We start from the raw sequence: 56103 nt of genomic DNA, 5'->3' as shown, positions 1-56103 counted from the left end.
ACGACGGACGCCCGCGTTCCGGTCAGGTCTGAACCTTTGCACCGGTTCATCCCCCGCTCCGAAGCTCAGGAAAACCTCAGATCAATCATGGGGATCCCCTGCACTGCGGGCCATGGTGCGTGACATACTGCGTACGCGCTCCGCATCCCCCGTCGGAGCGACGGACCGACGCCGGGCGGCTCCCCCCGTGGCTGCCCGGCGTCGCCATGTTTGGATGGGGTTCGTGAACGACGAATCGCCGATCTGCTCCGCCAAGGGTTGCCGCGCCCCCGCCGTGTGGGTGCTCGCCTGGAACAACCCGAAGATCCACACGCCCGAGCGCCGCAAGACCTGGCTGGCGTGCGAGGAGCACCGCGAACACCTGTCGTCGTTCCTGGGCGTCCGCGGCTTCCTGAAGGACGTCGTGCGCTTCGAGGAGTGGGAGAAGAGCTCAGCCGCCGATGGCTGACATGGGCCGCTCGGGCTGCAGGAACGTGGGGTCGTCGAGGCCGGAGCCGGCCTTCTTGCCCCACATCGCCTTCCGCCAGAGCTCGGCGACCTCCTCGTCGGAGCCGCCGGAGCGCAGCGCGGCCCGCAGATCGGTCTCCTCGCGTGCGAACAGGCAGTTGCGCACCTGACCGTCGGCGGTGAGGCGGGTGCGGTCGCAGGCCCGGCAGAAGGGCCGCGTGACGGAGGCGATCACACCGACCCGGGCGGGGCCGCCGTCCACCAGCCAGCGTTCGGCGGGGGCGTGTCCCCGGGCCCCGTCGGGCTCGGGGGTCAGTGTGAAGCGGGTCCGCAGGCTCTCCAGGATCTCCTCGGCGGTGACCATGTCGCTGCGCTGCCAGCCGTGCTGGGCGTCCAGCGGCATCTGCTCGATGAAGCGCAGCTCGTAGCCGCGCTCCAGGGCCCAGGCCAGCAGCTCGGGGGCCTCGCCGTCGTTGACGCCGCGCATCAGCACGGTGTTGACCTTGACCGGGGTCAGACCCGCGGCGTGGGCGGCCTCGAGGCCGCGGACGACGTCCTCGTGCCGCTTGCGGCGGGTCAGGGTCTGGAAGACGTCGGGACGCAGGGTGTCCAGGGAGACGTTGACCCGGTCCAGCCCGGCCCCGCGCAGCGCCGCCGCGGTCCGGGCGAGGCCTATGCCGTTGGTGGTGAGGGAGAGCTTGGGGCGGGGCGCCAGCTCGGCGCAGCGCTGCACGATGCCGACGAGGCCGGGACGCAGCAGCGGCTCACCGCCGGTGAAGCGGACGTCCTCGACGCCGAGCAGGGTGACGGCGATCCCCACCAGCCGGACGATCTCGTCGTCGGTGAGCAGCTCGGGCTTGCCGAGCCACTGCAGGCCCTCCTCGGGCATGCAGTAGGTGCACCGCAGATTGCACCGGTCGGTCAGCGAGACCCGCAGGTCGGTCGCGATCCGGCCGTAGGTGTCGATCAGCACGGCGCGCCTCCCTGTACGGGTCGGTGGTGGGACGACAGTGCCGTCCCGTTACTTCGCAGCCTACGGGACGGCACTGACGTTCAACAGTCTGTTTAATGTGCCCCGGCTCCGGTGAGGGACCGGACCTCCAGCTCCGCGTACTTGCGGTCGGCGTCCTCCTCCGGCTTGGACAGGAGCGTGCCCACCACACCGAGCAGGAAACCGACGGGGATGGAGATGATCCCCGGGTTCTCCAGCGGGAACCAGTGGAAGTCGACGCCGGGGAACATCGCGGTCGCCTTGCCCGAGACCACGGGCGAGAAGACCACCAGGAACACGGAGGTGATCAGACCGCCGTAGATGCTCCACAGCGCGCCGGTGGTGTTGAAGCGCTTCCAGAACAGGCTGTAGAGGAGCGTCGGCAGGTTCGCGGAGGCCGCGACGGCGAAGGCCAGGGCGACCAGGAAGGCGATGTTGAGCTTGCCCGCGAAGATGCCGAGCAGGATCGCCACGGCCCCGATGGCGATCGCGGCGATCTTCGCCGCCGCGACCTCCTCCTTCTCGCTCGCCGTGCCCTTGCGGATGACGTTGGCGTACAGGTCGTGCGCGAAGGACGACGAGGAGGCGAGGGTGAGTCCCGCGACCACCGCCAGGATGGTCGCGAAGGCGACCGCGGAGATCACCGCGAGCAGGATCGCGCCGCCCGTGGAGTCCGCGCCGCCGCCGATCTCCTGGGCGAGCAGCGGGGCCGCGGTGTTGCCGGCCGCGTTGGAGGTGGTGATCGTCTCCGGGGTGAGCAGCGCGGCGGCCCCGAAGCCCAGCGCGATCGTCATCAGGTAGAAGCAGCCGATGATGCCGATCGCCCAGTTCACCGAGGTACGGGCGGCCCGGGCGGTGGGCACGGTGTAGAAGCGGATCAGGATGTGCGGCAGGCCGGCCGTGCCGAGGACGAGGGCCAGGCCCAGCGAGATGAAGTCGATCTTCGAGGTCGCCGTGACGCCGTACTTCAGCCCCGGCTCCAGGAAGGCCGCCCCCTTGCCGCTCTTCTCCGCGGCCGCGCCCAGCAGCGAGGACAGGTTCCAGTTGAACTTGGCGAAGACCAGGAAGGTGATCAGCAGGGTCCCGCCGATCAGCAGCACCGCCTTGACCATCTGCACCCAGGTGGTGCCCTTCATGCCGCCGATGGTCACGTACAGCACCATGACGACGCCGACGAGTATGACGATCAGACGGCGCGGTCCCTCGCCCGTGATGCCGAGCAGCAGGGCCACCAGTGCGCCCGCGCCCACCATCTGGGCCAGCAGGTAGAAGATGCTGACAACGATGGTCGAGATGCCCGCGGCCGTGCGCACCGGGCGCTGCCGCAGCCGGAAGGCGAGGGCGTCCGCCATGGTGAACCGGCCGGAGTTGCGCAGCGGTTCGGCGACCAGCAGCAGCGCCACCAGCCAGGCGACGAGGAAGCCGATCGAGTAGAGGAAGCCGTCGTAGCCGACGAGGGCGATGGAACCGGCGATGCCGAGGAAGGACGCGGCCGACATGTAGTCGCCGGAGATCGCCAGGCCGTTCTGGAAGCCGCTGAAGGAGCGTCCGCCGGCGTAGAAGTCGGTGGCGTCCTTGGTCTGGCGGCCCGCCCAGACGGTGATGCCGAGCGTCGCGACGACGAAGACCGAGAACAAGGTGATGATCAGCGGCCGGTGCTCGCTCGCGCCGACCGCGACCACCTGGACTCCCGTGGTGTGCAGCGCGGTCATGCGGTGGCCTCCGTGCTCTCGGTGTCGTCGGTGTCGTCGGCGCCCCTGGAACCAGTGCCTTCCAGGCGCGCCTTGATGGCGTCCGCGCGGGAGTCGAGCTTGGCGTTCGCGTGCCGGGAGTACCAGACGGCGATGCCGAAGGTGGTGGCGAACTGCGCGAGCCCGAAGACGAGGGCGACGTTGATGTGGCCCACGACCTTGGTGTCCATGAAGCCGCCGGCGTAGTTCGACAGCAGGACGTACAGCAGGTACCAGGTGATGAACGCGAACGTGAGCGGGAACGCGAACGAGCGGTATGAGCGGCGCAGTTGGGCGAACTCCGCGCTCGCCTGCACCTCGGCGTACGAGTCGGCAGACGGCGGACCGGAGCTTGCCGAAGGTCGTGCGGGGTCCACGATGCCTCCTGTGGGGCGGAGCTTGAGCGGGCATGAGCGGGCGACGCGACCCGCGTCGGCGCACACGGCGCCGACGTGAGCTACGTCACGTAAAGATCGGACCCGCGCATGGTAGAGGCGCGACCACGGCCTTCGACAGAGGGCGGTAGTTGAAAACTGGTTCTTCTTCGGCAACCGGAACTTGAGCTTTCTTTACCAATCCATTGATAGCGCGTGGACGGCGGCGATAGCTTCCAGCGTCATGTACCCGTCCAAGGGCAACCCTGCCCGGCTGGACGGGTGTTTGGACGATTGGAGATCCCATGGCTCCACTGCCCGGACGGCGCCGCGCCTTCGCGCTACCCATCGGATTCGCCGTGGCGAGTGCCCTCGCCTTCCTGCCGAACGCCGCCTCGGCCGCCACCGCCGGATCCGCCTCGGGCGGCGGCGGTGCCGTGTACGACGGCCCCTCGCTGTCGTACGTGGTCAACACCAGGACCGACCGGGGCACCGTCAAGTCCGTCGAGCGGGCCGTGTCCCGCAACGGCGGTGACGTCGTCACCACCTACGACCGGATCGGCGTGATCGTCGCCCACTCGGCCAACCCCGCGTTCGCCGGCGAGATGCGCAAGGTCCGCGGTGTGCAGACGGCCGGGGCGACCCGTACGGCCGCGCTGTCCACGGCGTCGACGACGGAGCTGGGCGCGGTGCAGGAGATCACGGCCGCCGACGCCGCGCGGGCGAAGGCCGCGGCCACCGCCGGGCAGGAGCCGATGGAGCCGGACCAGTGGGACCTGCCGGCCATCCGGGCCGACAAGGCCGCCCGGATCAACCCCGGCAGCCGCAAGGTCACCGTCGCCGTCATCGACACCGGCGTGGACGACACCCACCCGGACCTGACCGCGAACTTCTCGGCCTCACAGTCCGCCAACTGCGTGGGCGGCAAGGCCGACACCAGCCCGGGCGCCTGGCGTCCGTACACGCCGGACGCCTACCACGGCACACACGTCGCGGGTGAGATCGCCGCGGCGCGCAACGGGATGGGCGTGGCCGGCGTCGCCCCGGGTGTGAAGGTCGCCTCCATCAAGGTGGCCGACCCCGTCACCCAGTTGTTCTTCCCGGAGAGCGTGGTCTGCGCCTTCGTCTTCGCCGCCGACCACGGCGTCGAGATCACCAACAACAGCTACTACATCGACCCGTGGCTCTACAACTGCTTCGGCGACCCCGACCAGCGGGCCATCGTCGACGCCGTCAACCGGGCCGCGCAGTACTCCCACAAGAAGGGCGTGCTGAACGTCGCCTCCGCGGGCAACTCCAACCACGACCTCGACTCCGACGCGATCGTGGACGCGACGAGCCCCGACGACACCACCCCGGTCACCCGGACGATCGACCCGCACGTCTGCTGGGACATCCCGACCCAGCTGCCGGGCGTGGTCACCGTCTCCGCGACCGGCGTGCAGAAGCTGAAGTCGTACTACTCCAGCTACGGCCTGGGCGTCGTCGACGTCGCGGCCCCCGGCGGCGACCGCTACCAGATCCCCGCCACGCCCTCGGCCAACGGACGCATCCTGTCCACCCTGCCCGGCAACACCTACGGCTACCTGCAGGGAACGTCGATGGCCAGCCCGCACGTGGCCGGCGTCGCCGCGCTGATCAAGAGCCGCCACCCGCACGCCTCGCCGGAGCAGCTGCAGTGGATGCTCAAGGCCCAGGCGGACGACCCGGGTTGCCCGACGGGGCTGTACGACCCGGACGGCAACGGAGTGCAGGACGCCACCTGCACCACCGGGCGGCACGTGAACAGCTTCTACGGCCACGGCGTCGTCGACGCCCTGGACGCCGTCACCAGGTGACGCCTCGCGGGTGACGCGTCGTACCCGGCACAAGGGGAGCGCCCGGCGGGATACCCGCCGGGCGCTCCACCGTCCCGGACCGGGTCAGGCCCTGACGAGGACCTTCAGCGCGATCCGCTCGTCCATCGCCTTGTAGCCGCCCGGGACTCCGTCCAGGCCGACGGTGAGGTCGAAGACCGGGGACGGGTCGATCGTCCCGTCGAGGATGTCGGGGAGCAGTTCGGGGATGTAGGTGCGGACCGGGGCGACGCCACCGCGCAGGGAGACGTTGCGGTCGAACATGTCGCTCAGGTCGAGGCCGGTGCCGCTGCCGTGCGGGACGCCGACGTAGCCGACGGCGCCGCCGTCGCGGGCGACGGCGACCGCGGTGCGCATCGACTGCTCGGTGCCGACGGCCTCGATGACGGCGTGGGCGCCGTGTCCGCCGGTCAGTTCACGGACCGCCGCGACGGCCGCCTCGCCGCGCTCGGCGACGACGTCGGTGGCCCCGAAGGCGCGGGCGACGGTGGTGCGGTCCTCGTGCCGGCCGAGTGCGATGATCCGCTCCGCGCCGAGCCGCCGGGCGGCGAGCACCCCGCACAGGCCCACCGCGCCGTCGCCCACCACCGCGACGGTGGCGCCGGGCCGCACACCAGCGCCGACCGCGGCGTGGTGGCCGGTGCCCAGCACGTCGGAAAGGGTGAGCAGACCGGCCAGCAGGCGCTCGTCGGACAGCGCCTCCGCGGGCAGCCGCACCAAGGTGGCGTCCGCGAACGGCACGCGTACGGCCTCGCCCTGGCCGCCGTCGGAGCCGACCTGGCCCCAGAAGCCGCCGGCCGGGCAGGAGGTCGTCAGGCCCTCCGCGCAGTAGGCGCACGTGCCGTCGGACCACACGAAGGGCGAGACGACCAGGTCGCCGGGCTTAAGCCCGGACACCTCGGAGCCGGTCTCCTCCACGACGCCCAGGAACTCGTGCCCGATGCGCTGTCCCGGCTGCCGGGCCGACTCACCGCGGTACGCCCACAGGTCGCTGCCGCAGATGCAGGCCAGCACCACGCGCACCACCGCGTCGGTGGGCTGCCGGACCGCCGGGTCCGGCACCTCCTCCACCCGGATGTCGTGGGGGGCGTGGATCACGGTGGCGCGCATACGGAGGTCGTCCTCGCTGCTGGTGCGAATGGGGTCGTACCACCGTACCGGCCGGTAGCAAGCAGGAACTGCGCGCCGAGGTAGGTGAACATGATCCAGAAGCCGGCCGCCGGCAGCTGCGGCAAGTCGGCGAGCCGGGTCGCGAGCAGGGTGTCCGAGAGCAGGAAGAGCGCCCCGCCCACCGCGACCGCCCGCCGGCCGGACGCGGCCGCTGCGGTCGCCGTGGCCGTCAACAGCAGGCTGTACACGGCGACCGGGATCCGCAGCCCGGAGGGCAGACCGGACCACACCACGAGGAGCACGGCGAGCCAGACGACCGCGTAGCAGGCCGCCGTCACGGCCGCTCGGCGCCGGTCGGCGAAGGCCCCGCGCGCGGTGAGGAGTGTGAGGTAACAGACGTGCCCGGCCGCGAAGGCGCCCATCCCGGCGAGGAAGGACGTGTCCCCGCCGAGCTGCAGCAGCACGTCCCCGGCCCAGCCGCACAGCAACGCCGCGACCAGCAGCCGGGGGCCGCCGCGCAGCGCCGCGCAGGCCGCGAGCAGCGGCACCAGGACGGGCTTGGTGAGGTGGTCGGCCGTCGCGGAGCCCGCGAGCTGCGCGGCCAGGTGCACGGCGGCGGCCACCGCGAAGACGGCCAGTGCCGCACGGGCGGCCCGCTCCCGCGTCACGCCGCCGGCTCCTCTCCCCGCGGACTCCAGCCGGGGCCGCGCAGGACGTGGCCCGCGCGGTCCCGCCAGCCGCGGGCGCCGGCGACGTCGCGGGCGATGGCGGCGTACTCGTGGGTGGCCACCCGCAGCGGGTTGAACGTGGCGATGTTCTTGGTGAGGCCGAAGACCGGACGCTCCCCCTCCGCCGCGAAGGACCCGAACAGCCGGTCCCAGACGATCAGGATGCCGCCGAAGTTGCGGTCCAGGTAGCCGCCCTGCGAGGCGTGGTGGACGCGGTGGTGCGAGGGGGTGTTGAGGACGTACTCGACCGGGCGCGGCAGCCTGTCGACGCGCTCGGTGTGGATCCAGAACTGGTAGACGAGGTTGAGCGAGGAGCAGAACGCCAGTGCCGCCGGGTGCACCCCGCAGGCGATCACCGGCAGGTAGAACACCCACGACGTCATGCCGGTCCACGGCTGGCGCAGCGCGGTGGAGAGGTTGAAGTTCCGGCTGGAGTGGTGCACCACGTGGCTCGCCCACAGGATGCGGACCACGTGGTGGCCGCGGTGCTGCCAGTAGTAGAAGAAGTCCTGCGCCACCAGCATCAGCGGGATCGTCCACCAGTGCACGGGCACCCGGAACGGGGTGAGCTCGTACACGGCGGTGTAGACCGCGACGATCGGGATCTTCCAGAGGAAGTCGAAGAACAGGCTGCCGAGTCCCATCGACAGGCTCGTCGCGGTGTCCTTGGCGGTGTACCCGACGGCGTCCTCGTCCGGATGGATCCGGTAGCTGATCAGCTCCAGGACGGTGAGCAGCACGAACGCGGGTATGGACCACATCACGGCATCGGGGAGTTGCGGCATGCGCGCACCTTAAGGGCGCGTGGCGGCCCCGGCTAGGGGTCGTTACCGATCGGTTCTACCCGGGGGTACCGGCGGTAATCCGCACGGCCGGCCGGCCCCGCCGGGGCGGTTGCCCAACCAAGCCCGTGGGGCGGGTGGTTGACGAGGCGGACGGCCGCGTCACGCCTCGGGCACGCCGTCCCGGGCGGCCCGTCCGCGGAGTCATCCGACGGTGCGCCAGGGCCGGGTGGCGGCGAGTACTGTCGGTGGCCGCCCGTATTGTGTTCCTCCATGCACGCGCCCCAGCTTCCGCAACCGTCGTGGCCAGAGGCCTACCCCGACGGATACGCCGTCGTGGACGTCGAGACCACCGGCCTCGGCCGCGACGACCGGATAGTGTCCGCGGCCGTCTACCGGCTGGACGCGCACGGCGAGGTGCAGGACCACTGGTACACCCCCGTCAACCCGCAGCGGGACCCGGGCCCGGTGTGGATCCACGGCCTCACCTCGGAGATGCTCGCCGACGCCCCGCTCTTCGGCGAGGTCGCCGCCGAGCTGGCGGAACGGCTGTCGGACCGGGTGTTCGTCGCCCACAACGCGGTCTTCGACTGGTCCATGCTCGCCCGGGAGTTCGCGCGGGCCGGCACCGTGGCGCCCGTGCAGCACCGGCTGTGCACCATCGTGCTCTCCAAGGCCCTCGCGCTGCCGCTGGCCAACCACAAGCTGGAGTCCCTGGCCGCGCACTTCGGCGTCGTCCAGCAGCGCGCCCACCACGCGCTGGACGACGCACGCGTGCTGGCGGAGGTGTTCCGGCCCAGCCTGCGCCAGGCCGCGGCAGGCGGACTCCAGCTGCCGCTGCACGCCTGCCGCCCGCTGACGGAGTGGATCGACACGGCCGCCCCCGCGCAGTCGGCCGCCGCGGGCTACCGCAGCACGTACCGGCCGATGAGCTGGCGCCCCTCGCGGCGGCGGCCGGCCTGCCCCTACCCCAACCCGGGGCGGCTGGAGTCCGGGGGACCCCTCGTCCAGGGGATGCGGGTCGCCTTTTCGGGCGACACGAGCATCGACCGCGAGCTGCTGGAGGACCGCGCCACCGAGGCGGGGCTGCACGTGTCGTCCTCGGTGAGCCGGCTGACCAGCCTCCTGGTGACCAACGACCCCGACTCGCTCACCACGAAGGCCGTGCGGGCCCGGCAGCTCGGCACCCCGGTCGTCGACGAGCGCCGCTTCGCCCGGTTGCTGGGCGACGTCGCCCCCGCGCCGGACGTGCACGGCTGACGCCGCCGTTCGAGTGGTGCGCCCGCGACGCACCCGGTCACCGATTGCCGCACCAGGGCCCGGCCCGCACCCTGGGCCTCATGGCCCGATGCGAAGTATGCGGAAACGACTACGTGATGAGCTTCGAAGTGCACGCCCAGGGGGCCGTGCACGTCTTCGACAGCTTCGAGTGCGCCATCCACCGGATGGCGCCCATCTGCGAGCACTGCCGGGTGCGGATCGTCGGCCACGGGGTCGAGGTCGACGGCCACTGGTACTGCGGCGGTCACTGTTCGAAGGCGGAGGGCCGCAGCGGCATCGTCGACCGGGTCGGCTCGCTGCCCGGTGGCGGCTGACCGCGGCGCCGCCGGCGACCGACGGTCCCGGTGACGGCCGGTGACCCCGGCACGGCAACCGCCCGACCCCTCCGGAGAGCGCCCCGCGACCGAGTTGTACGGTCATGGGGTGTACCGCTTCCTGTTGTCCCGGCAGTGGGTGATCCTCACCCTCATCGGACTGCTCCTGATGCCCGTCATGGTCAAGCTGGGCTACTGGCAGTTGCACCGGCACGAGCGCCGGGTGGCCAGCAACCACCTGATCGCGGACAACCTGGAGGCGAAGCCCGTCCCCGTGGAGTCGCTGACCGCCCCCGGCACGGCCGTGCCGAAGCGGGAGGTCTACCGCACGGTCACCGCGACCGGGCACTACGACACCGCGCACGAGGTCGTCGCCCGCCAGCGCACCGCCGCCGACGGGGACAGCATCGGCTACCACGTGATCACCCCGCTGGTCCTGGCCGACGGCCGGTCGGTGCTGGTCAACCGGGGCTGGATCCCGGCCGGCACCGACCTGACGAAGGTCCCGAAGGTCCCGGCGGCCCCGTCGGGCGAGGTCACCGTCACCGGCCGGCTGCGCCCGGACGAGACCACGGCGGCGACCGGCATCCGGAACAAGGGCGGACTGCCCGACCGCATGATCATGCTGATCAACAGCACGCTGGTGGCCGAGGAGCTGCCCTCTTCGGAGCGACCGGTCGGCGGCTACGTCGAGCTGACGACGACCTCCCCCAAGCCCTCGGGGCGGCAGCCCGAACTGATCCCGGACCCCGACCACGGCAGCATCGGCATGCACATGGGGTATGCGATCCAGTGGTGGCTGTTCACCGCCATGGTGCCGGTCGGCTGGGTCATCCTCGTCCGCCGGGAGCGGCGGGAGCGGCTCGCCGCCCTCGACGCGGCTCCGGAGGAGACGGGCGGTACGGCGGAGCCTGCCGTCGCTGCGGTCGCGTCGCCTTAGCGCCGGGGGCACCCTCGTAGAGCGGGGACCCTCGTACGAGGGAGAGACGGAGGCCGACCGTGGCGGCACTGATCGAGGACTACGCGATCATCGGCGACCTGCAGACCGTCGCCCTGGTCTCCCGGAGCGGCTCCCTCGACTGGCTCTGCCTGCCGCGCTTCGACTCCCCCGCCTGCTTCGCCGCACTGCTGGGCGACGAGGACAACGGCAACTGGCGGATCGCCCCGGACTCGGCCTGGCGCGAGGAGCCCTGCACGAGCCGCGCCTACCGCGACGGCACCCTGGTGCTGGAGAGCGTGTGGGAGACGCGGGACGGCGCCGTCAAGGTGATCGACTTCATGCCGCAGCGCGACCGGGCCCCTGACGTGATGCGCATCGTCGAGGGCGTGCGCGGGAGCGTCGCGATGACCAGCGAGCTGCGGCTGCGCTTCGACTACGGGCGGGTCGTCCCCTGGGTGCGCCGCACCGACGGCCACCGCGTCGCCATCGCCGGGCCGGACTCGGTGTGGCTGCGGACCGAACCCCAGGTGCCCATGTACGGCAAGGGCTTCGCGACGTACGCCGACTTCACCGTCGCCGAGGGCGAGCGGGTGGCCTTCGTCCTGACCTGGCACCCCTCCCACGAGAGCCGGCCCCGCCTGATCGACCCCTTCCGGGCGCTGGAGCAGAGCTGCGCCGACTGGGAGTCCTGGTCGGCCAAGTGCCGCTACGAAGGTCCCTGGCGGGACGCGGTGCTGCGCTCGCTGATCACCCTCAAGGCGCTCACGTACGCGCCCAGCGGCGGCATCGCCGCGGCGGCGACCTCCTCGCTGCCCGAGGAGATCCGCGGGGTGCGGAACTGGGACTACCGCTTCTGCTGGCTGCGCGACGCGACGCTCACCCTGAACGTGCTGGTGGAGACCGGCTACCTCAAGGAGGCCTACCACTGGCGTGACTGGCTGCTGCGTGCCGTCGCCGGCGACCCTTCCGACCTGCAGATCATGTACGGGCTGGCGGGCGAGCGCCGGCTGCCGGAGGAGGAACTGGACTGGCTGACGGGGTACGAGGCGTCCCTGCCGGTGCGGACCGGCAACGCCGCGGCCAAGCAGCTCCAGCTCGACGTCTACGGCGAGGTCCTCGACTCGCTCTTCCTCGCCCGCAGCTTCGGGCTGCGCGACGAACCGCACGCCTGGGCGGTGCAGCGCACGCTGATGGACTTCCTGGAGACCAAGTGGCACGAGCCCGACGAGGGCCTGTGGGAGGTGCGGGGCGAACGGCGGAACTTCGTGCACTCCAAGGTGATGGCGTGGGTGGCGGCCGACCGGGCGGTACGCACCCTGGAGAACCAGCCGCACCTGTCGGGCGACGCGGACTCCTGGCGGGCGATGCGCAGCGAGGTGCACCGCGAGGTGTGCCGCAAGGGCTTCGACCGGGAGCGCAACACCTTCACCCAGTACTACGGCTCCAAGGAGCTGGACGCGGCGACCCTGCTCATCCCGCAGGTGGGCTTCCTGCCCGTCACCGACAGCCGGGTGGTGGGCACGGTGGAGGCGGTACGGCGGGAACTGGACCACGGCGGCTTCGTCCGGCGCTACACCCTGGAGGACAGCAGCGTGGACGGGCTGCCCGGCGGCGAAGGCGCCTTCCTGGCCTGCTCGTTCTGGCTCGCGGACGCGCTGCACCGGATCGGCCGCGTCGACGAGGCCCGCGAGCTGTTCGAACGGCTGCTGGGCCTGCGCAACGACGTCGGCCTGCTGGCGGAGGAGTGGGACCCGGTCGAGCGGCGCCAGTTGGGCAACTTCCCGCAGGCGTTCAGCCACATCGGCCTGGTCAACACCGCGCTCACGCTGTCCGGTCGCGACGGAGGACGATGACGCATGGACCTCGGGCTGAAGGACAGGGTGTACGTCGTGACGGGCGCGACCCGCGGGCTGGGCCTCGCCGCCGCGCGGGAACTGGCGGCCGACGGTGCTCGGGTGGTCGTCGGCGGCCGTGGCGAGGCGTCGGTGGCCGGCGCCGTCGCGGCTCTGGGCGGCGCGGATCGGGCGACCGGCGTCGTCGCCGACAACGCCGAACCGCAGGCGCCGGAACGGCTGGTCGCCGCCGCCCGGCGGGCGTTCGGCAGGCTCGACGGCTTCCTCATCAGCGTGGGCGGTCCGCCCGCGGGCGACACCGACGTCATCGGGGACGACCAGTGGCGTGCCGCGTTCGAGTCCGTCTTCCTCGGTGCCGTACGGCTGTCCCGGGCGGCCGCCGACGAGCTCGGCGAGGGCGGCGTCATCGGCTTCGTGCTCTCCGGCTCGGTCTACGAGCCGATCCCCGGGCTCGCGGTCTCCAACGGGCTGCGGCCGGGCCTGGCGGGCTACGCCAAGAACCTCGCCAACGAGCTGGGGCCGCGCGGCATCCGCGTGGTGGGGCTGCTGCCCGCCCGGATCGACACCGACCGCGTGCGCGAGCTCGACGCCCGCACCGGCGACGCGGAGGCCGCCCGCGCCCGTCTCAGCGAGCGCATCCCGCTGCGCCGCTACGGCACCCCGGAGGAGTTCGGCCGTGCCGCGGCGTTCCTGCTGTCGCCCGCGGCGTCCTACCTGACGGGGATCATGCTCCCCGTGGACGGCGGGGCCCGGAGCGGCTTCTGAGCCCCGTCCCGGCGTGGACGTCCGCCCCCGCGGCGGTCAACTGACGCGGGCCGCGCGGTGACTGACGGCGCGCAGGCGGGCCTCGGCGGGGAGCAGGGGGAGGCCGGCGCTGACGCGTGCGCTGTCGAGGACGGCGGAGTCGAGCGCGGCGAGGACGTCGCCGGGGACGGCGTGCGGGGACAGGGCGAGCTGGAGCCGGGCGCGGGGTGCGGTGGGCGTGCCCATGAGCGCGGTGGTGGCGTGGTCGACGCCGTGGAGCTGCTCGGCGTCGGCGGCGATGATCTCCTCCAGGGCGCGGCCGCGCAGCAGGACCAGGCCGTCCTCGTCGGCGTCCACCGCCAGCCGGCGCAGCCTGCGGTCGCGCACCTGGGCGAGCAGCCACCACAGGGCGCACAGCAGGGCCAGGGCCAGCACGCCGATCACCACCGGCCACCACCACGAGGTGCCCTCGTAGCGGGTCCGGTCGCCCTCGCTGAGCAGCACGTCGTCCCGCCCCGTGTACGGCCGGTGCAGCAGTCCCGTCGCGGAGCACAGCACAACGGTGCCGCCCAGCACCAGGAGCAGCCCGGTGAGGGCGAGGACGACCCGGTTGACAGTGGCGCGCACGGCGCCTCACCCCTCTCCGACACGGCGGACGTGCAGCGCGAGGCCGAGCGGCCGGGCCAGGCCCAGCTGCTCCACGGCCTGGTTCAGGGCCGCCACGAGTTCGGCGTGGACCACCTCCGTCTCCCGGAAGGCGATCACGGCACGCACCGTCGCGGTGCGGCGGGTGACCGTGACACGCGCCGAGCGCACCCCGGAGACCTCCACCGCGCGGTCCCGCAGGGTGAGTTCGGCGGCGTGGCGGTCGAGTCCGGCCCGTACGGGCGCCGTTCCGGCGCGCATGGGGAGGACGTCGCGGAGCCCGGGGGTGACGGCGAGGACGAGCAGCCACAGCCCCAGCACGACCGCCACGCAGGCCCCGGCGAGGATCCACGGGTCGTCCAGCGGGCGGGTGGCCAGTTGCTCCGTGAGGGCCCGGCGCCAGGCCGTCCCGGGCCGTCCGGCGCGTACCGCGGCGATGTCGTAGAGCAGCAGCCCGGCCAGGAGGGCCAGGAGCCCGGCCGTGACCGCGGCCGGGAGCCGGCGCGGGGACCAGAAGCGCCGCGCGCGGGAGCGGCGCCGCGCCGGTGCGGGCGGCTGGGGCTCGGCCGGCGGGAGGGGCGCCGGGGCGGGTTCGTTCACCGGACCCTCGCCTCCTGCGCGAGGTGGACGGCCCGCGAGTGCAGGCGTTCGACCTCCACGGTCACCCCGAGGACCGCGACGCCCGTCAACTCCTGGACACGGAACATGACATGGCGGCGCACCGACCGGCACACCGCCGCGATGTCCACCGGGTAGCCGAGTTCGACGGAGAGCCGTACGTACACCTGCTCGCGGTGGACGGAGACGCCGGCCTGGGGGCGCGCGCCGCGCGGCACGTACTCCCGTCCGGGGGCGTCGGCGAGGGCCTCGCGGGCCGCCTGGGAGGCGATCTTCGCCAGCACGCGGTCGGCGAGGCGCAGCGAGCCGCGCTCCGCGGGGGCGTGCGGCGGTGAGGGGGGCGTCGGCGCCGGCGCCGCGGCCGTCATCTTCGTGGCTCACCGCCTCCGGTCACGGCTGCGGAAGAACTCCCCGGGCTCCAGGTCGCCGTCGAGGAACCGGCCGACGACGAACCCGACGGCGCCGAGCGCCGCCACCAGCAGGAAGGCCGCGAACCCGCCGAAGAACCCGGCGAATCCGAGCGCCATCCCGACGATCAAGCCGAGCACGGCCATGCTCATCGTTCCGCTCCCTGTGTCCCACCCGGGGCCCGTCACTGGACCCGCTGCTCCTGGTCGTCGTCGTCCGTGTCCTCGGGGAGCTTGACGTCGCCCACCGCGATGTTGACCTCGATGACCTCCAGGCCGGTCATCCGTTCCACCGCCGCGATGACGTTCTCGCGCACCCCGTGCGCGACCGCCACGATGGAGACCCCGTAGTCGACGACGATGTCCAGGTCGAGGGCCGCCTGCACCTCGCCGACCTCCGCCCGCACCCCGCGGGTCACGGACCTGCCGCCCGGCACCCGGTCGCGGACCGCGCCGAAGCCGCGGGAGACGCCGGAGCCGAGGGCGTGCACGCCCTCCACGTCGCGCGCCGCGAGCCCGGCGATCTTCTCGACCACGCCGTCCGCGATGGTGGTGCGCCCGCGTGTCGCGGGATCGCCCAGGGGCGCGCGCCGCCCTGACGTGCCGTTTCCGGCCGGGCTGCTCCCCTTCTCCAGGGTCCGGCCCCCCTCCGCCTGCGGAGCGGTCTCGGTCATCGCACCTCTTCCCTTCGGGTTTCCGACGGCGGGAGCGGTACGGGCTGCTCCGTGCACCACACTATGTGGGCATGCCCCGTCGCGCCGTGAGGATGCAGCGATCAGGGACAGGATGGCGGCACGCGCGCACGCGCGCGGCGGAGGGAGACGAGGGCCGATGACCGCGGACCGGCTGGCTCGTGCGGTGCGCCGGCAACTCGGGCACGGCCGGGTCCTCCCCCTGGGCGGGCCCGCGGACACGGCGTGGGTCACCGAGCAGGCGGCGGCCGGGATGCTGCGCGCGGCCGCCGAGGCGGTGCCCGGGATCCGCCTGGGCGCACTGCGCGTCGGCACGGTGGACGCGCCGAACGGCCCCGACGGCGAACCGTGCGACGTGGCCGGAACGCTGCCGGAGTCGGCGCCCGCTGGGGCCCTGCCGAGGCGGCCGCTGCGCGTGGAGGCCCGCTTCGAGGCCACCCCGGAGCGCCCGTTGCCGGAGTCGGCCGGGCGGCTGCGCGACGCACTGTGGCGGGCGGCCACCGAGGGCCTCGGGCTGGAACCGGAGGCGATCGACCTGGCGGTCACCGGGCTGCTGGACGGCGACGCCGCCCCGGCGGAGCACCCCGCGCAGGCCGTCGAACCGCCGGAGGACCCCGGCCCCCCGGAGGGCGCGGTGCCGGCCACCACCGCGGGCCGCGCCGCGACGCGGGTCCCCGGGGTCGCCGGGCTGACCTCGCGGCTCGGCGGGCAGCGCCATCCGTCGCAGGTGCAGATCGCGGTGGCCGCGGGTCACCGCGCCCTGGACGTCGCGCGGGCGGTGGCCCTGGCGGTGACGGCCGTGACGCAGGACGTCACGACCGTCGTGGTCACCGACATCGGCGCAGGCTGAGCACGCCGCGGCCGGGCGCGGCACCCGGGCTGTCCAGGGCCGTGCGGTGCCCGGCCGACGGCGTGATCCTGCCGGCGACGGCCGGTCGGCCCACCGCCACCGCGGCGACGCCGTCGCAGCTGCTGCACTGGTCGCGGAGACGCACGAGCGGCCCGGGCCCGCACGTCAGCGGACCGGCGTCCCCGTCGCGAGGCCGGGCCCGCGCTCGGGCGCCCCGGCGACGTACGACGCGTGAAACAGGCCGGGCGGCTACTCCCCCACGCCCGCCAGGTCCCGCAGGCGGCGGCCCTGGGCGGCGCGCTCGGCCACGCGCTGCTCCTCGTACGTACGGCCGGAGGCCTCGCGCAACAGGGCCTTCGTCTCGATCACGGCGTCGCGGGGCGCGGCCAGCAGCGCGCCCGCCAGGTCCTTGACGGTGGCGTCCAGCTCGGCCGCGGGGACGGCGACATTGGCGAGACCGGTGGCGCAGGCCTCCTCGGCGCCGACGTAGCGGCCCGTGGCGCAGATCTCCAGCGCCCGGGCGTAGCCGACCAGTTCGGTCAGCGGCTTGGTGCCGGCGAGGTCGGGGACCAGGCCCAGGCTGGTCTCGCGCATGGCGAACTGCACGTCGTCGGCGACGACGCGCAGGTCGCAGGCGAGGGCCAGCTGGAAGCCCGCCCCGATGGCATGCCCCTGCACCGCGGCGATGGTGACGAGGTCGTTCCGCCGCCACCAGGTGAAGGCCGACTGGTACTCGGCGATGGTCGCGTCGAGTTCGCCCTCGGGAGCGCGCGCGAGGTCGATGAACGACGGCTCGCCGTCGAAGCCCTCGGGCGTGAAGGCCTGCCGGTCCAGCCCCGCGGAGAAGGACACGCCCTCCGCGCGGAGCACGACGACCCTGACGCTGCCCGGGAGCAGCCGACCGGCCTCGACCAGCGCCCGCCACAGGGCGGGCGACTGGGCGTTGCGCTTGGCCGCGTTGCACAGCGTGACGGTTGCGACGGAATCCTCCGTCACGAGTCGTACGCCGTCACGTTCCAGCAGCACAGTGGGGTCGGACATCGGGCACCTCCTGGCGATCCGCAGTCTGGATTACCGAAGAGTAACCACCCGGTCGGCCGTTCCCGCGACCGGGTGGTTCTGCCACGACTCCGAGCCGCTGCGCAAGGAGCCCGGCCGCGTCAGGCCGTGGAAACCTTCTTGCCCCGTGTCGCTCCGCCGCGACCGCGCAGGGTCACGCCGGACTCACTGAGCATCCGGTGGACGAAGCCGTACGAGCGGCCGGTCTCCTCGGCCAGCGCCCGGATGCTTGCTCCGCCGTCGTACTTCTTCTTGAGGTCTGCCGCGAGCTTTTCGCGCGCGGGGCCGGTCACCCGGCTGCCCTTCTTCAGAGTCTCGGCCACCCGTGCCTCCTCTAGGGAAGTGCGCTCTGTGACTCTCATGATCACCCCTAGGAGACTTCCTGGCCACCCATTCGGCAAGGTCCGTGCGACAACATTTGGCGCCCCGTTGACGCGAACACGCGGTGCCGGAGGGGTGGAATCCGGCATTCCGCACAGCCTTCCCGGGCCGCCTCCCGAGTGCCGCGGAGAAAGAGCAGGTCATCCGGGCCGGTAAGGAGTTCTCTCATGTGACGCGGCTGATCCGCTCGTACGTCCGGTATTTCGCACGTTCCCGCGCCGGAGTACGAGCCCGTCTCACACAGATGAAGGATCACCCGTCGGCCGAATGATCCAGTGGAGTGATCCACACGGATGATCGGCCGCGGGCCCCGGAAGGATCAGGCGAGCGCGACGAGGTCGGCGTAGTCCTGGCCCCACAGGTCCTCGACGCCGTCGGGCAGGAGGATGATCCGCTCGGGCTGGAGGGCCTCCACCGCGCCCTCGTCGTGGGTGACGAGGACGACCGCGCCCGTGAAGGTGCGCAGCGCGCCGAGGATCTCCTCGCGGCTGGCCGGGTCGAGGTTGTTGGTGGGCTCGTCGAGCAGCAGCACGTTGGCGCTGGAGACGACGAGCGTGGCCAGCGCGAGCCGGGTCTTCTCGCCGCCGGACAGCACGCCTGCGGGCTTGTCGACGTCGTCCCCGGAGAAGAGGAACGAGCCGAGGATCTTGCGGACGGCGACCAGGTCCATGTCCGGGGCCGCGGAGCGCATGTTCTCCAGCACGGTGCGGTCGGCGTCGAGGGTCTCGTGCTCCTGGGCGTAGTAGCCGAGCTTGAGGCCGTGGCCCGGGACGACCGCACCGGTGTCCGGCTGCTCCACGCCCGCCAGCAGCCGCAGCAGCGTCGTCTTGCCGGCGCCGTTGAGGCCGAGGATGACCACCCGGGAGCCCTTGTCGATGGCCAGGTCGACGTCGGTGAAGATCTCCAGCGAGCCGTACGACTTGGACAGCCCCTCGGCCGTGAGCGGGGTCTTGCCGCACGGCGCGGGGTCGGGGAAGCGCAGCTTGGCGACCTTGTCGGACTGCCGCACCGCCTCCAGGCCCGACAGCAGCTTGTCCGCGCGGCGCGCCATGTTCTGGGCGGCGACCGTCTTGGTGGCCTTGGCGCGCATCTTGTCGGCCTGGGCGTTGAGGGTCGCGGCCTTCTTCTCGGCGTTGGCGCGCTCGCGCTTGCGGCGCTTCTCGTCGGCCTCGCGCTGGGTGAGGTACTGCTTCCAGCCCATGTTGTAGACGTCGATCTGGGAGCGGTTGGCGTCCAGGTAGAAGACCTTGTTGACGACCGTCTCGACCAGGTTGATGTCGTGGGAGATGACGATGAAGCCGCCGCGGTAGGTCTTGAGGAAGTCCCGCAGCCACAGGATGGAGTCGGCGTCGAGGTGGTTGGTCGGCTCGTCGAGCAGCAGGGTGTCGGCGTCCGAGAAGAGGATGCGGGCCAGCTCGACGCGGCGGCGCTGACCGCCGGAGAGGGTGTGCAGCGGCTGGGCCAGGACGCGGTCGGGCAGGCCCAGGGCGGCGGCGATGGTGGCGGCCTCGGCCTCGGCGGCGTAGCCGCCCTTGGTGAGGAACTCGGTCTCCAGGCGCGCGTACTTCTTCATCGCGTTGTCGCGGGTGGCGCCCTTGCCGTTGGCCATCCGCTCCTCGTTCTCGCGCATCTTGCGCAGGACGGTGTCCAGGCCGCGGGCGGAGAGGATGCGGTCGCGGGCCAGGACGTCGAGGTCGCCGGTGCGCGGGTCCTGGGGCAGATAACCGACCTCACCGGAACGCGTCACGGTGCCGGCGGCGGGCAGGCCCTCGCCCGCGAGCACCTTGGTGAGGGTGGTCTTGCCGGCGCCGTTGCGGCCGACCAGGCCGACGCGGTCGCCGCGGGCGATGCGGAAGGAGGCGGACTCGATGAGGACGCGGGCTCCGGCGCGCAGCTCGATGCCGGTGGCAGTAATCACGGGAAGAAACTCCTGGGCGTGGCGGACGGCAGTCGGACGGGGGTTCGCGGTGGTCGCGGTCGGACGCCGTCTAATGCGTGCGGATCACTGCCATGCCTCCAGTCTACCGGGGGCGGCACGGGTGCCCGGCAAGCGGTTTTCGGCCGGTGGGCCGGGACGGGCCCGGGGCGGGGGCCGCCCCACCGGCCGCGACGGGCCGGGAGGGACACGACGGCCGATAATCGGAGGTATGCAGTTCGACGACGACGCATCGCTCGACACGTCCCAGGTGGAGGACCAGCGGAGCGGCGGACGGTTCGGCGGCAGGCCGCGGGGCAAGGCGGTCGGTGGTGGTCTGATCGGGCTGATCGTCGTGGTGATCGGGCTGATCTTCGGCATCAGCCCCGACCAGCTGGGGCTCTCCTCGGATCCCCCGCGTCAGGCCCCGGGCACCACCTCGGGCTCGGACCTCGCCGAAGGCTGCCGCACCGGCGCGGACGCCAACGCGCGCCAGGAGTGCCGCATGGTCGCGGTGATCAACAACGTGCAGGCGTACTGGTCCTCGGAGTTCCGCAAGCGCGGCATGACCTACGAACCCGCGCCGACCGTCTTCTTCGACCAGCCGATCCGCACCGGGTGCGGGGTCGCGGACCCCGCATCGGGGCCGTTCTACTGCCCCGTGGACCGCAAGGTCTACCTGGACCTCGACTTCTTCTCCACGCTGACCAGCCGCTTCGGCGCGGAGGGCGGGCCGTTCGCCGAGAGCTACGTCGTCGCGCACGAGTACGGGCACCACGTGCAGGACCTGGTGGGGACGCTGGGCAAGGCGCAGGACCGGCTCACCGGCCCGAGCAGCAACTCCGTGCGCGTGGAGCTGCAGGCCGACTGCTACGCGGGCGTGTGGGCGCACAACGCCACCCGGACCCTGGACGAGGACACGGGCAGCCCGATGATCAGCGCGCTCGACGAGGACGACATCCGGCGGGGGCTGGACGCGGCCGCGGCGGTCGGCGACGACGCGATCCAGTCCCGGGTGCAGGGCCGGGTGACCCCGGAGTCCTGGACCCACGGCTCGTCGGCGCAGCGGCAGCAGTGGTTCACCACCGGGCTGGACAGCGGCGACCCCGGCGACTGCGACACGTTCGCGCGGTGACGGGTTACGGGTGGCCTGACCGGGCGCTTTGTCCGTGCGCGGGGCCATTGTCGGACCCCCCTGCCAGACTGTGATCCACGTCGCACAGGACGTCAGGTCCCGGAAGGGGAGAGTGATCGTCATGGCCCGCGAGGCAACCGCACCCACCGTCTGCCCGACGCTGCGCTACAAGGACGCGAAGGCCGCCGTGGTCTTCCTCGAGGAGGCCTTCGGCTTCACCGAGGTCGCGGTGCACGAGGGCGAGGACGGCGTGGTGGAGCACGCGGAACTCGCGTACGGCAACGGCGTGGTGATGCTCGGCAGCGAGCGGTCGGGCACCGCCTTCAGCCGGATCGCCGCGGGCCTGGGCGCCGCGTCGGTGTACGTCGTCGTGGAGGACGCCGACGCCCACCACGAGCGTGCCGTCGCCGCCGGGGCCGAGGTCGTGCTGCCGCTCACCGACCAGGAGTACGGGTCGCGGGACTACACGGCCCGCGACCCGGAGGGCAACCTCTGGTCCTTCGGCACGTACGTGCCGCGGATACCGGGGTAGCCCCGGTCACTCTCCCCCGGTGTGCACCTGGAAGGCGGCCCGGCGGATCATCTTGGACAGCGCCGGGTCGGGGTGCGCGGCGGCGAGGGCGACCAGCACCTGGACGGTGCGGGGGTGGCCGGCGTGGCGCAGCTCCTCCAGCAGGCGGGTGACGGAGCCCTGGACGGCCGTCTCGAGGTGGCTCACCAGCAGGTGGCTCTCGCCGTGGTCGGCGACGGCCGCGGCGGTGTCGACCCAGAGCCAGGTGGACTCCTCACGGGTGAGCAGCGCGGCGACGTCCTCGGGGTCCGCCCCCTCGTGCTCGGCGAGCCACAGCAGCGCGTAGGGCCGCAGGCCGGCCTCGTCGACGACGGCGCGGACGGACGGCTCCGCGGGGCCGCCGACGACGCGCAGCGCCTCGAAGGCCAGGGCGCGCAGCAGTGCGTCGTCACCGCGGGCCACGTCCAGGAACTCGCCCACCGCCTGGGCCACCGGGCGGGCGGCCAGCCAGGCCTTGTACTCGTCGCGGGCGGCGCCGGGCGGCATCCCGATGCAGGCCTTGAGCATCTCCTCCGCGGAGTGCTCGAAGTGCCCGGCGGGGCCCTGCGCGGCCACGCAGATCTGCTCCAGCTTCACCCACACCGCCCAGCTGCCGAGCGCGGTGATGGTGACCTCGCCGGGGCGGGCCGGGTCGCGGGGCCGCAGGGCGCCGACGCGGGCGAGCGCGTCCAGCGTCCAGTCCAGCAGCGCGGGCAGCTCATCGCGGCCCCCGCCGGCCGGGGGCTCGTGGCGCTCCGCGCGTAGCTCGGCCACACGCTGCCGCAACAGGTCCAGCAGTACGGCCACGGCGACCGGACCGGAGGAGAGGTGGAGCAGGGAGAGCAGTTGCGGAGCGGCCTCGACGACCTCGGCGACGAGCGAGGGGTCGGCGTCGGCGCACTCCGGCTCGAGCGCCGCGGGGTGCGCCAGCGACCAGGCGTCGAAGAGCGCGACCCAGCCGCGCAGCACGGCGGTGTCGTCGCGGTCCCAGGCACGCAGTCGCCAGCCGGGCCGGGCGGCGCCTCCTTTGTGCAGCTCGATCAGGCCGGTCAGCCGGGCCCGGTCCCAGGCGGCGCGCACCTTCCGCTCCGTCAGGCCCAGGGCGGCGACGGCCCGCAGCACGTCGGGGTCCCGTAGTATCCCGGCGGTCCCGGGGGCGGCGGCGCCGGTCTCCGCCTCGGCCCAGCGGGCCAGCCGTACGGCGTCCGAGAGTTCGGTGCGCGCCCTGCGGGCGAGCTCGGGCAGTGCCGGGATTCCCTCCGGCGGCCGCGGCGGGCGGCTTCGCCGCGTGGTGGCGGCACGGCGCGCGGTGGCGAGTGGCCTGCGCGGGACAAGACGCAGCGGAGTGTCTCGCGGGATACGGGACGTCACGGGAGCAGTCTTGCGGGTGAGCACCCGGAAACCCAAACGAGCGTCCCCGTAGCGTGATGGACGGCGTCCGAATTGGGCTGAGACATGCGCTTTTGTCGAGACATAAGGACCAAGTAGGGAAGGCCTCAGAGGAGGGGGGTGAGGAAGCGCCGGAGGGCCTCCTCGTATGTTGAGGGGTTCGCGTTCCACATGGCCGCGTGCGAGGCGCCGCCGACGGCGTGCAGCGTGACCAGGTCCGGGCGCTCCCGGGCCAGTTGACGGGACGGACCCCACGGGGCGAGCGAGTCGTCGGGCCCGTGGAAGACGAGCGCGGGCACGTCCAGCCGTTCCGGGTGGGCGGCCTCGGCGATCCGCTCCGCGTGCAGGCCCGTGCGGCCCTCGGTGGCGCGCACGCCCAGCGGCAGCAGCACCCGGGGCGCGCCCCGCGCGGTGGCGGCGGCGCGGACCGTGTCCTGCCAGTCGAGCACCGGGGAGTCCAGGACCATCCCGGACACCAGGGCGCGCAGCGGGGAGTGGCAGGCGGCCCGGAGCGCCATCGTCGCCCCGGTCGACCAGCCGTGCAGCACCAGCCGGCGCGCGCCGTGCCGGACCGCGTAGCGCATCGCCGCGTCGAGGTCGCGCCATTCGGAGTCGCCGAGGTGGCCGATGCCGTCCCAGGAGGGGGGCGCCCCGGCGTCGTTGCGGTAGGAGAACGCCAGGACGGGCAGCCGCAGTTTGGCCAGGAACGCCATGAGGTTCATGCCGAGCTCGCGGGAGGTGCCGAGGCCGTGCGCGAGCACCACCCAGGTGTCACGGGCGCCGGGCACGAACCAGGCGGGCAGCAGGCCGAGTTCGGCGGGGATCTCGGCGTCCCGGTACTCCAGGCCGAGGGCTGAGCCCGGGGTGCCGATGTGCACCTGCGGGGTGAGCCGCACCTGGTCGCCCGGCGCGACGCCGCCGCGGTTGATGCGCACCAGACGACGGGTCACCGAGTCGGGGGCCGTGGAGAGCACCTCGCCGACGGTGACGTGCACCCCGGCGGCGATCAGGCCGTGCACACCGCGCCGGACCGTGCCGAGGGTCCGGGTGAGGGTGATGTCCCGCCCGGTCACGGCGTGGACGGTGAGCGGGTCAGGGTCGATGCCGTAGGCGGTCGGCCGCAGGGCAAGCTCGGAGACGTGCCGCCCGGCCGCCACGGCGGCCGCCCCGGCACCGAACGCTGTCGTGGCGGCGAGGGCCGCCGCGGTGGTGAGGCGCATCCCCTCCAGTGTCCGCGCGCGCACCCGGGGCGGCCAGTGGGCGGGACCGTCCGGGCTCAGTCGCGCTCGTCCTCGTGGGCCTCGCGGGGCCGCGGGACGTCGGCGCGGGCGGCCCGGTGCCCGGCGCGCTCCCCCCGGGCCTCGTGGGCGTCGTGCTCGTCCTGGACCTCGTACGCGTCGCCGGCCCCGCGGACCCCGTGCCCCTCGGGCTCCTCCGCCGCCTCGTCCCCGGGCTGGCCGTACTGGCGCAGCCGCTCGGCGACGCGGGCGAGTTCGCGCTTGGAGAGCAGCGACGGCGAGAACCCGGCCACCGAGCGGGCGGCGAGCCAGACCTGGCACATCCACTCCAGCTGGGCGGTGCGGTCGTAGGCCTGCTCGAGGTCGTCGCCGTAGACGATGGTGCCGTGGTTGCGCAGCAGGCAGCCCGTACGGTCGCGGAGCGCGCGCAGGACGTTGGCGGCCAGTTCCTCGCTGCCGTAGGTCGCGTAGTCGGCGACGCGTATCCGGCCGCCCAGTGCCGCGGCCATGTAGTGGATGGCGGGCAGTTCGTAGAGGAGCGTGGAGACGGCGGTGGCGTGCACGGCGTGGGTGTGCACGACGGCGCCCGCGTCGGTGTGGCGGTAGATCGCCAGGTGCATCGCCAGCTCGCTGGTCGGGCGCAGCGCGCCAAGCACCTGCTTGCCGTCCAGGCCGACCCCGACCGTGTCCTCCGGTCCGAGGCGGTGGTAGGGCACCCCGCTGGGGGTGACGAGCACGAGGTCGTCGCCCACCCGCACCGAGACGTTGCCGGACGTGCCGACCACGAGGCCGTCGTCGACGGAGCGGCGGGCCGTGTCCACCAGCTCCGTCCAGGCCCGCGCCACCGTGTTCCGCACCGACATCCGTGCCACCTCCGAGCGCTGATCCTGACAGGTTGGCCGTTGCCGCCCGCTCTCGGGGCACAGTAACGTCCCGGCACACCCTTACGGACCGATCACGCATACGAATTGCAGGGGCACCATGACCACCGTCAACGGCGGCATCTCCTTCTGGTACGCGAAGTCAGGGCTCCCGGTGCCGCGTGAGCCGCTGCCCGGGGACACCACGGCCGACGTGTGCATCGTCGGGGGCGGCTACACGGGGCTGTGGACCGCCTACTACCTGAAGAAGGCCGTGCCCTTCCTGCGGATCGTCGTCCTGGAGCAGCGCTTCTGCGGCTACGGCGCCTCGGGACGCAACGGCGGCTGGCTGTACAACGGCATCGCCGGCCGCGACCGCTACGCCGCGCTCCACGGCCGTGAGGCCGCCGTGGCGTTGCAGCGCGCGATGAACGGGACCGTGGACGAGGTGATCCGGGTCGCGGCCGAGGAGGGCATCGACGCGGACGTCCACAAGGGCGGGGTGCTGGAGGTCGCCCACTCCCCCGCGCAGTTGGCCCGGCTCAGGGCGTTCCACGAGACCGAGGTCGCCTTCGGCGAGAAGGACCGGGTGCTGCTGGGTGCGGCCGAGTCCGCCGCGCGGATCCGGGTCGCCGGGACGGCCGGCGGCACCTGGACGCCGCACGGGGCGCGCGTCCACCCCGTGAAGCTGGTGCAGGGGCTGGCCCGGACGGTGGAGGCGCTCGGCGTCGTCGTCCACGAGTCGACCCCGGTGACCGAGATCCGGCCGAAGCACGCGGTCACGCCGTTCGGGACCGTGCGCGCCCCCTACGTGCTGCGCTGCACGGAGGGCTTCACCGCCTCGATCAAGGGCCAGAAGCGGGCGTGGCTGCCGATGAACTCGTCGATGATCGTGACGGAGCCGCTGCCCGCGGAGGTCTGGGACACCATCGGCTGGGAGGGCCGGGAGGCGCTCGGCGACATGGCGCACGCGTACATGTACGCGCAGCGCACCGCCGACGACCGGATCGCCATCGGCGGCCGGGGGGTGCCGTACCGCTTCGGTTCGCGCACGGACAACGACGGCCGCACACAGGCGGCGACGGTGGAGGCACTGCGCGAGATCCTGGTGCGCTTCTTCCCGGCGACGGGACGGGTGGCGGTCGACCACGCCTGGTCCGGGGTGCTCGGCGTACCGCGCGACTGGTGCGCGACCGTCGAACTGGACCGCTCGACGGGCCTCGGCTGGGCGGGCGGCTACGTCGGCAGCGGCGTCGCGACGGCGAACCTCGCGGCGCGGACGCTGCGGGACCTCGTCCAGCTGGACTCCGGCCAGGCGCACGGCACGGAGCTGACGGCCCTGCCCTGGGTGCACCACCGCGTGCGCCGCTGGGAGCCCGAGCCCTTCCGGTGGATCGGGGTGCACGGGCTGTACGCGGCCTACCGCGCCGCCGACCGCCGCGAGCAGGCCGGACGCAGCGCGGAGACCGACCGGGTGGCGCGTATCGCGGACCGCATCTCGGGCCGCCACTAAGGGGATTCGGCCGGTGGGTGCGGCGCCGGTGGGTGGTGCGCCGGTTCTTCGGCTGTCGCGCCGTCTCGCGCCCTGCGGGCGCAAAGATGCCGGCTGCGGGTGGGAGGGTAGGGGCTCGGGGCTTGTTGGCAGTCTGCGGGGCGGTGCGTGGCTGGGGTTCAGGCGCCGGAGCGGGGCTGGTTGTTCGTCTGGTGCCGGTCTCGTTGCCGTCCGCGGGTGCAGATGGCCGGTGACCACGCCCACCGTTCGTGCGTGGCGCGCCCGCCGTAACCGGCGTCTGCGGGTGCTTCCCCGATCCCGACATCGGGCTCTGTTTCGACGGCTATACCGCTGAAAGCGGGCCCGATCTCCCGCCGACCGCCCGACAGCACCCCGAAATACCCGCAGACGCAGGTAACGGCGGGCGCGCCCACCACCCACGGATGGCGTGGCAACCGGCCATCTATACCCGCGGACGGCAACGAGACCTCCGCCAAGGGAGAGGCACCCCGCTCCGGCGCCTGAACGCCCGCCACCCACGCGCCCGCACACTGCCGACAAGCCCCGGACCCCCACCCTCCCCTCCGCAGCCCGCCGCTGTGCGCCCGAAGGGCGCGAGACGAACCCGCACCCACCCACCCAACCAACCACCCACCGCGTCCGACCCCTCGTGACCAGGATCTCTTCCGCCGCACCGGGAAGGCACGGCCAAAAGTTCACAGAAGCATCGATAACCGGGCGAAGCGCAACCCACCCCACACCCCCCGCACCCACCGGCACCGCCACGCCGTCCCGCGTTCACCTTCCGTTCATCCAGACTCCGTACGGTCGCCACCGCCACTGTCCGATCGAACGAATGCCTGGGTCAATGGAACACATCACGCTCCTGATCGGAATCGTGATCATTACCGCACTCGTGTTCGACTTCACGAACGGTTTCCACGACACCGCCAATGCGATGGCGACCACCATCTCCACTGGCGCACTCAAGCCCAAGACGGCGGTGGCCATGTCCGCCGTGCTCAACCTCGTCGGCGCCTTCCTCTCCGTCGAGGTGGCGAAGACGATCTCCGGCGGCATCCTCGACGAGAGCACGGGCATCAAGCCCGAGGTCATCTTCGCGGGGCTCGTCGGCGCGATCGTCTGGAACCTGCTGACCTGGCTGGCGGGCCTCCCCTCCAGCTCCTCCCACGCCCTCTTCGGCGGCCTCATCGGCGCCTCCGTCGCCTCGGCCGGATTCGGCTCGATCAACGGCGACGCGGTCGTCATGAAGGTCCTGATCCCGGCCGTCTGCGCCCCGGTGGTCGCCGGTGTCGCCGCGATGCTGGCGACCCGCCTGACCTACCGCATCGGCCGCAACACCGACCCGGCCGCCACCGCCAAGGGCTACCGGGCCGGGCAGATCGCCTCGGCCGGCCTCGTCTCGCTCGCCCACGGCACCAACGACGCGCAGAAGACCATGGGTGTCATCACCCTCGCCCTGATCGCCGGCAACGTCGTCGCCCCCGACTCCGACCCGCCGCTGTGGGTCATCGTCTCGGCCGGCCTCGCCATCGCGCTCGGCACCTTCATCGGTGGGTGGCGGATCATCCGCACCATGGGCAAGGGCATCACCGACATCCAGCCGCCGCAGGGCTTCGCCGCCCAGACCGGCGCCGCCACCGTCATCCTGGCCTCCTCGCACCTCGGCTTCTCGCTCTCCACCACGCAGGTCTGCTCCGGCTCCGTCATGGGCGCCGGCGTCGGCCGCAAGGGCGGCGTCGTCCGCTGGAGCACCGCGGGACGGATGTTCGCCGCGTGGGGGCTCACCCTGCCGGCCGCGGGCCTGGTCGCCGCCGGCGCCGCGCTCCTGGCCGACCAGGGCGACTGGGGCGTCACGGCGGTCGCCGTCCTGGCGCTGGCCGCCTGCACCACGATCTGGATCGCCTCCCGCCGCAAGCCCGTCGACCACACCAACGTCAACGCCGCCCACGACGACCAGGAGCCGGGCGTCATCACGACGGCCATCGCCGCCGTGATCCCGCCGCCCGCGGGCCTGACCGCGACCGCCGCCGACACCGACCCCGCCAAGGCCTCCGCCTGACGGCGGCGCCGCACCGGCCCCGGAAGGAACCAGCACCATGCACATCGACTGGGCTGCCCTCGGCTCCGTCTTCGGCGTCAGCCTCGCCGTGACCGTCGGACTCGTCGGCCTGTTCACCCTCGGCATCGTCGGCCTGTCCAAGCAGGGCACGGACGGCGGCGAGACGGGCACCTCCACCACGGGCGGCTCCACCGCCCTCGCCCGCACCGGCGCCTACCTGTGCTTCGCGCTCTGCGCGGCGGCGGTGGCGTACGGGATCCACCTGATCGTCGCCTGACCCGCACGTCACCGCGCACCGCGGTGTGAAGTTGACCTCAGCTCCCGGCTTTCCGGCCGTGAGCTGGGGTTTCTTCTTTTCCACAGGCAGTGGCGGTGAGTTGACGGGCCGGAGCGGCCCGTGGTGGTATCGGAACCGCCAAACGGCGGCAGGAGAGGAAGTCCGGTGCGAATCCGGCGCGGTCCCGCCACTGTCACCGGGGAGCGGACCCCCGCCCATGGCCACGGCCCGAGGAAGGGCTGGAAGGCCGGGGGTGCCGCCGATCCGGGAGCCAGGAGACTCTCGTCGCCGGTCACGTCGAACCAGGGCGCGGACCCTGAGTGAGGACTCCTGCGATGCGCGGCTCCGGCCGTTCACCCGACACCGGCGCCGCGGCGCCGTGCGTGTTCGCCGCCGGTGCGGCCCTCGGCTGGCTCGCCGACCTCGGTTTCGCCGACCCGCGGCGCGGTCACCCCGTGGCGGTGTTCGGGAGTGCCGCCGCCCGCCTGGAGCGCGCGTTGTGGCGCGACCACCGCGGCAGGGGCGCCCTCCACACCGTCCTGTGCGCGGGCGGCGCCGTGGCGGCCGCTGCGGGGCTGCAGCGTGCGGTGCGCCGTTCCGGCCCCGCGTCCGTCGCCCTGACGGCGGCTGCGACCTGGGCCGTGCTCGGCGGGACCTCCCTGGTCCGGGAGGCGCGGGCCATCGGCGCCGCCCTGTCCGCCGGTGACACGGAGGCGGCACGCGAGCGGCTGCCCCATCTGTGCGGCCGCGACCCCCAGGCGCTGGACGAGGCGCAGTTGGCGCGGGCGGTCGTGGAGTCCGTCGCGGAGAACACCTCGGACGCCGTCGTCGGCGCGCTGGTGTGGGGCGCGCTGGGCGGCGTGCCCGGGCTGGTGGGCTTCCGGGCGGTGAACACCCTCGACGCGATGGTGGGTCACAAGTCGCCGCGGCACCGGAGGTTCGGCTGGGCCGCGGCCCGGCTGGACGACGTGGCCGGCTACCCCGGCGCCCGGCTGACCGCCGCGCTCGCGGTGCTCGCCGGCCCCGACCCCTGGGGGGCGTGGCGCACCTGGCGCAGGGACGGCTCCCGGCACCCCAGCCCGAACGCGGGGCCCGTGGAGGCGTCGTTCGCGGGGGCGTTGGGCGTACGCCTCGGGGGGACGCTTGCCTATGGCGGGCGGGTGGAGCACCGGCCCGTGCTCGGGGCGGGGAACCGGCCGGTGGAGGCAGGGGACATCGAACGGGCGGCACGCCTGTCGCGGCGGGTCGGCGCGCTGGCGCTGGCGGTCGCGGTGGGCGGACGCCTGGCGTGGGGCGCGGTCGCCCGGAGTCGGAGGAGGCACGCATGAGGGGCGGGGGCCTGCTGGTCGCGGGGACCACGTCGGACGCCGGCAAGAGCGTCGTCACGGCGGGGATCTGCCGGTGGCTGGCGCGGCAGGGTGTGTCCGTGGCGCCGTTCAAGGCGCAGAACATGTCGCTGAACTCGTACGTCACCCGTGAGGGCGCCGAGATCGGCCGGGCCCAGGCGATGCAGGCGCAGGCGGCCCGCGTGGAGCCCACGGCCCTGATGAACCCGGTGCTGCTCAAGCCCGGCGGGGACCGGACGAGCCAGGTCGTCCTGCTGGGGCGCGCGGTGGGCGAGATGAGCGCGCGCGGCTACCACAACGGGAGCCGCGCGGAGCTGCTGCGGACCGTCACGGACTGCCTGGAGGAGCTGCGCGGCCGGTACGACGCGGTGATCTGCGAGGGCGCCGGCAGCCCGGCCGAGATCAACCTGCGGCGGGGCGACATCGTCAACATGGGCCTGGCGCGGGCCGCCCGGCTGCCGGTGGTGGTGGTCGGCGACATCGACCGGGGCGGGGTGTTCGCCTCGTTCTTCGGGACGACGGCGCTGCTCGCCCCCGAGGACCAGGAGCTGGTCTGCGGCTACCTGGTGAACAAGTTCCGCGGCGACGTGTCGCTGCTGGAGCCGGGGCTCGAGATGCTGCGCGGGCTGACCGGGCGCCCCTTCTACGGGGTGCTGCCCTTCCGGCACGGCCTCGGCATCGACGAGGAGGACGGGCTGCGGATGTCGCTGCGCGGCACCGTCCGGGAGTCGGCCACGGCGCCGCCGCACGGCGAGGACGTCCTGCGGGTCGCCGTGGCGGCGGTCCCGCTGATGTCGAACTTCACCGACGTGGACGCGCTCGCCGCCGAGCCCGGTGTCGTCGTCCGCTTCGTCGACCGGCCGGAGGAGCTCGCCGACGCCGACCTCGTGGTGCTGCCGGGCACCCGCGGCACCGTCAAGGCGCTCCAGTGGCTGCGGCAGCGGGGCCTGGCCGACGCGGTCGTCCGCAGGGCCGCGGAGGGCCGTCCGGTGCTGGGCGTCTGCGGCGGCTTCCAGATGCTCGCCGAGACGATCGAGGACGACGTCGAGTCGCGGGCGGGCACGGTCCCCGGGCTCGGGCTGCTGCCGGTGCGGGTCCGCTTCGCCGTGCAGAAGACCCTGGCCCGCCCCGCCGGCAAGGCGTACGGCGAGCCGGTCGAGGGGTACGAGATCCACCACGGCGTCGCCGACGTCCGCGGCGGCGACGAGCCCTTCCTCGACGGCTGCCGCAGCGGCGCCGTCTGGGGCACCCACTGGCACGGCTCGCTGGAGAGCGACGGCTTCCGCCGTGCCTTCCTGCGGCGCGTCGCCCGGGCGGCGGGGCGGCGTTTCGTCCCCGCCCCCGACACCGCCTTCGGCGCGCTCCGCGAGGAGCAACTGGACCGGCTGGGCGATCTGGTCGAGGAGCACGCCGACACCGGCGCCCTGCTCCGCCTGATCGAGCAGGGGCCCCCTGCCGGCCTGCCCTTCGTGCCCCCGGGGGCACCGTGAACACCCCGTCGCGGCCCGCGCGCCGGGCCCTCCGCGACGACCGCCGCAACCGCAACGACCGCTCGACCCAGGAGGACGCGTGAGCACCCCTTATCCCTTCACGGCGATCGTCGGGATGGCGGACCTGCGGCTGGCGCTGCTGCTGAACGCGGTCAGCCCGGCGGTGGGCGGTGTGCTGGTCCGCGGCGAGAAGGGCACCGCCAAGTCGACCGCCGTACGGGCGCTGTCGGCCCTGCTGCCGCCCGTGGACGTCGTGCCCGGCTGCCGCTTCGGCTGCGACCCGGCGGCTCCCGACCCGGCGTGCCCGGACGGGCCGCACGGACCGGACGCCGGCGCCGAGAGCCGCCCGGCGCGCATGGTGGAGCTGCCGGTCGGCGCGTCCGAGGACCGGCTCGTCGGCGCCCTCGACATCGAACGGGCCCTGGCGGAGGGCGTGAAGGCCTTCGAACCGGGTCTGCTGGCCGACGCGCACCGCGGCGTGCTGTACGTGGACGAGGTCAACCTGCTCCACGACCACCTGGTGGACCTGCTGCTGGACGCGGCCGCCATGGGCGCCTCCTACGTCGAGCGGGAGGGCGTCTCGGTGCGCCACGCCGCGCGCTTCCTGCTCGTCGGCACGATGAACCCCGAGGAGGGCGAGCTGCGGCCGCAGTTGCTGGACCGCTTCGGCCTCACCGTGGAGGTCGCGGCCTCCCGGGACACCGACGAGCGGGTGGCGGTCGTCCGGCGGCGTCTGGCCTACGACGCGGACCCGGCGGGGTTCGCCGACGCCTGGCAGGACGAGGAGCGGGAGGTGCGGAAGCGGATCGCCGCGGCCCGCGCGCTGCTCCCGTCGGTGCGGCTCGGCGACGGGGCGCTCCGGCAGATCGCCGCGACCTGCGCGGCCTTCGAGGTGGACGGGATGCGCGCGGACATCGTCATGGCGCGCACGGCGACCGCGCTGGCGGCCTGGGCCGGGCGTACCGAGGTGACCGACGCCGACGTACGGCAGGCCGCGCTGCTCGCGCTGCCGCACCGCCGCCGCCGCAACCCCTTCGACGCACCGGGCCTGGACGAGGACAAGCTCGACGAGACCCTGGAGCGCAACCGCGGCGAGGACGACGACCCCGACCCCGACCCCGATCCGGGCCCGGACGGCGGCCCCGGCGGGGGCCGTCCGCCGCAGGGTGACGACGGCGCCCCGGACACCGGGACCGACATCGCGCCGCCCAGGGAGCCGGCCGAGTCGGAGCCGCGGGCGGAGGGCGCGGACGCCGTTCCGGGCGGCGGGGAGCGCGCCGCGGTGCCCGCGGCGGAGCCGTTCAAGGCCCGTGCACTGACCGTGCCCGGCCTCGGCGAGGGCGCCGCCGGCCGCCGTTCCCGGGCCCGTACCGCGCACGGCAGGACGACCGGCGCCCGGCGCCCCCGCGGCACCCTGTCCAAGCTGCACCTGGCCGCCACCGTGCACGCGGCCGCCCCGCACCAGCGTGCGCGCGGGCGCGGCGGACCGGGCCTGGTGATCCGCCGGGACGACCTGCGCGAGGCGGTACGGGAGGGCCGCGAGGGGAACCTGGTGCTCTTCGTCGTCGACGCCTCCGGGTCGATGGCCGCCCGGCAGCGCATGAGCGCGGTCAAGGGCGCGGTGCTGTCGCTGCTGCTCGACGCCTACCAGCGGCGCGACAAGGTCGGCCTGATCACCTTCCGCGGCGCGACGGCGGAACTGGCGCTGCCGCCGACCTCGTCGGTCGACGCGGGCGCGGCGCGCCTGGAGAAGCTGCCCACCGGCGGCCGCACCCCGCTGGCCGCGGGGCTGCTGAAGGCGCACGACGTGCTGCGCGTGGAGCGGCTGCGGGACGCCTCGCGCCGCCCGCTGCTGGTCGTGGTCACCGACGGGCGGGCGACCGGCGGGCCCGAGCCGGTGCGCACGGCCGCGCGCGCGGCACGGCTGCTGGCGGCCGGGGGCACCGCCTCGGTCGTCGTCGACTGCGAGTCCGGCCCGGTGCGGCTGGGGCTCGCGGGCGAGCTGGCACGCGAACTGCACGGCACCGCCGTGACGTTGGACGAGCTGCGCGCGGACAGCGTCGCGGCACTGGTACGGGATGTACGGAGGGCCGCGTAATGCCACAGGGACAGCCGAGCGTCGTGCCGCAGGACGGCCTCACGACGCGTCAGCGTCGCAACCGGCCGCTGGTGATGGTGCACACCGGCACCGGCAAGGGGAAGTCCACCGCCGCCTTCGGGCTGGCGCTGCGGGCCTGGAACCAGGGCTGGCCGGTCGGGGTGTTCCAGTTCGTCAAGTCGGCGAAGTGGAAGGTCGGTGAGGAGCGGGCGCTGCGCGTGCTCGGTGCCTCCGGCGAGGGCGGCACCGTCGCCTGGCACAAGATGGGCGAGGGCTGGTCCTGGGTGCAGCGGGACATCTCCGAGAGCGAGGACGCGGCGCGCGAGGGCTGGGAGCAGGTCAAGCGGGACCTGGCCGCCGAGACCTACCGGCTGTACGTGCTCGACGAGTTCGCCTACCCCCTGCACTGGGGGTGGATCGACACCGACGAGGTGGTCTCGGTGCTCCGCGACCGTCCCGGCACCCAGCACGTCGTCATCACGGGCCGCAACGCCCCGCAGCCGCTGCTGGACTTCGCGGACCTGGTCACCGAGATGGGCAAGGTCAAGCACCCGATGGACGCCGGCCAGAAGGGCCAGAAGGGCATCGAGTGGTAGCCAGACTCGTCGTCGCGGCCCCCGCCTCGGGGAGCGGCAAGACCACCGTCGCCACGGGGCTGATGGCCGCCTTCGCGGAGGCGGGGCTCGCGGTGTCCCCGCACAAGGTGGGGCCCGACTACATCGACCCCGGCTACCACGCCCTGGCCACCGGCCGTCCGGGCCGCAACCTGGACGCGTACATGTGCGGCCCGGAGCGGATCGCGCCGCTGTTCCTGCACGGGGCGCGCGGCGCCGATCTCGCGGTCGTCGAGGGCGTGATGGGGCTCTTCGACGGCGCCTCGGGGATGGGCGAGCTGGCCTCCACCGCGCACGTGGCGAAGCTGCTGCGGGCGCCGGTGGTGCTGGTGGTGGACGCCTCCTCGCAGTCCCGTTCGGTGGCCGCGCTGGTGCACGGCTTCGCCTCCTGGGACCCGGAGGTACGGGTCGCCGGCGTCATCCTCAACAAGGTCGGCTCCGACCGCCACGAGGAGCTGCTGCGCGACGCCCTGGACGGCGCGGGCGTGCCCGTGCTGGGTGCGCTGCGACGTGACACGGCGGTCGGCACGCCCTCCCGGCACCTGGGTCTCGTCCCGGTCGCGGAGCGGCGCGCGGACGCCGTCGACGCCGTACGGGCGCTGGCCGCCCGGGTGCGGGCGGGCTGCGACCTGGACGCGCTGCTGGCGCTGGCGCGCAGCGCCCCGCCGCTCGCGGACGGGCCCTGGGACCCGCAGACCGCGGCCGGCCCCGTAGAACCGGGCGCCGCACGGCCCAGGGTCGCCGTGGCGGGCGGCGCGGCGTTCACCTTCTCGTACACGGAGCACGTGGAACTGCTGACCGCGGCGGGGGCGGAGGTCGTCACCTTCGACCCGCTGCGCGACGAGCGGCTGCCGGACGGGGCGGCGGGGCTGGTCATCGGGGGCGGCTTCCCCGAGATGTACGCCCACGAGCTGTCCGCCAACGAGCCGCTGCGCACGGCCGTCGCCGCCTTCTCCGGGCCCGTGACCGCGGAGTGCGCGGGCCTGCTCTACCTCGGGCGGGAACTGGACGGGCGGCCCATGTGCGGGGTGCTGGACACCACGGCCCGTATGTCGGACCGGCTCATGCTGGGCTACCGCGAGGCGGTCGCGATCGCCGACAACGCGCTGGCGGCCGCCGGGACCCGGGTGCGTGGCCACGAGTTCCACCGCACCGTCGTGGAACCCACCGCCGGGGCCACGCCCGCGTGGGGTCTGGTCCGGCCGGAACGGCGCGCGGAGGGCTTCGTGCGGGGCGGCGTCCACGCCTCGTACCTGCACGTGCACTGGGCCGCCGAGCCGTCCCTGGCGCGGCGGTTCGTCGCCTCCTGCGCGGCCGGGGCGGGCGCACCCTCGTGAGCGTCCCCGGGGGCGTCGTCGTCGGCGTCGGGGCGGGACGCGGTGTCGCGGCGGCCGAAGTGCTCGCGCTCGTACGGTCCGTGCTCGCCGAGGCCGGCATGCCGGAGGCGTCCGTCACGGCGCTGGCGACCGTCGCCGGCAAGGCCGGTGAGCCGGGCCTCGTCGAGGCGGCGGAGCGGCTGGGCGTGCCCTTGGTGACGTACGACGCACGTACGCTGGCCGCGGTCGCCGTGCCCACCCCCTCGGGCGCCGCGCTGGCCGCGGTCGGCACGCCCTCGGTGGCGGAGGCCGCGGCGCTGACGGCGGCGCCCGGCGGCGAACTGCTGGTACGGAAGAGGAAGTCCGCCCCCGGGGACGGTGGTGCGGCGAGGGCGACCGCCGCGGTGGCGCGGCGGCGTACGCCCGGGCACGGCACGCACGGCACGCACGGCACGACGGAGGAGACGGCACCGTGATCAACCCCCCGCCCGCGGACGTGCTGGAGCGGCGCGTCGACGCCGCGCTCGGCGGCGGCCGCCGTACGCCGCTGGACCGGGCGGCGACCATGGTGCTGCTGGTCGGCGCCGGCTCCCCCGAGGCCGCGGACAACGCCGAAGTGGCCCGTACCGCACGGCTGCTGTGGGAGGGCCGGGGCTACGCGGGCGTGGAGACCGCCTTCCTGACGACGGCCGCGCCGGACGTCCCCGCGGGCCTGGAACGCTGCGCACGGCTCGGCGCCCGGCGGATCGTCGTGCTGACCTGCTTCGCCGCCGACGCCGCCTCGGAGGCGCGGGTCGGGCAGCAGACGGAGGGCTGGGCCGAGGCGCGCCCCGAGGTCGACGTACGGCACGCACCGCCCGGCGACGGGGCCGTACGACGGGAACCCGGCGGGGGCGACGTCGACGGCGGCCACGACCTGCGGCACCACGGCGACGCGGAGGTCCGCGACGGCGGCGGGGACCTGACCGACCTGGCCGTCAACGTGCGCGCCGGGACGCCCCCGCGGTGGCTCAAGGAACGCCTGGCGGCCACCCTCGACGGGCTGGCCGCCTACCCCGACGACCGCGCCGCGCACCGGGCGGTCGCCGCCCGGCACGGCCGCCCGGTGGAGGAGGTGCTGCTCACGGCCGGTGCTGCGGAGGCGTTCGTCCTGCTGGCCCGTACCACCGGTGCCCGCCACGCGGTCGTCGTGCACCCGCAGTTCACGGAACCCGAAGCGGCGCTGCGCGACGCGGGGCACCCCGTCCACCGCGTCGTGCTGCGGGCGGAGGACGGCTTCCGGCTCGACCCGTGGGCGGTGCCCGAGGCGGCCGACCTGGTCGTCGTCGGCAATCCGACCAACCCCACCTCCGTACTGCACCCCGCCGCGGACCTGGCCCGACTGGCCCGGCCGGGCCGCACCCTCGTCGTCGACGAGGCCTTCATGGACGCGGTGCCCGGCGAGCCGGAGAGCCTCGCCGCCCGCCGCGACCTGCCCGGCCTGGTGGTGCTGCGCAGCCTCACCAAGACCTGGGGCCTGGCGGGCCTGCGCGTCGGCTACGTCCTCGGCGACCGCGAGTGCGTGGCGGCGCTGCGCCGCGCCCAGCCCCTGTGGGCGGTCTCCGCGCCCGGTCTCACCGCCGCCGAGGCCTGCAGCGCCCCCGCGGCCCTCGCGGAGGCGGCGGAGGCGGCCCGCCGGACCACCGCCGACCGGGCCCACCTGCTGCGCCGGCTCGCCGAGTTCGACGACGTCCAGGTCGCCGGCCCCGCGCACGGCCCCTTCGTCCTCCTGCGCCTCCCGGCCGCGGCCGCCGTCCGCGAGCGCCTGCGCGACCTCGGCTTCGCCGTCCGCCGCGCCGACACCTTCCCCGGCCTCTCCCCGGACTGGCTCCGCATCGCCGTCCGCGACCCCGCCACGACCGACCGCTTCGCGACCGCCCTCTCGAAGACCCTCGCCACCTGACACCGCACGGGCCGGACGGCCCGTCGCGCCGGGCTCAGCCCTTGACGCCCAGCGCCTGGATGTCGATGCCGCCCAGGGCCGGGTGGACGTAGGCGTTGGTCAGGCGGTCGGAGCGGTAGTTGAGGCGGCGGTCGTAGAGGAAGGGCAGGAGCGTGCCGCGGTCCTGGGCGGTGGAGTCGACGGTGCGCCAGAGGTTGTCGGCGGCGTTGCGGTTGGTCTCGGAGTCGGCCTCGTCCATCAGGGAGTTGATCTCCCGGTCGTCCAGCCCCGCGTAGTTGCTGGGGCTGCGCGGCAGCAGCAGCGGGCGCAGGAATCCGGCCGGGGAGGGCCAGTCGGACTGCCAGGTGGTCAGGACGATGCCCCAGCCCTTGTCCTTGATCTGCTGCTGGTCGGTGAGGGCGGCGTAGAAGTCGGCGGCGTCGGGCGTCTGCACGGTCGCCTTGATGCCCACCTCGGCGAGCTGGCCGGCCAGGGACTGCGCCACCTTGCGGGCGTTCGGGTCGCTGCCGGAGACGGCGACGACCGTGCTGAACCCCTTGGCGTGGCCGCATTCGCCGAGGAAGCGCCGGGCCTGTTCGGGGTAGGAGCCGCCGCTCACCGTGCCGTAGGTGTCCAGGTGCCGGTCGTGGCCGCCGATGGTCGGCGGGAGCATGCCGCCGGCGACGTCGCCCGCGTCCTCGCCGCCGATCGCGGCGCGCAGCAGGCTGCGGTCGGTGGCGTACTGGACGGCCCAGCGGCAGCGGTAGTCGTCGAGGGGTGCGACGGCGGTCTGCAGGGAGAAGTAGCGGACGGCGCCGGTCTGGACGAGGTCCGTACGGGACCTGAGCGTGTCGTCGGCGAGGACCCGGGTCCGGGTGGCCGGCTGGACGCCGGTCTGGGCGAGGTCGAGGTCGGCGGTGCCGTTCATCAGGGCGGTGTCCACGGCGGCGGCGTCCGTGGCGACGGTGAGCTCCACCTCGTCGGGCAGCGCGGTGCGTATCGCGTCGGTCGCCGGGTCCCACCGGTCGTTGCGCACCAGGCGCAGCCCGTTCGCGGTGTCCCAGGAGGCGATGCGGTAGGGGCCGCTGGCGACGGGCCGGTCCTGGTAGCGCTCCTTGCTGTCCTTCGCCTTCGGGACGGGTGAGGACATGGGCAGTGCCAGGACGTGGGGGAAGTCCGCGAAGGGCGCGTCGAGGTGGAAGACGACGGTGCGGTCGTCGGGGGTCTCGACGCTCTTCAGGCCGAGCCCGTCGGGGTCGGTGTCCTTGTACGGGCCGGGGTAGTCCTGCCCCTGGTCGAGCAGGTCGAGCAGGTGGGTGGGGCCGCCGGGGTAGAGGTCCCTGGCGAAGGTGCGCTCGATGCCGTACTTGACGTCCCGGGAGGTGATCGGCGTGCCGTCCTCGAAGGTGACGCCCTCCTTGAGGGTGTACGTGTAGGTGCGGCCGCCGTCGGAGATCTCGCCGGTGCTGGTCGCGAGGTCGGGGGCGAGACGGGTGCCCGCGGCGCCGGGCTGCGGGGCGAAGTCGACGAGTTTGCGCAGGTAGAGGCGGCCCAGGTTCCACACGATCGGGGAGTAGGTGCGGGCCGGGTCGAGGGAGTCGGGGTTGTAGGCGGTGATGAGCCTGAGGGTGCCGCCCTTGGCGGCGGACGGGTTGACGGCGCCGGTGAGGGCGCCGTTGTAGCCACCGGCGGGCCTGCGGGCGGCGATCAGGTCCTGCGCGGTGCGGTCGACCGGCTTCTCCGGGTCGTCGCCGAAGGGGTCCACGAGGACCGTCACGGTGACCAGGAGGGCCACGACGGCCGCGGTCACCGCGGCCACCACGCCCCGGCGGCTCCGCCGGGGCGCCGGGACGGGGGTGTCCCAGGCGGGCCGGGTGGGGTAGGACGGCGGGCCGAACGAGGGCGGGTTGTACGCCGGGTGGGGCAGCGCGGGCGGCCGGCTCGGCGGCGGGGGCAGGGTGGGCGGGCCCGCGGGCGGGGTCCGCGAGGCCAGCCAGCCGTTCAGCGCGCCGCGCATCTCCGCGGCGCCGCGCGGACGCAGCGCCGGGTTCTTCGACAGGGCGGACAGCACGATCGAGTCGAGTTCCGGCGGCACCAGCGCGTTGCGTGCGGAGGGCGGGGCCGGCGTCTGGTGGACGTGGGCGTACATCACCGACAGCGGGGTGGCCCCGGCGAAGGGCACGGTGCCGGTGAGGAGTTCGGTGAGCATGCAGGCGACCGCGTACAGGTCGCTGCGGGCGTCGACGGCGTCGCCGGCGCACTGCTCGGGGGCCATGTAGCCCGGGGTGCCGATGGCGGAGCCGGTGCCGGTGATGCGGGACAGCGAGTGGACGACCCGGGCGATGCCGAAGTCGGCGACCTTGACCGCGCCCCCGGCGGTGATCAGGACGTTGGAGGGCTTCACGTCGCGGTGGACGAGGCCGCGGGCGTGGGCGTGGGCGAGCGCGTCCAGGATGTCGCAGGTGATGCGGACGGCCCGCTCGATCTCCATCGGAGCCTGTTCGCGGGCGAGTTCGGCGAGGGTGCGGCCCTCTATGTGCTCCATCACCAGGTACGGCACGACCGCGTCGTCCGTCGTCACCTCGTCCTGGTCGTGGACGGTGACGATGCCGGGGTGGTTGAGCCCGGCCGCCGCACGCGCCTCGCGGGCGAAGCGGCGCCGCGCCTCGGGGTCGCGGGCGAGCTCCGGCAGGAGGGTCTTGACGGCCACGGTCCGGCCGAGCCGGGTGTCGTAGGCGAGATGGACGCGGGCCATGCCGCCGGAGCCGAGCAGCGCCCGCAACTCGTACCGTCCCCCGAACATGCGACCCCCCGGCCCCGTCCGCGACGGGCGCGCGAACACTCCCAACAGGGTAGTGGAATTTGCCCTTTTCGGACGGCCGCGGGCGTCGGGAGGGACGTACGGCGGTGACGGACGAGCGCGTGGAGGGCGGCTCCGGACACTCCGCCGCCCTCCACGTCCCCCCTCACCCCTGGTCCGCCCCCTGGGGTCACCCGGGTTCGTCAGTCCCGGGCGCTCTCGGCCGCCGGCTTGCGGCGGGTCTTGCGGATCACGAGGAATCCGGCGGCGAACAGCAGCACCGAACCGCCCGCGAGGTACGGGGTCATGGAGCTGCTGCCGGTCTCGGCGAGGTCACCGGTGGCCGCGGGAGCGGCCTGCGGCGACTGGTCGCCGCGCGCGGATTCCGAGGGCGCGGTCGACGGCGTGGGCTGCGCGGACTGCGAGGGCTGCTCGGACTCGCCGCCGGTCTGCGGCTCCTCGCCGCTGCCGTCGCCGCCGTCGTCGCCGCCGTCACCGTTTCCGCCGTTGCCGCCGTTGCCGCCACCGTGGTGGCCACCGCCACCGCCGTGCCCGCCACCGCCGTGCCCGCCACCGTCGTGGCCGCCGCGGCGGGGCGTCTCGCAGGTGGCCCCCGCGAGGGTGACGGTGCCGCTCACCTCGGCGACGCCGAGCTTGAGCGGGTTCACCTCCACCGACAGTTCCAGGGCGGTGGCGGCGGCGCCGCGCGAGGTGACGGTCCGCTCGGCGAGGTCGAGGCGGACCTCGCCCACGCCGGGCACCTTCACCTGCGTCGTACCGCCGGCCGAGACGGCGACCCGCTTGCCGAGGACGACGACGTGGCCGGGCATCTCGACCTCGGCGACCGGCTTCCGGCCGGCCACGCACGTGGCGCGCGCGGAGATCACGTCGGCCTTGATGAGCCCGAGGAGCGGCAGTCCCGGCAGGTTGACGCGGGCCTTGACGAGCTTGGCGTAGCCCTCCGCCTTGTGGCGGTCGGCGGTGGCCCGGGCGGTGGCGGCGTCGGCGCGCAGGACGCTGAACGGCTTGCCGTGGTCGACCCCGTCGAGGGTGGCGGTGAGCGCGGTCTCGTCGGCGCGGGCCGGTGCGTGGACCTCGTTGAGCGTCAGGTTCAGCGGCACGTCGACGGACTTGCGCAGGAGCGAGACCTCCAGGCCGGTCCGCAGGACGACCGCACCGGCCTTGCCGGACGAGCCGTGGGTCCCCCCGGTCGCGGCGGCCGGGGTCGCGGGCCCCAGCGCGAGGGCGCCCGCCGCCAGCGCGACGGCGGCGCCCAGCGCGGCGGCGGGACGGCGCGCGGGCATGCTGAAGGGAGAGCTGGACACAGTGGAAAACCCCCAAATGGTCATGGAGTCGCCACGGCGCCGCTGAAGGGGACAGCGCGCTCGCCGGGCGACCTCGACCCCGTAATGATTTACGTACGGAGAGTGAACCGGCACCCGCCTGGGCCCGGTTCACTCCAAAGGGTGGTTTTCGTCCCCGTATTCGAAACCTGCGGCACATGCGTTCCCGTGCGTCACACCTGCGATCGCGTGTATTCGAGCAACTTGGCGAAGTCGAGGGCGCCGGGGTCCCCGTGGGAGTTCTCCGGCACGTGCTGGTGGCCGCAGACCCCCCGGAAGGCGTTCCACTCCCGTCCGGTCATCCGCTGGCCGCCCGCGTTCCCGTACGAGCGGGGGTACGGCAGCCAGAGCTTCGGCCCCTTCAGCGGCACGCCGTGGTGGGTGTGCATCCAGGCCAGGAACTCGGCGAGTTCGCGCAGCGCCCACTGCGGGGCCTTGGGCCAGTAGAGGTGCCGGGCGGCGGTGCCCCAGTCCTCGTGCCGGTCGGGGTCGCAGGTGCCCACCAGCTCCACCTGGCACACGTTGAGGGTGTTGGTCTCCACCCCGCCGGCCCGGTTGACCAGGGCGCGCGAGGAGATGTCGATGTCGAAGTGCTGGTACCAGACCAGCTTCTCGTCCTCGAAGTCGGGTTTCGCCGTCAGGTTGGGCGCGCTGCTCCCGCCCCCGTACGTCGGCACGCTGCGGCCCTCGGTGGTGTGCAGCACGACGGCGTTGACCTCCATCGCGTCGCCGCCGTAGTCGTCCTGGTACCAGTACCTGCGCGAGGCCCCCGGGTACTTCTGCGGTCCCTGCCTGGTCATGGTGCTCCCCGTCCCGTTGCGGTGTCGGCCCGTAGGACCGATCGCAGCACGACGGAAAGGGATGGATCGACTCTTCCCGCACAGGATCACCCGAATCGGTGCTCCGGGGTCATTCCGGGCGCATTGGTGGCGGCCCTCCGCTACGGTGGCTCCCCCGCGCCCGCCGGGTCACCCCACCACGCGACCGCGCAGCACGATGCGCCGGGGCGCGGTCAGCACGCGGACGTCGGCCCGGGGGTCCTCCGGGTAGACGACGAGGTCGGCGGAGGCCCCCTCGGTGAGGCCGTCGCGGCCGAGCCACTCACGGGCGGACCAGGTCGCGGCGGAGAGCGCGTCGAGCACGGGCAGGCCGGCGGTGACGAGTTCGGCGACCTCGCCGGCCACCAGCCCGTGGGCGAGGGAGCCGCCCGCGTCGGTGCCGGCGAAGATCCGCACGCCCGCCTCGTGGGCGGCGCGGACGGTGTCGTAGCGCCGGGCGTGCAGCCGGCGCATGTGGTCGGCCCAGCGCGGGAACCTGGCCTGGCCGCCGTCGGCGAGGTCCGGGAAGGTCGCGATGTTGACCAGCGTGGGGACGATGGCCACCCCGTGCTCCGCGAAGAGCGGGATGGTGTCCTCGGTGAGCCCGGTGGCGTGCTCGACGCAGTCGATCCCGGCCTCGACCAGGTCCCGCAGGGAGTCCTCCGCGAAGCAGTGGGCGGTGACGCGGGCGCCCTCCTCGTGGGCGGCGGCGATGGCGGCCTCGACGGCGCCGCGCGGCCAGCACGCGGTGAGGTCGCCGGCCTCGCGGTCGATCCAGTCGCCGACCAGCTTGACCCAGCCGTCGCCGAGGCGGGCCTCCCGGCGGACGTAGGCGACCAGGTCCTCGGGCTCGATCTCCCAGGCGTAGTTGCGGATGTAGCGGCGGGTGCGGGCGATGTGCCGGCCGGCCCTGATGATCCGCGGCAGGTCCTCGCGGTCGTCGATCCACCGGGTGTCGGAGGGCGAACCGGCGTCGCGGAGCAGCAGGGTGCCCGTGTCGCGGTCGGTGAGCGCCTGCTTCTCGGAGGTGCCCGGGTCGACCGGGCCGTGCTGGTCGAGGCCGACGTGGCAGTGGGCGTCCACCAGTCCGGGCAGCACCCAGCCCTCGACGGTGGTGACGTCGCGGAGGCCGGCGGGGCGCTCGTAGGTGACGCGTCCGCCGACCACCCAGAGCTCGTCCCGTACGTCCCGCGGCCCGGCCAGGATGCGGCCCTTGACGTGCAGTGCCTGCGGCGCCTCGCGATCAGCCATGTCTGCACTCTACGAGCCGCCGGTTACCCTCGGGCGGTACACCCCCCGCCGAAGGAAGCAGCGCCGCCGTGTCCCACCCCCTGCTCGACCTGCCCCCGCTGACCGCCGAACGCTTCGCCGCGATCGAGCGGAGAGTCGCCGCGCTGCTGCACACCGGGCAGGACGTCGTGATCATGCAGGGCGAGGCCCTGCTGCCGCTGGAGGGCTGCATCCGCGGTGGCGCGCGCCCGGGTTCGACGGCGCTGAACATCGTCACCGGGCCGTACGGCCAGACCTTCGGCAACTGGCTGCGGGACGCGGGCGCCACCGTGGTCGACCTGGAGGTGCCCTTCCACGCCGCCGTGGACCCGGGCGACGTCGCACGGGCGCTGTCCGGGCACCCGGAGACCGACTTCGTGTCGCTGGTGCACGCGGAGGCGGCCACCGGCAACACCAACCCGGTCGCGGAGATCGGCGAGGTGGTCCGGGCGCACGGCGCGCTGTTCATGGTCGACGCGGTCGCGTCGGTGGCGGCCGAGCCGCTGCTGGTGGACGCGTGGGGCGTGGACCTGTGCGTGATCGGCGCCCAGAAGGCGATGGGCGGGCCCGCGGGGGTGTCGGCGGTGTCCGTGAGCGAGCGCGCGTGGCGGCGCCTGGCGGACAACCCGGCCGCACCGCGCCGCTCCTACCTGTCGTTGCTGGACTGGAAGGAGCGCTGGATCGACGCCGGGCGCAGGGCGCTGCCGCACGCGCCCGCGCAGCTGGAGATGCTGGCGCTGGAGGCCTGCCTGGAGCTCATCGAGGAGGCCGGGCCCGGCGCGGTGGCCGCCCGGCACCGCGCCGCCGCGGCGGCGACCCGGGCCGGTGCGACCGCGCTGGGCGCCGCCGTTGAGCCGTACGTGTACCGGGACGAGGACGCCGCGCCGGTCGCGACGACGTTGCGCACCCTGGACGGCGTCGCGGCCGACGAACTGGTCGCCCGCGCCCTGGCGCTGGAGCCGGGGCTCCCGCTGGTCGCCGGGGGCGGGGCGCTCGCCAAGGAGATGGTCCGGGTCAACCACTACGGCCGGGACGCGGACCCGGCCGTGGTCGTCCGTACGCTGCACGCTCTGGCCGGCGCGCTGGGCACCGCCCCCGAGCCCGCCGTCGCGGCGGCGGAGGCCGCCCTGCGGGCCTGACGCCGCCGCGTCCCGAGGGCCGCCCGGACCGTCCTGAACAGTCCGGGCGGCCCTTTCCGTTTCGGCACCCGGAATTCCGCACGCCTTGACAGCGGGCAAATAGCGGGGAATTATCCGGCACATCGGCCGGGGTATTCCGCATTCAACTCCTGCCCCGGGAGAACGGCTTCAAACGCCAAGATTTCATCGACACGACGTGATGATTCCGAGGATGTGACCGAGCCCACAACCCCACCCTTTAGCCCGGAATTATCCGGACAGGACACCCCTTTCCGGCGGCCTCCGCGCGCCTGATATCAGTGGCGTCCGCACGTCACAAGGCCTGCGCGGCATGCAGTCGAGAATTCCGCCCGCTACGTTGTTTCCGCATGACCGCCGCCAGTGAATTGCTGCTCGACACCCCGAGAATCGAGGACGGCGCCGCACTGTGGCGCATTGCCCGGGATTCCCGGACCCTGGACCTGAACTCCCCGTACAGCTACCTCCTGTGGTGCCGGGACTTCGCCGGCACCTCCGTGGTGGCGCGTACCGAGCACGGCGAACCGATCGGCTTCGTGACCGGCTACGTCCGCCCGGAACGCCCCCGCACCCTCGTCGTCTGGCAGGTCGCCGTGGACGAGGCGCACCGCGGCCGGGGGCTCGCGGCCGCGATGCTCGACGACCTCGCGCAACGGGCCGCCGCGGCCGGCGTACGCGAGGTCCAGACCACGATCACCCCGGACAACGAGGCCTCGCACCGCCTGTTCACGTCCTTCGGCGCCCGCCACGGAGCACGGACCGAGCGCGAGGTGCTGTTCGACGCGGCGCTCTTCCCCGACGGCCACCAGCCCGAAGTCCTCTACCGCATCGGTCCCCTCGTCTGACCCCGCCGTCCCGCACGACTCCTCCTCCCCCACAGAAGGAATGCACGGTGACCCTCTCCCCGCCCGCCACGTCCGTCTTCGAGACCCTCGAGTCCGAGGTCCGCAGCTACTGCCGCGGCTGGCCCGCCGTCTTCGACCGCGCGCAGGGCAGCCGCCTGTTCGACGAGGACGGCCACGACTACCTCGACTTCTTCTCCGGCGCCGGCGCCCTCAACTACGGGCACAACAACCCCGTCCTCAAACGCGCCCTGCTGGACTACCTGGAGCGCGACGGCATCACGCACGGCCTCGACATGAGCACCACCGCCAAGCGCGCCTTCCTGGAACGCTTCCAGGACGTCGTGCTGCGCCCGCGCGGGCTGGACCACAAGGTGATGTTCCCCGGCCCCACCGGCACCAACGCCGTCGAGGCGGCGCTGAAACTGGCCCGCAAGGTCAAGGGCCGCGAGTCGGTCGTGTCCTTCACCAACGCCTTCCACGGCATGTCGCTGGGCTCGCTCGCGGTCACCGGCAACTCGATGAAGCGGGCCGGCGCCGGCATCCCCCTGGTGCACGGCACCCCGATGCCCTTCGACAACTACCTCGACGGCCGCGTCCCCGACTTCCTGTGGTTCGAACGGCTGCTGGAGGACCAGGGCTCCGGCCTCAACCAGCCCGCCGCCGTGATCGTCGAGACCATCCAGGGCGAGGGCGGCATCAACGTCGCCCGCCCCGAGTGGCTGCGCGGGCTCGCCGACCTGTGCCGGCGCCGCGACATGCTGCTGATCGTCGACGACATCCAGATGGGCTGCGGCCGCACCGGCCCGTTCTTCTCCTTCGAGGAGGCGGGCATCGTGCCGGACATCGTCACCCTCTCCAAGTCGATCGGCGGTTACGGCATGCCGATGGCGCTGACCCTCTTCCGGCCCGAACTCGACATCTGGGAGCCGGGCGAGCACAACGGCACCTTCCGCGGCCACAACCCCGCCTTCGTCACGGCCACCGCCGCCCTCGACACCTACTGGGCGGACGGCGGGAGCATGGAGAAGCAGACGCTGGCGCGCGGCGAGCAGACCGAGGCCGTGCTGCGCGAGATCCGCACCGAGCACGCGCGCTCCGGCACCCGCCACCGGGGCCGCGGCCTCGTGTGGGGCCTGGAGTTCACCGACCCCGGCCGGGCCTCCCGGGTGTGCGCCCGCGCCTTCGAACTGGGCCTGCTGCTGGAGACCTCCGGCCCGCGCGGCGAGGTCGTCAAGCTGCTGCCCGCCCTGACCATCACGCCCGAGGAACTGGACGAGGGGCTGCGCACCCTCGCCCGCTCCGTCCGCGAGACCGCCTGAAGAAAGGAACCGTCCCACCGTGATCGTGCGATCCCTGAAGGACATCGAGGGCACCGCCCGCGACGTCACCGCCGAGACCGGCACCTGGCGCAGCAAGCGCATCGTCCTGGCCGACGACCGCGTGGGCTTCTCGCTGCACGAGACCGTGATGTACGCCGGGACCGAGACCTCCATGTGGTACGCCCACCACGTCGAGGCGGTGCTGTGCGTCGAGGGCGAGGGCGAACTCACCGACGACGAGACCGGCGAGAAGTACCGGATCTCCCCCGGCACCCTCTACCTGCTCGACGGCCACGAACGGCACACCGTGCGCCCCGAGACCGACCTGCGCTTCGTCTGCGTCTTCAACCCGCCCGTCACCGGGCGCGAGGTGCACGACGAGAACGGCGTCTACCCCCTGCTCACCGAGGGAGCGTGACCACGATGACCACCGCGACGACGCACGACCCCAGGACCGACCTCTACCCCACCCGCGGCACGGCCGAGGTGCTGACCCCGCGCCAGGACCCGGTCGTCTGGGGCGCACCCGGCACGTCCGGCCCGCTCCAGCCGTCCGAACTGGGCGACTTCGACCGCGACGGCTTCCTCCCCGTGGACGCGATCATCGGGCCCGAGGACGTGGCCCGCTACCGCGCCGAACTGGAGCGGCTGTGCGCCGACCCGGCCGTACGCGCGGACGAACGGTCCATCGTGGAGGCGAAGTCCCAGGACATCCGCTCGGTCTTCGAGGTGCACAAGATCAGCCCGGTCTTCGCCGAGCTGGTCCGCGACCCCCGGGTCGTCGGCCGCGCCCGGCAGATCCTCGGCTCGGACGTCTACGTCCACCAGAGCCGGATCAACGTCAAGCCGGGCTTCGGCGCCTCCGGCTTCTACTGGCACTCCGACTTCGAGACCTGGCACGCCGAGGACGGGATGCCCCGCATGCGCGCGGTCTCGGTCTCGATCGCGCTGACCGAGAACCACGCCACCAACGGCGGCCTGATGATCATGCCGGGCTCGCACCGGACGTTCCTCGGCTGCGCGGGCGCGACACCGGAGGACAACTACAAGAAGTCCCTCCAGATGCAGGACGCGGGGACGCCCTCCGACGCGGCCCTCACCGAACTGGCGGGCCGGCACGGGATCCGGCTCTTCACCGGGCCGCCCGGGTCCGCGGTGTGGTTCGACTGCAACGCCATGCACGGCTCCGGGGACAACATCACCCCGTATCCGCGGAGCAACGTGTTCATCGTCTTCAACAGCGTGGAGAACGCGGCGCGAGAGCCGTTCGCGGCGCCCGTCCGCCGTCCGGAGTTCATCGGGGCACGGGACTTCACCCCCGTGCCCTGACCCTCCGGGACGCCCGCCGTTGTCTGCGGCGCCGTTGTGGTTTCTGTTGGGTTTCTCCCCCACCCTCCCGCCCTCCCCCAGCCTTCGGCCGGGGGTGCCCCCAACTCCCCCACCCCCTCCGCCGGTTCAGCGACCAACGGCCGGTGGGTGGTCACAAGGCAGCCCGGGGACACCGCACCTGTCCGACGCACCCCCAACGGGACACCCTGCGTCCGCACAACAGGAAGGGGCGTGGGGGAGGTGCTCCCCTGGCCGAAGGCCAGGGGAGGGCGAGCGGCGGACCCGGTGCCGAATGATGCGGGCTCGAACCGCGGGGGTCAGCAAGCGGTCCGGGGGAACCCCGGACTGCCTCCACACCCCCACCGGCCGTTGTGCGCCCATACGACGGGAGGGGGTGTGTCGGGGTGCGCCCGGAAACGACGAGCGGTTAAGTGCGGCGCCCAAGGATGTGGACGCAAACCGCGAGCGTTGAGGACGTGCGCCGGCGCGGCCCCGACCCCACAACGAGGTGCGGGACCCGCACCAATCGCGCCGGGCAATCGGGCGGGAGGGTGGGGGAGAAACCCAACAGCAACCACAACGGCGCCGCACACAACCACCGGGCCGCACACAACTCACCCGGCGCAGGAGGCGTAAGCCTCACACTTCGCGCCGCCCATCGACCCGCCGCGGCACCCCCAACGGGTTCCCGTCGCGCAGCTCCGCCGGCAGCACCCCCTCGGGCGCGTCCTGGTACACGACCGGCCGCAGCCACCGCTCGATCGCCGTCCCGCCCACCGAGGTGGACGTCGACGTCGTGGCCGGGTACGGGCCGCCGTGGTGCATGGCCGGGGCCACCGCGACCCCGGTGGGCCAGCCGTTCACCACGACGCGCCCCGCCAGCGGCGTGAGCCGGCGCAGCAGTTCCGCGCCGGAGCCGTCGCCGCCGGACGCCTCGGCCTCGCTCAGGTGCGCCGTCGCCGTGAGGTTCCCGGGGAGCCGTCCGAGCACCCCCTCGACCTCCTCCTCGCTGCCGTACCGCGCGACGACCGTCACCGGCCCGAAGTGCTCCTCCAGCAGCGCGTCGTGCTCACCGTCCTCCGCGAGCCGGGCGGCCGGGACGGAGACGAAGCCGGCGCGCACCAGGTGCTCGCCGCCGTCGCCGGGCTCGACCGGCGCCTCCACCTCCGGGAGCGCCGTCAGTTCGCGCACGCCCGCGATGAAGTTGTCCCGCATGCGGGCGTCGAGCAGCGTGCCGGGGGCGACGTCGCCCACCGCGGCGGCCAGTGACTTGAGGAGGCGGTCGCCGGCCTCCCCCGCCGGGGCCAGCACGAGGCCGGGCTTGACGCAGAACTGGCCGACGCCGAGCGTCACGGACCCGGCAAGTCCGGCGCCGATCTGCTCGGCGCGCTCCTCCGCGGCGGCCCGCGTGATGACCACCGGGTTGAGGCTGCCGAGTTCGCCGTGGAACGGGATCGGCACCGGACGTGCCGCGGCGGCGTCGAAGAGGGCGCGGCCGCCCCGCACGGAGCCGGTGAAGCCGGCGGCGGAGACCAGCGGGTGCTTGATGAGGTCGATGCCGGCCTGGAAGCCGTGGACCACCGAGACGACGTCGGCGGGCAGCCCGACCTCGACGGCCGCACGGCGCAGCGCGTCCGCGCACAGCTCGCTCGTCGCGGGGTGGTCGGGGTGGGCCTTGACGACGACGGGGCAGCCGGCCGCGAGGGCGCTGGCTGTGTCGCCGCCCGGCACGGAGAAGGCGAGCGGGAAGTTGCTGGCGGAGTAGACGGCCACGACGCCGAGCGGGATCTTGTAGCGCCGCAGGTCGGGCCGGGGCGGGGCGAGCGTCGCGTCGGCGTGGTCGATGATGACGTCGAGGAAGGCGCCCTCCTCGACGATCTCGGCGAAGGCCCGCAGCTGGTAGGCGGTGCGGCCGAGTTCACCGGTGAGGCGGGCCGGCCCGAGGGCGGTCTCGGCGTCGGCGGCCTCCAGGATGCGGGGGCCGGCCTCCTCCAGGAAGTCGGCCGCGGTACGCAGCAGACGGACCCGCACCTCGCGGTCGGCCAGTGCCGGGAGGGCCGCGGCGGCAACGCGTACCGCGGCGTCGACCTCCTCGGCGGTGGCTTCCACGGCGACCTGCTCCCGCTGCTTCCCGGTTCGGGGATCGACGCTCCACACTGGTACGGCCACCGCGGGTACCTCCAGGCCTTCCGTTCGATATGCTGAACAGCATCCGCAACTGTGAATCTGTTCGGGAGCCTACTTGCGCGGGTCCCGGCCGAACAAGAGGGGTCCACTCCAGATGGCTGCAGGTGAGGGCGGGGCGCAGGTCAAATCCGCGGTGCGGACGGTGGAGCTGCTGGAGTTCTTCGCCGGGCAGCCCGGCATGCACAGCCTGGCCGCCGTGCAGGAGGCCGTCGGCTACCCCAAGTCCAGCCTGTACATGCTGCTGCGCACGCTCGTCGAGCTGGGCTGGATCGAGACCGACGCCACCGGCACACGCTACGGCATCGGCGTGCGCGCCCTGCTGGTGGGCACCTCGTACATCGACGGCGACGAGGTCGTGGCCGCGGCCCGCCCGACCCTGGACCGGCTCTCGGACGACACCAGCGAGACGATCCACCTGGCCCGGCTGGACGGCACCAGCGTCGTGTACCTGGCGACCCGTCAGTCCTCGCACTACCTGCGGCCGTTCACCCGGGTCGGGCGCCGGCTGCCGGCCCACTCCACCTCGCTCGGCAAGGCCCTGCTCGCCACGTACACCGACGAGCAGGTCCGCAAGCTGCTGCCGGAGACGCTGGAACCGCTCACCGAGCACACCCACACCGACCGCGAGAAGCTGATCGAGGAGCTGCACCAGATCCGCGAGCAGGGCTACGCCGTCGACCGCGAGGAGAACACGCTCGGCCTGCGCTGCTTCGGGGTGACCATCCCCTACCGCACGCCCGCCCGTGACGCGATCAGCTGCTCGGTGCCGGTGGCCCGGCTGACCCCGGCCCACGAGCAGCTGATCAAGGACGCCCTCTTCGACGCGCGCGACCGCCTCACCCTGGCGACCCGGCGTCTGTGACCGTCCCGGTCAGGACTCCTCGCGCAGCACCCGTACGGCGCCCGGCGGCACGCTGAGCCGCCCGATGACCCGCTCCCCGGTGAGCAGTTCCCTGCCGGGCACGTCGAGGGGCACCTTCGCCTCGGCCCCGGTGTGGTTGATCACGAAGAGGTACGTGCCCTGCTCGCCCGCGCGGCGGACGACCTCGACGTCCCGCGGCAGTTCGGCCCGCTCCGGCAGTCCCGCGTCCTCCGCGGCGGCGGCCAGGACCGCGTTCAGTCCCGTGGGGCCGAGCCGGGTCGAGACGTACCAGGCCGTGCCGTCGCCCAGGGCGTGCCGGGTGACGGCGGGGCGGCCCGCGGCGGGTCCGTCGGCGTACGTCCAGACCGGTTCGGCGCCGCGGGGCACGACGACCTCGGTCCACAGGTCGCCGGTGAGCGCGGGGCCCTCGAGGCCGATGGGGCCTCCGGGGCCTTCGAGCCGGACCCTCTCCCCGTCGAGCAGGGGCGCGAACTCCTCGACCGTCAGGCCGAGCACGTCCCGCAGGGCCCCGGGCACCGGGCCCGGGTGGACGGTGTCGTGCTCGTCGACGACGCCGGAGAAGTAGGAGACCAGCAGCGTGCCGCCGCCCTCGACGTAGGCGCGCAGGTTCCGCCCGGCGGCCTCGGTGGTGAGGTAGAGCGCGGGGACGACGACAAGGGGATAGGCCGACAAGTCGGCATCGGGCCGGGCGAAGTCGACGGTCAGGTGCCGGTCGAACAGGGCCTCGTAGAAGCCGTCGGCGCGTTCGCGCGCGTCGTGGTCCTGGCTGGGCCGCCACTCCAGCTTCTGCGCCCACCAGGACTGCCAGTCCCACAGCACCGCGGCGTCCGCGACGGTCCGGGTGCCGGCAACCTCGGCGAGGGCGGCGACGTCGGCGCCCAGCCGGACGACCTCGCGCCAGACACGGCTGTCGGTGCCGGCGTGCGGCAGCATCGCGGAGTGGAACTTCTCGGCGCCGTAGCGGGACTGCCGCCACTGGAAGAACAGGGCGCCCTCGGAGCCGCGGGCCACGTGGGCGAGGCTGTTGCGGGCCATCTGGCCGGGTGCCTTGGCGGGGTTGCGGCGCTGCCAGTTGACACCGCTGGTGGAGTGCTCCAGCAGCAGCCAGGGGGCGCCGCCGGCGACGGAGCGCGTGAGGTCGGCGGCCATCGCCAGGTTGACGTGGGTGCGGCGGCCGTCGGTGATCAGGTAGTGGTCGTTGGTGACCAGGTCGACCTCGCGGCCCCAGGCCCAGTAGTCCATGGAGTCGCACTGGCTGAGCGCGGTCATGAAGTTGGTGGTGACGGGGACGCCCGGTGACAGCCGGTGCAGGATGTCGCGCTCGGCGGTGAAGTTGCCGCGGACGGTCTCGTCGGTGAAGCGGGCGTAGTCGAGCTGCTGGGCCGGGTTGGCGACGGTGGGGGTCAGCCGGGGGGCGTCGACGTGCGCCCAGTCGCCGTAGGCCTGGCCCCAGAAGGCGGTGCCCCAGGCGGTGTTGAGGGCGTCGAGGGTGCCGTAGCGGGCCCGCAGCCACTGCCGGAACTCCGCTGCGGACGCCTCGCAGTAGCAGGCGCCGACGGGCACGCCGTACTCGTTGTGGACGTGCCACAGGGCGAGCGCGGGATGCCGGCCGTAGCGCTCGGCCAGCCGCTCGGTGATCCCGGCGGCGGCCGCACGGTAGGCGGCGGAGCTGTGGCAGATGGCGCCGCGCGAGCCGAAGCCGTAGCGGACGCCCTCGCGGCTGACCGGCAGCGCCTCGGGATGGGCCGCGTAGAACCAGGCAGGCGGTACGACGGTGGGGGTGCCGAGGTCGGCGTGGATGCCGTGCTCGTGCAGCAGGTCCAGCAGCCGGTCGAGCCAGCCGAAGTCGTAACGGCCGGGCTCGGGCTCCAGCTTCGACCAGGCGAAGATGCCGACGCTGACCATGGTCACACCGGCCTCGCGCATCAGCCGGACGTCCTCCTGCCAGACCTCCTCGGGCCACTGCTCGGGGTTGTAGTCGCCGCCGTAGGCGAGGCGCGCCATGGGATCTCCTGGGTCAACTCTGGGAACGTGCACAGCTGCCCGAGGGGCGGCTCGGCCAAGGTAACCGCAGGGCCACAAGCATTGACAAGTGTCGGAGATGTTTCTCTACTGTGAACGCTCACAGCGCCCCGCACACCCTCGTCAGGGGAGGAACCCATGAACAAGCGCCTCGTCGCCGCCTTCGCGGCGGCCGCGCTCTCCACCACGCTGTCGGCCGGCTGCGGTTCGTCGGACGACGGCGGGGACGGAGGCAAGGCGGAGTCCGGACCGGTCAGCCTCACCTACTGGGCCTGGGCTCCGGGCCTGGACAAGGTCGCGGAGGTCTGGAACGCGGGCCCCGGCAAGGAGGCCGGGATCACGGTCACGGTGAAGAAGCAGGCGTCGGGCGACGACCTGGTCACCAAGATCATCACCGCGTCGAAGGCGCACAAGGCCCCCGACCTCGTGCAGGCCGAGTTCCAGGCCCTCCCCACCCTGGTGAGCAACGACGTCCTGGCCGACATATCCGGGCAGGCGGGCGACGCGAAGAAGGACTTCGCCGACGGTGTGTGGCAGCAGGTGACCCTCGGCTCGGACGCGGTGTACGCGATCCCGCAGGACACCGGGCCGCTGATGTTCTACTACCGCCAGGACCTGTTCACGAAGTACGGCCTGAGCGTGCCCACGACGTGGGACGAGTTCGCGCGGACGGCCCGCGCCCTGAAGAAGAAGGACGCCACGAAGTCGCTGACCACCTTCTCGGCGACCGACCCCGGCCTGTTCGCCGGCCTGTCGCAGCAGGCGGGCGCGAAGTGGTGGACCACCAGCGGGGACACGTGGGACGTCGCCATCGACGACGCCGCGTCCACCAAGGTCGCCGACTTCTGGGGCGGCCTGGTGAAGGAGGGCGTCATCGACAACCAGCCGATGTACACCCCCGCCTGGAACAAGGCGCTCAACACCGGCACCCAGATCGCCTGGGTCAGCGCCGTCTGGGCACCGGGCGTGCTGACGACGGCCGCGCCCGACACCAAGGGCAAGTGGGCCATGGCACCGCTGCCGCAGTGGAACGCGGGCGAGGCCCTCACCGGCAGCTGGGGCGGTTCCACGACCGGCGTGAGCAACGACTCCCGGCACAAGGACGCGGCGGTGAAGTTCGCGACCTGGCTCAACACCGACCCGGAAGCCGTGACGGCCCTGGTGAAGAACGGCGGCATCTACCCGGCGGCCACCGCCGCGCAGAGCGGGGACGCGCTCGCGCAGGCGCCGGAGTTCTTCTCCAACCAGCCGGACTTCTACACCAGGGCCGCCGAGATCGCGAAGACCACCGCCCCCGGCGCCTGGGGCCCGAACGTGAACGTCGCCTACAGCGCGTTCAAGGACGCCTTCGGCAAGGCGGCACAGGACAAGGCCGGCTTCGGCCCGGCGCTGGGCGCGGTGCAGTCGGCGACGGTCGCCGACATGAAGAAGCAGGGCTTCTCCGTCGCGGAGTGACGCGCGGCAGCCCCTCGATGCCGACCGGGGGCACCACGCGCCCCCGGTCCCCCGCTCGCCCGGTGCTCCACCCGCCGCCCGCCAACTGCCTTCCGTCGCCCGCCAACTAGTCGCCCGCCGCCCGAAACGAGCCGCCCATGCCGCCCACGCCCGCCGCCCGGCGCACCCGACGCCTCGCCCCCTACGGCTTCCTCCTCCCCGCCCTCGTCCTGTTCGCCGCGACCTTCGCGCTCCCCATCGGCTACGCCGTCTACCTGAGCTTCCGCAAGATCGAGGTCAAGGGCCTGGGCCTGGGCCGGGGCGCACGCGGCGAGGCCTGGGCGGGGCTGTCCAACTACACCTCCGTCCTGTCCGACGCCGAACTCCTGCACGGCGCCGCCCGCATCCTCGGCTACGGCGCCGTCGTGGTGCCGGTGATGCTGGGCCTCGCCCTGCTGTTCGCGCTGATGCTGGACGCGCAGCGGACCCGTCTGCGCGGCTTCTCCCGGCTGGCGATCTTCCTGCCGTACGCCGTGCCCGGAGTGGTCGCGGCCCTGCTGTGGGGCTTCCTCTACCTGCCCTCGCTCAGCCCGCTCCACTACGCGCTGGGCGCGATGGGCCTGCCCGAGCCGGACCTGCTGACCGGTGGCGCGCTGTTCGGCGCCCTGGCGAACGTCGCCGTGTGGGGCGGCACGGGCTTCAACATGATCGTGATCTACACGTCGCTGCGGGCGGTGCCCGCCGAGATCTACGAGGCCGCGCGCATCGACGGCTGCTCGGAACTGCAGATCGCGCTGCGGGTCAAGATCCCCACGGTGGCGCCGGCGCTCGTGCTGACTTTCTTCTTCTCCATGATCGCGACCTTCCAGGTCTTCGGCGAGCCGATGACCCTGAAGGGGATGACCAACTCCATCTCCACGACCTGGAGCCCGCTGATGAAGGTCTACCAGGACGCCTTCGTCCGCGGCGACCTCCATTCGGCGGCCGCGACCTCGGTGGTCATCGCCCTCGTCACCCTCGTCCTGTCCTTCGGCTTCCTGCGGGCGGCCAACTCCCGTACCCGGCAGGGAGCCTCCTGATGAGCGTCACGGCAACCCCCCTCGACCGGCGGGCCGCCGCCACCACCGCGGCCCGCGCCACCGCACCGCGGCGGCGCCGCGGCGCCGGTCTC

51 protein-coding genes, 2 pseudogenes and 1 riboswitch (2 of these 54 cut by a window edge) are annotated in these 56103 nt (G+C 73.6%); of the genes and pseudogenes, 30 read left to right on the top strand and 23 right to left on the bottom strand.

Going from position 1 to position 56103, the window contains the following annotated elements:
• Together ABZ479_RS25145 and ABZ479_RS25140 are read left to right on the top strand one after the other, a co-directional pair.
• A protein-coding gene (locus ABZ479_RS25145; protein ID WP_500463653.1) for a DUF3099 domain-containing protein crosses the window boundary here: on the top strand, positions 1–32 show its 3' end. It extends 340 nt beyond the left edge of the window; 32 of the gene's 372 nt are visible here — the last part of the coding sequence; its start codon lies off the left edge, out of view; it ends in the stop codon at positions 30–32.
• A gap of 182 nt (positions 33–214) precedes the next feature.
• Entirely contained in the window at positions 215–448 is a 234-nt protein-coding gene (locus tag ABZ479_RS25140) for a hypothetical protein (protein ID WP_500463652.1), read from the top strand.
• Here the strand turns inward: ABZ479_RS25140 and moaA are convergent.
• The 3 genes from moaA to ABZ479_RS25125 all read right to left on the bottom strand — a co-directional run bounded on the left by moaA (position 431) and on the right by ABZ479_RS25125 (position 3545).
• Positions 431–1420 carry a GTP 3',8-cyclase MoaA gene (gene moaA / locus ABZ479_RS25135; RefSeq protein WP_500463651.1) on the bottom strand — a complete coding sequence of 330 codons (990 nt, stop codon included), beginning with the start codon at positions 1418–1420 and terminating at the stop codon, positions 431–433. The two genes, ABZ479_RS25140 and moaA, sit on opposite strands and share 18 nt — an antisense overlap.
• Positions 1421–1512: 92 nt before the next feature.
• Positions 1513–3150, bottom strand: a complete 1638-nt coding sequence (locus ABZ479_RS25130; RefSeq protein ID WP_499606230.1) for a monocarboxylic acid transporter — start codon at positions 3148–3150, stop codon at positions 1513–1515.
• Complete coding sequence (locus ABZ479_RS25125; RefSeq protein WP_499606229.1) at positions 3147–3545, bottom strand: DUF485 domain-containing protein; 399 nt, start codon at positions 3543–3545, stop codon at positions 3147–3149. Before ABZ479_RS25125 ends, ABZ479_RS25130 begins: the two co-directional genes overlap by 4 nt.
• Before the next feature lie 302 nt (positions 3546–3847).
• Here ABZ479_RS25125 and ABZ479_RS25120 point away from each other — a divergent pair, with 302 nt between their 5' ends.
• Positions 3848–5380 carry a S8 family peptidase gene (locus ABZ479_RS25120; protein ID WP_500463650.1) on the top strand — a complete coding sequence of 511 codons (1533 nt, stop codon included), beginning with the start codon at positions 3848–3850 and terminating at the stop codon, positions 5378–5380.
• An 84-nt stretch (positions 5381–5464) separates the two neighbouring features.
• Here the strand turns inward: ABZ479_RS25120 and ABZ479_RS25115 are convergent, their stop codons facing one another.
• From ABZ479_RS25115 to ABZ479_RS25105, 3 genes are read right to left on the bottom strand one after another with little or no spacing between them, the layout of a single operon-like run.
• Positions 5465–6508, bottom strand: a complete 1044-nt coding sequence (locus ABZ479_RS25115; RefSeq protein WP_500463649.1) for a zinc-dependent alcohol dehydrogenase family protein — start codon at positions 6506–6508, stop codon at positions 5465–5467.
• Positions 6493–7176: a lysoplasmalogenase gene (locus ABZ479_RS25110; protein ID WP_500463648.1), complete on the bottom strand. Its 684-nt coding sequence runs from the start codon at positions 7174–7176 to the stop codon at positions 6493–6495. Before ABZ479_RS25110 ends, ABZ479_RS25115 begins: the two co-directional genes overlap by 16 nt.
• Positions 7173–8021 carry a sterol desaturase family protein gene (locus ABZ479_RS25105; protein WP_500463647.1) on the bottom strand — a complete coding sequence of 283 codons (849 nt, stop codon included), beginning with the start codon at positions 8019–8021 and terminating at the stop codon, positions 7173–7175. Before ABZ479_RS25105 ends, ABZ479_RS25110 begins: the two co-directional genes overlap by 4 nt.
• Before the next feature lie 270 nt (positions 8022–8291).
• On the opposite strand from ABZ479_RS25105, the gene ABZ479_RS25100 reads away from it, so the two are divergent.
• The 5 genes from ABZ479_RS25100 to ABZ479_RS25080 all read left to right on the top strand — a co-directional run bounded on the left by ABZ479_RS25100 (position 8292) and on the right by ABZ479_RS25080 (position 13171).
• Entirely contained in the window at positions 8292–9278 is a 987-nt protein-coding gene (locus ABZ479_RS25100; RefSeq protein ID WP_500463646.1) for a DEDDh family exonuclease, read from the top strand.
• 80 nt (positions 9279–9358) lie between these two features.
• Entirely contained in the window at positions 9359–9613 is a 255-nt protein-coding gene (locus tag ABZ479_RS25095; protein ID WP_431963558.1) for a metallothionein, read from the top strand.
• Positions 9614–9722: 109 nt separating this feature from the next.
• Positions 9723–10553 carry an SURF1 family cytochrome oxidase biogenesis protein gene (locus ABZ479_RS25090; protein ID WP_500463645.1) on the top strand — a complete coding sequence of 277 codons (831 nt, stop codon included), beginning with the start codon at positions 9723–9725 and terminating at the stop codon, positions 10551–10553.
• Positions 10554–10612: 59 nt separating this feature from the next.
• The gene (locus ABZ479_RS25085) at positions 10613–12406 is read left to right on the top strand and encodes a glycoside hydrolase family 15 protein (RefSeq protein ID WP_500463644.1); all 1794 of its coding nucleotides are present in this window, start codon (positions 10613–10615) and stop codon (positions 12404–12406) included.
• Positions 12407–12409: 3 nt separating this feature from the next.
• Complete coding sequence (locus ABZ479_RS25080) at positions 12410–13171, top strand: SDR family oxidoreductase (RefSeq protein WP_500463643.1); 762 nt, start codon at positions 12410–12412, stop codon at positions 13169–13171.
• 36 nt (positions 13172–13207) lie between these two features.
• On the opposite strand, the gene ABZ479_RS25075 is transcribed toward ABZ479_RS25080, so the two are convergent.
• Genes ABZ479_RS25075 through ABZ479_RS25055 form a run of 5 tightly spaced genes read right to left on the bottom strand, consistent with a single transcriptional unit; the run spans position 13208 to position 15494 of the window.
• Positions 13208–13777, bottom strand: a complete 570-nt coding sequence (locus tag ABZ479_RS25075; RefSeq protein ID WP_500463642.1) for an alkaline shock response membrane anchor protein AmaP — start codon at positions 13775–13777, stop codon at positions 13208–13210.
• 6 nt (positions 13778–13783) lie between these two features.
• Positions 13784–14395 carry a DUF6286 domain-containing protein gene (locus ABZ479_RS25070; protein ID WP_500463641.1) on the bottom strand — a complete coding sequence of 204 codons (612 nt, stop codon included), beginning with the start codon at positions 14393–14395 and terminating at the stop codon, positions 13784–13786.
• Entirely contained in the window at positions 14392–14781 is a 390-nt protein-coding gene (locus ABZ479_RS25065; protein ID WP_500463640.1) for an Asp23/Gls24 family envelope stress response protein, read from the bottom strand. The genes ABZ479_RS25070 and ABZ479_RS25065 overlap by 4 nt, the downstream gene beginning before the upstream one ends.
• 9 nt (positions 14782–14790) lie before the next feature.
• Positions 14791–14973: a hypothetical protein gene (locus ABZ479_RS25060; protein WP_499606216.1), complete on the bottom strand. Its 183-nt coding sequence runs from the start codon at positions 14971–14973 to the stop codon at positions 14791–14793.
• 32 nt (positions 14974–15005) lie between these two features.
• Positions 15006–15494, bottom strand: a complete 489-nt coding sequence (locus ABZ479_RS25055; RefSeq protein ID WP_499606215.1) for an Asp23/Gls24 family envelope stress response protein — start codon at positions 15492–15494, stop codon at positions 15006–15008.
• A gap of 157 nt (positions 15495–15651) precedes the next feature.
• On the opposite strand from ABZ479_RS25055, the gene ABZ479_RS25050 reads away from it, so the two are divergent.
• Complete coding sequence (locus ABZ479_RS25050; protein ID WP_500463639.1) at positions 15652–16362, top strand: hypothetical protein; 711 nt, start codon at positions 15652–15654, stop codon at positions 16360–16362.
• 249 nt (positions 16363–16611) lie between these two features.
• On the opposite strand, the gene ABZ479_RS25045 is transcribed toward ABZ479_RS25050, so the two are convergent.
• The 3 genes from ABZ479_RS25045 to ABZ479_RS25035 all read right to left on the bottom strand — a co-directional run bounded on the left by ABZ479_RS25045 (position 16612) and on the right by ABZ479_RS25035 (position 19720).
• Positions 16612–17403 (bottom strand): enoyl-CoA hydratase/isomerase family protein, encoded by a 792-nt coding sequence (locus ABZ479_RS25045; RefSeq protein ID WP_500463638.1) that lies wholly within the window; start codon positions 17401–17403, stop codon positions 16612–16614.
• Between the two features lie 119 nt (positions 17404–17522).
• The gene (locus ABZ479_RS25040; protein ID WP_499606212.1) at positions 17523–17744 is read right to left on the bottom strand and encodes a helix-turn-helix domain-containing protein; all 222 of its coding nucleotides are present in this window, start codon (positions 17742–17744) and stop codon (positions 17523–17525) included.
• A gap of 377 nt (positions 17745–18121) precedes the next feature.
• Complete coding sequence (locus ABZ479_RS25035) at positions 18122–19720, bottom strand: ABC-F family ATP-binding cassette domain-containing protein (RefSeq protein ID WP_500463637.1); 1599 nt, start codon at positions 19718–19720, stop codon at positions 18122–18124.
• A gap of 229 nt (positions 19721–19949) precedes the next feature.
• Here ABZ479_RS25035 and ypfJ point away from each other — a divergent pair, with 229 nt between their 5' ends.
• A complete protein-coding gene (gene ypfJ, locus ABZ479_RS25030; RefSeq protein WP_499606210.1) occupies positions 19950–20852 on the top strand; it encodes a KPN_02809 family neutral zinc metallopeptidase in 903 nt (300 codons plus the stop codon).
• Positions 20853–20973: 121 nt separating this feature from the next.
• Positions 20974–21384 (top strand): VOC family protein, encoded by a 411-nt coding sequence (locus ABZ479_RS25025; RefSeq protein ID WP_500463636.1) that lies wholly within the window; start codon positions 20974–20976, stop codon positions 21382–21384.
• A 6-nt stretch (positions 21385–21390) separates the two neighbouring features.
• On the opposite strand, the gene ABZ479_RS25020 is transcribed toward ABZ479_RS25025, so the two are convergent.
• The 3 genes and pseudogenes from ABZ479_RS25020 to ABZ479_RS25010 all read right to left on the bottom strand — a co-directional run.
• A complete protein-coding gene (locus ABZ479_RS25020) occupies positions 21391–22773 on the bottom strand; it encodes a hypothetical protein (protein ID WP_499606208.1) in 1383 nt (460 codons plus the stop codon).
• 125 nt (positions 22774–22898) lie between these two features.
• Positions 22899–24011 carry an alpha/beta hydrolase gene (locus tag ABZ479_RS25015; RefSeq protein WP_500463635.1) on the bottom strand — a complete coding sequence of 371 codons (1113 nt, stop codon included), beginning with the start codon at positions 24009–24011 and terminating at the stop codon, positions 22899–22901.
• Positions 24012–24241: 230 nt separating this feature from the next.
• Positions 24242–24892, bottom strand: a pseudogene (locus ABZ479_RS25010) (class II aldolase/adducin family protein); the annotation flags it as partial.
• Positions 24893–25010: 118 nt separating this feature from the next.
• Here ABZ479_RS25010 and ABZ479_RS25005 point away from each other — a divergent pair.
• The 10 genes and pseudogenes from ABZ479_RS25005 (at position 25011) to cobC (ending at position 37547) form a co-directional block, all read left to right on the top strand.
• Complete coding sequence (locus ABZ479_RS25005) at positions 25011–26402, top strand: NAD(P)/FAD-dependent oxidoreductase (protein WP_499606206.1); 1392 nt, start codon at positions 25011–25013, stop codon at positions 26400–26402.
• 847 nt (positions 26403–27249) lie between these two features.
• Positions 27250–28464: an inorganic phosphate transporter gene (locus ABZ479_RS25000; protein WP_500463634.1), complete on the top strand. Its 1215-nt coding sequence runs from the start codon at positions 27250–27252 to the stop codon at positions 28462–28464.
• A 37-nt stretch (positions 28465–28501) separates the two neighbouring features.
• The gene (locus ABZ479_RS24995) at positions 28502–28741 is read left to right on the top strand and encodes a hypothetical protein (RefSeq protein ID WP_500463633.1); all 240 of its coding nucleotides are present in this window, start codon (positions 28502–28504) and stop codon (positions 28739–28741) included.
• 155 nt (positions 28742–28896) lie between these two features.
• A riboswitch (cobalamin riboswitch) is annotated at positions 28897–29022 on the top strand.
• 54 nt (positions 29023–29076) lie between these two features.
• Complete coding sequence (locus ABZ479_RS24990; RefSeq protein ID WP_500463632.1) at positions 29077–30069, top strand: cobalamin biosynthesis protein; 993 nt, start codon at positions 29077–29079, stop codon at positions 30067–30069.
• Positions 30066–31577, top strand: a complete 1512-nt coding sequence (locus ABZ479_RS24985) for a cobyric acid synthase (RefSeq protein ID WP_500463631.1) — start codon at positions 30066–30068, stop codon at positions 31575–31577. Before ABZ479_RS24990 ends, ABZ479_RS24985 begins: the two co-directional genes overlap by 4 nt.
• Positions 31578–31656: 79 nt before the next feature.
• Positions 31657–33675, top strand: a complete 2019-nt coding sequence (locus tag ABZ479_RS24980; protein WP_500463630.1) for a putative cobaltochelatase — start codon at positions 31657–31659, stop codon at positions 33673–33675.
• Positions 33675–34271: a cob(I)yrinic acid a,c-diamide adenosyltransferase gene (gene cobO / locus ABZ479_RS24975; protein WP_499511157.1), complete on the top strand. Its 597-nt coding sequence runs from the start codon at positions 33675–33677 to the stop codon at positions 34269–34271. The genes ABZ479_RS24980 and cobO overlap by 1 nt, the downstream gene beginning before the upstream one ends.
• Positions 34265–35626, top strand: coding sequence for a cobyrinic acid a,c-diamide synthase CobB (locus tag ABZ479_RS24970; protein WP_500463629.1), 1362 nt, complete (start codon positions 34265–34267; stop codon positions 35624–35626). The genes cobO and ABZ479_RS24970 overlap by 7 nt, the downstream gene beginning before the upstream one ends.
• Positions 35554–36033 (top strand): annotated as a pseudogene (locus ABZ479_RS24965) (cobalamin biosynthesis protein); the annotation flags it as partial. The gene ABZ479_RS24970 and the pseudogene ABZ479_RS24965, both read left to right, overlap by 73 nt.
• 137 nt (positions 36034–36170) lie before the next feature.
• Entirely contained in the window at positions 36171–37547 is a 1377-nt protein-coding gene (cobC, locus tag ABZ479_RS24960; RefSeq protein WP_500463680.1) for an Rv2231c family histidinol phosphate aminotransferase CobC, read from the top strand.
• A gap of 34 nt (positions 37548–37581) precedes the next feature.
• Here the strand turns inward: cobC and ABZ479_RS24955 are convergent, their stop codons facing one another.
• The 4 genes from ABZ479_RS24955 to ABZ479_RS24940 all read right to left on the bottom strand — a co-directional run bounded on the left by ABZ479_RS24955 (position 37582) and on the right by ABZ479_RS24940 (position 43738).
• The gene (locus ABZ479_RS24955) at positions 37582–40329 is read right to left on the bottom strand and encodes an ABC transporter substrate-binding protein (RefSeq protein WP_500463628.1); all 2748 of its coding nucleotides are present in this window, start codon (positions 40327–40329) and stop codon (positions 37582–37584) included.
• A gap of 200 nt (positions 40330–40529) precedes the next feature.
• Positions 40530–41630: an SCO1860 family LAETG-anchored protein gene (locus ABZ479_RS24950; RefSeq protein ID WP_500463679.1), complete on the bottom strand. Its 1101-nt coding sequence runs from the start codon at positions 41628–41630 to the stop codon at positions 40530–40532.
• A 212-nt stretch (positions 41631–41842) separates the two neighbouring features.
• Positions 41843–42469 carry a hypothetical protein gene (locus ABZ479_RS24945; protein ID WP_500463627.1) on the bottom strand — a complete coding sequence of 209 codons (627 nt, stop codon included), beginning with the start codon at positions 42467–42469 and terminating at the stop codon, positions 41843–41845.
• Between the two features lie 168 nt (positions 42470–42637).
• Positions 42638–43738 (bottom strand): amidohydrolase family protein, encoded by a 1101-nt coding sequence (locus ABZ479_RS24940; protein ID WP_500463626.1) that lies wholly within the window; start codon positions 43736–43738, stop codon positions 42638–42640.
• Between the two features lie 68 nt (positions 43739–43806).
• Here ABZ479_RS24940 and ABZ479_RS24935 point away from each other — a divergent pair, with 68 nt between their 5' ends.
• The 5 genes from ABZ479_RS24935 (at position 43807) to thpD (ending at position 48406) form a co-directional block, all read left to right on the top strand.
• Positions 43807–44895: a pyridoxal-phosphate-dependent aminotransferase family protein gene (locus ABZ479_RS24935; protein ID WP_500463625.1), complete on the top strand. Its 1089-nt coding sequence runs from the start codon at positions 43807–43809 to the stop codon at positions 44893–44895.
• A 368-nt stretch (positions 44896–45263) separates the two neighbouring features.
• Entirely contained in the window at positions 45264–45758 is a 495-nt protein-coding gene (gene ectA, locus ABZ479_RS24930; RefSeq protein ID WP_500463624.1) for a diaminobutyrate acetyltransferase, read from the top strand.
• A 47-nt stretch (positions 45759–45805) separates the two neighbouring features.
• A complete protein-coding gene (gene ectB / locus ABZ479_RS24925; RefSeq protein WP_500463623.1) occupies positions 45806–47077 on the top strand; it encodes a diaminobutyrate--2-oxoglutarate transaminase in 1272 nt (423 codons plus the stop codon).
• A 19-nt stretch (positions 47078–47096) separates the two neighbouring features.
• Entirely contained in the window at positions 47097–47495 is a 399-nt protein-coding gene (locus tag ABZ479_RS24920; RefSeq protein ID WP_500463622.1) for an ectoine synthase, read from the top strand.
• A gap of 5 nt (positions 47496–47500) precedes the next feature.
• Positions 47501–48406, top strand: coding sequence for an ectoine hydroxylase (gene thpD / locus ABZ479_RS24915; protein WP_500463621.1), 906 nt, complete (start codon positions 47501–47503; stop codon positions 48404–48406).
• Between the two features lie 639 nt (positions 48407–49045).
• On the opposite strand, the gene ABZ479_RS24910 is transcribed toward thpD, so the two are convergent.
• Positions 49046–50575, bottom strand: a complete 1530-nt coding sequence (locus tag ABZ479_RS24910; RefSeq protein ID WP_500463620.1) for an aldehyde dehydrogenase (NADP(+)) — start codon at positions 50573–50575, stop codon at positions 49046–49048.
• Between the two features lie 112 nt (positions 50576–50687).
• Between ABZ479_RS24910 and ABZ479_RS24905 the strand changes: the two genes are divergently transcribed.
• A complete protein-coding gene (locus tag ABZ479_RS24905) occupies positions 50688–51455 on the top strand; it encodes an IclR family transcriptional regulator (RefSeq protein WP_499606189.1) in 768 nt (255 codons plus the stop codon).
• A 9-nt stretch (positions 51456–51464) separates the two neighbouring features.
• On the opposite strand, the gene ABZ479_RS24900 is transcribed toward ABZ479_RS24905, so the two are convergent.
• Entirely contained in the window at positions 51465–53480 is a 2016-nt protein-coding gene (locus ABZ479_RS24900; RefSeq protein WP_500463619.1) for a beta-galactosidase, read from the bottom strand.
• A gap of 156 nt (positions 53481–53636) precedes the next feature.
• Here ABZ479_RS24900 and ABZ479_RS24895 point away from each other — a divergent pair, with 156 nt between their 5' ends.
• From ABZ479_RS24895 to ABZ479_RS24885, 3 genes are all read left to right on the top strand, one after another.
• On the top strand, positions 53637–54953 hold the full coding sequence (locus tag ABZ479_RS24895; protein WP_500463618.1) for an ABC transporter substrate-binding protein: 1317 nt from the start codon (positions 53637–53639) through the stop codon (positions 54951–54953).
• A gap of 137 nt (positions 54954–55090) precedes the next feature.
• A complete protein-coding gene (locus ABZ479_RS24890; protein WP_500463617.1) occupies positions 55091–56011 on the top strand; it encodes a carbohydrate ABC transporter permease in 921 nt (306 codons plus the stop codon).
• Positions 56011–56103 carry the beginning of a carbohydrate ABC transporter permease gene (locus ABZ479_RS24885; protein WP_500463616.1) on the top strand. Its footprint extends 813 nt past the window's final position, so 93 of the gene's 906 nt are visible here — the first part of the coding sequence; its start codon is at positions 56011–56013; the stop codon falls past the right edge of the window. The genes ABZ479_RS24890 and ABZ479_RS24885 overlap by 1 nt, the downstream gene beginning before the upstream one ends.

This window comes from Streptomyces sp. NPDC005722 (assembly GCF_040630935.1).
Classification (GTDB): domain Bacteria; phylum Actinomycetota; class Actinomycetes; order Streptomycetales; family Streptomycetaceae; genus Actinacidiphila.
Note: the sequence above shows the minus strand (reverse complement) of the source record. Positions and strands in the feature narration are given on the sequence as shown.

Excerpts from the sequence above, each read along its gene's own strand:
- ABZ479_RS24950 (WP_500463679.1), bottom strand. The coding sequence starts at position 41,630 with ATGCCCGCGCGCCGTCCCGCCGCCGCGCTGGGCGCCGCCGTCGCGCTG.
- ABZ479_RS24985 (WP_500463631.1), top strand. The coding sequence starts at position 30,066 with ATGAGGGGCGGGGGCCTGCTGGTCGCGGGGACCACGTCGGACGCCGGC.
- ectA (WP_500463624.1), top strand. The coding sequence starts at position 45,264 with ATGACCGCCGCCAGTGAATTGCTGCTCGACACCCCGAGAATCGAGGAC.
- ABZ479_RS24940 (WP_500463626.1), bottom strand. The coding sequence starts at position 43,738 with ATGGCTGATCGCGAGGCGCCGCAGGCACTGCACGTCAAGGGCCGCATC.
- ABZ479_RS25015 (WP_500463635.1), bottom strand. The coding sequence starts at position 24,011 with ATGCGCCTCACCACCGCGGCGGCCCTCGCCGCCACGACAGCGTTCGGT.
- ABZ479_RS24990 (WP_500463632.1), top strand. The coding sequence starts at position 29,077 with ATGCGCGGCTCCGGCCGTTCACCCGACACCGGCGCCGCGGCGCCGTGC.
- ABZ479_RS25130 (WP_499606230.1), bottom strand. The coding sequence starts at position 3,150 with ATGACCGCGCTGCACACCACGGGAGTCCAGGTGGTCGCGGTCGGCGCG.
- ABZ479_RS25005 (WP_499606206.1), top strand. The coding sequence starts at position 25,011 with ATGACCACCGTCAACGGCGGCATCTCCTTCTGGTACGCGAAGTCAGGG.
- ABZ479_RS25115 (WP_500463649.1), bottom strand. The coding sequence starts at position 6,508 with ATGCGCGCCACCGTGATCCACGCCCCCCACGACATCCGGGTGGAGGAG.
- ABZ479_RS25060 (WP_499606216.1), bottom strand. The coding sequence starts at position 14,973 with ATGAGCATGGCCGTGCTCGGCTTGATCGTCGGGATGGCGCTCGGATTC.
- ABZ479_RS25045 (WP_500463638.1), bottom strand. The coding sequence starts at position 17,403 with ATGTCCGACCCCACTGTGCTGCTGGAACGTGACGGCGTACGACTCGTG.
- ABZ479_RS24890 (WP_500463617.1), top strand. The coding sequence starts at position 55,091 with ATGCCGCCCACGCCCGCCGCCCGGCGCACCCGACGCCTCGCCCCCTAC.
- ABZ479_RS25120 (WP_500463650.1), top strand. The coding sequence starts at position 3,848 with ATGGCTCCACTGCCCGGACGGCGCCGCGCCTTCGCGCTACCCATCGGA.
- ABZ479_RS24905 (WP_499606189.1), top strand. The coding sequence starts at position 50,688 with ATGGCTGCAGGTGAGGGCGGGGCGCAGGTCAAATCCGCGGTGCGGACG.
- ABZ479_RS25065 (WP_500463640.1), bottom strand. The coding sequence starts at position 14,781 with ATGACGGCCGCGGCGCCGGCGCCGACGCCCCCCTCACCGCCGCACGCC.
- ABZ479_RS24895 (WP_500463618.1), top strand. The coding sequence starts at position 53,637 with ATGAACAAGCGCCTCGTCGCCGCCTTCGCGGCGGCCGCGCTCTCCACC.
- ABZ479_RS25025 (WP_500463636.1), top strand. The coding sequence starts at position 20,974 with ATGGCCCGCGAGGCAACCGCACCCACCGTCTGCCCGACGCTGCGCTAC.
- ABZ479_RS25050 (WP_500463639.1), top strand. The coding sequence starts at position 15,652 with ATGACCGCGGACCGGCTGGCTCGTGCGGTGCGCCGGCAACTCGGGCAC.
- ABZ479_RS25140 (WP_500463652.1), top strand. The coding sequence starts at position 215 with ATGGGGTTCGTGAACGACGAATCGCCGATCTGCTCCGCCAAGGGTTGC.
- ABZ479_RS25105 (WP_500463647.1), bottom strand. The coding sequence starts at position 8,021 with ATGCCGCAACTCCCCGATGCCGTGATGTGGTCCATACCCGCGTTCGTG.
- thpD (WP_500463621.1), top strand. The coding sequence starts at position 47,501 with ATGACCACCGCGACGACGCACGACCCCAGGACCGACCTCTACCCCACC.
- ABZ479_RS24945 (WP_500463627.1), bottom strand. The coding sequence starts at position 42,469 with ATGACCAGGCAGGGACCGCAGAAGTACCCGGGGGCCTCGCGCAGGTAC.
- cobC (WP_500463680.1), top strand. The coding sequence starts at position 36,171 with ATGGTGCTGCTGGTCGGCGCCGGCTCCCCCGAGGCCGCGGACAACGCC.
- ABZ479_RS25100 (WP_500463646.1), top strand. The coding sequence starts at position 8,292 with ATGCACGCGCCCCAGCTTCCGCAACCGTCGTGGCCAGAGGCCTACCCC.
- ABZ479_RS25095 (WP_431963558.1), top strand. The coding sequence starts at position 9,359 with ATGGCCCGATGCGAAGTATGCGGAAACGACTACGTGATGAGCTTCGAA.
- ABZ479_RS24900 (WP_500463619.1), bottom strand. The coding sequence starts at position 53,480 with ATGGCGCGCCTCGCCTACGGCGGCGACTACAACCCCGAGCAGTGGCCC.
- ABZ479_RS25080 (WP_500463643.1), top strand. The coding sequence starts at position 12,410 with ATGGACCTCGGGCTGAAGGACAGGGTGTACGTCGTGACGGGCGCGACC.
- ypfJ (WP_499606210.1), top strand. The coding sequence starts at position 19,950 with ATGCAGTTCGACGACGACGCATCGCTCGACACGTCCCAGGTGGAGGAC.
- ABZ479_RS25055 (WP_499606215.1), bottom strand. The coding sequence starts at position 15,494 with ATGACCGAGACCGCTCCGCAGGCGGAGGGGGGCCGGACCCTGGAGAAG.
- cobO (WP_499511157.1), top strand. The coding sequence starts at position 33,675 with ATGCCACAGGGACAGCCGAGCGTCGTGCCGCAGGACGGCCTCACGACG.
- ABZ479_RS24995 (WP_500463633.1), top strand. The coding sequence starts at position 28,502 with ATGCACATCGACTGGGCTGCCCTCGGCTCCGTCTTCGGCGTCAGCCTC.
- ABZ479_RS24955 (WP_500463628.1), bottom strand. The coding sequence starts at position 40,329 with ATGTTCGGGGGACGGTACGAGTTGCGGGCGCTGCTCGGCTCCGGCGGC.
- ABZ479_RS25000 (WP_500463634.1), top strand. The coding sequence starts at position 27,250 with ATGGAACACATCACGCTCCTGATCGGAATCGTGATCATTACCGCACTC.